Consider the following 57,266-nt stretch of genomic DNA (forward strand, 5'->3'; position numbering starts at 1 on the left):
TGGTGATCAAGGCGTTGGACATGGCTTACGAACAGCGTGGCAGGCCTCAAGGACTGCTGTTTCACTCGGATCAGGGCTCGCTAGTTTCGCCAACGGCTCTGGCGTTACCGCATGCGCCAAAGCATGAGCCGTCGTGGAAACTGTTGGGATGCGCCGATGGAGCGCGTGTTTCGCAGTTTGAAAACTGAATGGATACCGACCGTGGGCTACATGACGGTTCAAGGCGCGCACCGAGACATCAGTCATTACCTAATGCATCGGTACAACTGGATTCGACCGCACCAGTTCAACGATGGGATGGCCCCGGCTCAGGCCGAGAGAAAACTTAACGTCGTGTCCGGAATTAGTTGACCACTACAGTTTTGAGGATGTTGAGCAGTTAAGCCAAGAGGTCCGAGGTGAACTGCGGCCCACTACGCAATCCAGACGAAGATCAGTGACCCCTCCCGCCAAAAGATCACACAAACCGGGCTATTCGAGCTTAAGTGCACTTTCTGTTCCATTGCTCCCCAAACCCCGGTATTGGCCTGCATGGAAGACCAGCGGTTCTGCGCCGCTGTACCGGTATTGTTCGATCTCGCCAATGAAGATCAGGTGGTCACCGCCCTCGTACTGGGTGACGTTGCGGCACACCAGCACTGCCACCACATCGTCCAGCACCGGGGCTCCCGCCTTGCCATAGGAATGAGCTACACCGGCGAACTTGTCAGCTGCTGCCCGTGCGAACTGCTCCGACAAGTGGTGCTGGTGCGCGCCCAGCACGTTGATGGCGAAGTGGCTCGCTGAGCAAAAAAACTTCAGGCTCGGTGCCGTGCGTGCCAGGCTCCAGAGCACCAGCGCCGGCGACAGCGACAGCGAGGAGAACGAGTTGGCGGTCACACCGACGTTGCGGCCGTCAGCGGTGCGCGTGGTGATCACGGTCACACCGGTAGCGAACTGCCCCAGCAAATTGCGCAGTTCGCGGGCACCGCGGCCCTCGGCATCGAGCAAATCGTGAGCCTTGGTTTCGGTGGCGGCGTTCATGGTGATCTCTCCCCTCAAGCTGGCTCAGGCAGCCTGTTGGCTCATTGCGCGCGATTGCACGCGCAGCGTGAATCGAACCAACGGTGCGGTCAGCGCCGTCGTCACCAGCGCGAACACCACAAGGATCGTGTAGACCCTTGGCGGAAGGATCTGCATTTGCAGACCGATTGACAGGACGATCAGCTCCATCAAGCCGCGCGTATTCATCAACGAGCTCACCAGCATCGCATCGTGTGGCGCAAGCCCGGTGGCACGCGCGCCCAGATAGCTGCCGCCAAACTTGCCGATGAATCCGCCCGCGAGGAATACACCGAACCACATCCATGATGCCGCGTCGTCGATCGTACCGACTGACGCATGCAGCCCCGCATACGCGAAAAACACCGGCATCAGCACAAGCTTGACGAAACCTTCGACGTTGTCGCGCCACTCCTTCGCGACGCCGGGCACGCGCCGCACGAACAGCGCCGCCGCAAGTGCGCCAAATGCGCTATGGAATCCGATCAGCGACGTCGCGAGTGCCGACGCTATTACGAAGCAGAACAACACGGCCAAGCGGTCGCGCGCCGCATGCGCAGTCGATGCGAGCCGCGCAAGCGTCGGTCGAACCACGAAGCGCACCAGGAGCGCGCACAGCACCAGATACGCGAGCAGGCTGAGGAGCATGCGCGCAAATGCCCAGCCAGGCCCGCTCGATAGCGAGGCAATCGTTGCAAGCAGCATCCATCCGAGCGCATCCGTCAGCATCGCGGCAGACATTGCGTACCGTGCGCCCACCATGGCGCTGAGCGCCAGGTCGTCGATGATGCGCGCCATCACCGGCACCGCCGATACCGCAAGTGCGACACCGCAGAAGAGTACATAGGGCAGCGCCGGCGCGTCGCTGGCGAGCGTGTCTTTCGAGACGATGGCGACGATCATGCCGATCGCGGCCGGTGCGACGAGCCCGCCCGCTGCGATCGCGACGGGCATGCGCCAGCGCTTGCCGCGCAGTGTCTCGCCCAACTCCATATGCAGACCGACCTGAAACATCAGCAGTATCAGACCGACTTCGCTGACTTGCGCCATCGCTGACAGCGCACGAGGGCCGAACAACAGGTCGTAGAAACTCGGTGCGATCGCGCCGAACAGCGAAGGCCCCAACAGCAGACCGGCCGCGATCTCACCGACGACCGCGCACTGGCCGAGCCGTTCGGCAATGCGGCCGCAGACGTTGCAGAGCGCGATCACCAGCACGAGTTGCAACAGCCAGATAGTCATGAATACCTCGGCAAGAGCGGCACCGACACGAAGCGGGTGGCCGCGAGCCCAAGCGGGCCCGCCACGCCGTACGCCGTGATGACCGTGACGCCGCTCGCCAGCTTCGCGAGCGCCTGGCGCAGCGACGCGGCCGAGACCGGCTCGGCTTCACGCATCACCGCTCACTCGCAACGCGGTCGACCCAGCCCCGGTAGAACGCACGGTACTTGAGCACGAGCTTGTCGTACTTGCTGTACGCGCCGCCGCCGTCCGGCTTCATCCCGTTCCAGATTTTGACGTCGTACCCCGCTGCCTGTCTGGTCTGCAGCCCGAACAGCACGAAGTCGGTCGCGCGGCGCAGGATGCCGCCCACCTTCTTGATCGAGATGAGCATGTGCATGACGTTCTTGCCGTCGCTCACCGGCGTCACACACTGGAGCAGCTTGTATTTGACGTTTCCGTCCAGGGCGACGGTCATGACGCACCCGCCGGGGTAGCCATCGAAGTGCAGGTTCATCTGCGACATGTTCAGGCCGAGCGCGCGCGACAGCATGCCGAGGGGGCCGAAGTACCGGTCCACGGTGAAATCGATCCCGGCACCGAACCACGCGCCCGCCAGGGCCAGCGACTCAACCTCCGGCCACCGGCGCCAATCGTCGAAGAGCTTGAGCTCGAAGGCCGAGACCGGGAGCGCGTGCACGGGGGTCGCGTGCTGCGCGTCGTAGAAGTTCTCGACGATCCGCAAGACCGCCGTCGTCGTCTCGAACGCGAAGTGCAGGTGCATAAAGTCGCCGTTGTCGACGTCGGCCGCGGCGATTTCGGGCAGCGGGTGCAGCGGCTGCGGGGAGCCGTACCAGACCCACACGTAGCCGTATCGCTCGACGGTGACCAACGTCGGCTGGCGCGCCCCGCGCGGCACAGGCTCCAGCCGGGGCACCGCCTGGCTGTGGCCGGGGATGTGAACGCACTGCCCCTGCTCGTCATACCGCCAGTGGTGAAACGGGCACTGGATGCACCCGTCCTTGACCCGCCCGTCAGCCAGGTTCGCGCCCAGGTGCGAACAGTGGCGGTCCATCACCACGGCCCGCCCCGTCGCTCCGCGCCACGCCACGCACGGACGGCCGAAGAGCGTCAACTCCGTCGGCTTGTCCTTGAGGTCGTCCGAGCGCATCGCGACGTACCAGCTCGCGGCCAGGCGCGTGGTCGCGTCGTACGCCCCCGGGGGACGCTTCTTGATGCTCGCTTGATCCAATTGAATGTCGTTCATCGTTTTTCTGTCGTCGGCCGACTACTTCTTCAGCGCCAAGCCGATGCGGGTCGTGATGTACGCCTTGAGCAGCGCGAACATCGGGTTGTAGTCGAAGTACTTTTTCACCTCTGCCGGCGCGCGGGTTTGCGTCCAGTACATCAGCCTCATCGCCGGCAGCAGGCTGTACTTCGAGTTGTTGAGCTGCGGCTTGTCCCCGGTGATGCAGTACCCGAAGCCGAACATCGGCTTGGCGAAGTCTCGCTCGTCGATGAGGGCGTGAATCCGCGCCGCGGCTTCCTCGGCCGGCTTGAGCCCGGCGCTCACGGCCTCGACCTCGGCTTTGGCGTCGTTGAACAACTGGTAATACTCCTCCATGTCCGCGCACAGGTACCCGAGGTACGGGGGGGCGTTGTCGAGGTGATCGAGGTCGCCCTCGTCGCGCGACGCGCGGAACCTCGCGTGGGCTTGCACGAGCCGGAACTGCCCGAGGATTGTGCCGACCGCCCACAGCCTGTGGAACGCGTCCCATAGGCGGAAGTCCGAGAACGCCGTGTAGCAGCAGCTGACGAAGTCGTCGTTGTGGTCCAGAAGCTTTTGCTGCAGGCGCTCGATGTACTCGAAGCGCTCGGGGGAGAAGTCGTCGTCGCGTAGCGCCTTGATGAGGCGCGCCGCGAGCGCGTGGATGGTCACCGCGGTGTTCTCGAGCCCCCGGGAGAAGAGCGGGTCGATGAACCCGTTCGCATGCAGCATCAGGCAGTAGCGGTCGCCGACGCAGGCGTTCGACGAGAACTGCAGGCGGTCGGTCTTGACCCAGTCGCGCACCGGCACGGCGTCCCGGAACTGCGCCCCGATGCTCGGGAACCGCGCGAGGAACTCGTCGAATTCCTGCTGCGCGGAGATGTCCGTTTTCGGGTAGACACGCGGGTCGAGCTGCAGGCCGACGCTCACCAGGTTGTTGGTCGACCGCGGGTGGTTGTTGAATGGGATCACCCAGAGCCAGCCGCCCGTGAACATGTGGTGCAAGGTCCCTTCGTGCCAGCGCCAGCGCTGCCCCTTGACCTTGAAGATGTCGTCGAACGGCTTGACCCCGAGCATGTGCGTGTAGAGGCTGCGCGAGTGCGTCTTGAAGCGACACGGCTCTTCGCGGAGCCCGAACTTGGTCGCGAGCGGCGCGCGGGGCCCTCCGCAGTCGATCATGTACCGGCCGGTGAACCGTTCGCCCTGGACGGTGGTCACCGCGACGCCGTCCTTGTCCGCGTGATAGTCGGTCACGCTCGTCTTCTGGCGGACCGTGCAGCCATATTTGATGGCCGCTTGCAACAGATAGGCGTCGACGTCCTGCCGGTAATAATGGCTCTCCGGTCCCCACGGCAGCTCGGGAATCACGCACTGCGTGAACTCCTTCGGGTCGTGCTCCTGGCCGGGCTTGTGGAACACAAAGCCGAAGTTGCGCTTGATGCCCGTGCTCGACGCGACGTAGCGTTGCGTCGAGTAGAACGACGTGATGTGGTCGAGCTCCGGAATGCCGTAGCGATCGGCGATGATGCGGTTCATGAGAGACGTCTCGGGGATCGACGATTCGCCGATCGTGAACCGCGGGTGCGACGACTCCTCGATGATCAGCACGCGAAACTGTTGTTTGGCCAGGATGGCCCCCATCTGGGTGCCGGACATGCCCGAGCCGAGGATGATTACGTCGAAGTGGTTGCTATCGTGTCCGTTCGCGGGGCTCTTCTGAGTCATGGGGGCAAACTCTCCTTGTGAGATAACACCTGGTCGCGCGCATCAGGATTCGTCGAGCGCGGCGCGGATGCGGGACCGCGCGGCATACGTGAGCGTGAGTAGTTCACCGAGCATGCTGGGCGCGTACCCCCCGCTGCCGATTGTGGGGCCGCTTTGCCCGACTTCGTACGCCCGCTCCGCCAATTTGAGGTGAGGCGCCCGGAAGCGCAGCAGGACCTTGAAGACCCGCTCGAGGGCTGTCAGCCCAGCCCGGACGTGCTCGTCCCGCGCACCGACCGCTCGCGCCTCGTCGAGCGCGCGGTCGATGAGCGCCGGCTCTCCGGAGAACCGAGCGTAGACCGCCCTGTACGCGGGAAGCACGTAGGGCAGGTACGTCTCTTTGAATTCTCGATAAGCTTGGTCGTCCGATTGCGAGCCCCACAGGACGTGCTCCAGCACAAAGAGGGGCATTTCTACGGCACCGGGGCCGAGGTAGCTCTGGCCCCCGACTCGAATCGGTTCGTAGAAGGGGCGCAGCTCATCGTAGAAGACCTGCGGCGAGATGAAGCGGTACGCGTAGACGATCGATTCGACCATTTTCTGCAGATAGGCTTCCAGCTCGTCGCACCCTTGCGCGAACGCGGGCGACCGCAGGGGCACGTCGGACAGCTCGACGGTCACTGCGATGGCCGCTTCGAGGGCCGCCATCGAGATGCGCACGCTCTTGAGCAGGTGCGCTTCGTCGGGCAGCCCGGTGTAGCTGCGCTGCGCGTCGGCCGTCGCGGGGTTCCAGACCGTCACATGCAAGAGTGTCTCGCGCGGCGGCAGGCCGGTCGCGCGCGCCAGGTCGAGCAGCACCGGCTCGAGCCCGGGCACCACGTCCGCGGGCTCGTGTCCGTGCCGCTTGAGCGACCCCAGGAAGAACCCGATGTCCCGCATCGCGGCGGCGGCTTCGACGAAGCCCCAGCCGGAGGGCACGCCGCGCGCCGGGAGGAACTCGCGCAGCAGGCCGATGATGCCGGGCACGTCCTTGTTACGGTTCAGGCCCGGCAACTGCAGAACGAGCGCGCGCGCCTGCAGCGGATCGCAGGCCGCCACGGCAGCGTGCGTGGCCGCGAATGCGCCTACCCGGTCCAAGGTGCGTTCCACTACAGGATTTCCTGCGCCGCGAGCGTCGGTCCGCGCTGGCTGGGAGACAGCCCCGCGTCGCCGTCACGCAGCGACCGCAGGTAGTCGTAGTTCGTCGGCAGGCTCGTGCGCAGACGCTCGGTCTCGCGCCGGATGCTGGCGAACATCGCCTCGGCCTTCTCGATCGACTCCGGTCGGTGCTGCAAGAGCGGCAGCGACCGGTCGGGCAGCATGCCCAGGCCAGCAAAGATGCAGTAGTAGTTGCCGTTCAACCAGAAGTTCTTGAATTCGTAGTCGAAGGTCTCGTAGTACGTGGAATCGTCGAACGACGTGGTGGTCAGCGGCAGCCCCGCCTTGTAGCGCTGAACCTTCTCTTTGATGGCGTCCGAGAGCCGCAGGTCGTGCCGGTTCGCGAGCCAGAACGGCGTGTCTTCGCGCGACGCGGTGAAATAGTGCGCTTGGACGAAATCTCGGCAGTCGTCGAACATATAGACGATCTCAGCGTTGAATGCGTCGCTCAACCGCGGGTCGAACGAGGTGTCGGGGAAGTGCTTCACGAGCTGGTAAAGCGCCGCGTAGATGAAGTAGATTCCCGTCGATTCCAGGGGCTCCAGAAAGCACGACGACAGCCCGATCGAGACGCAGTTGTTGACCCACGCCCGCTTGTTGCGCCCGACCCGGAACTTGATCTGGTTGAGCGGCTGATTGTCCGAGAGGCCCCAGAGGTTGAGGAAGTCGGCGGTGGCCTGGTCGCGCGAGGTGAACTTGCTCGAGAAGACGTAGCCGCTGCCGAACCGGCCCAGCATCGGAATCTTCCAGGTCCACCCCGAGTTCATGGCGATCGCGGAGGTGTACGGCTCGACCCCCTCGCGCGCGTCGTCGTTGGGCACGGCGCTGGCGACCGCGCTGTCGCACAACAGGTAGTCGGACATGTCGATGAAGGGCTCCTTCAGGGCCTGATTGATCAGGAGCCCCCGCATGCCGGAGCAGTCGATGAACAGGTCCGCCTCCAGCGTCCGTCCCTCCTTGGTGAACAGGCTGGAGATGTAGCCGCGCTCGTTCAGGTGAACGTCCACGACCTCGTCGACCACGCGCTTCACCCCGCGTTCGACGGCCCAGCGCTTCAAGAAGTCAGCCACCAGGTGCGCGTCGAAGTGCCACGCGTGGGACATCTGGCGGGTGCCGTCGGGCAGGCATGGGGCCAGCTTGCCGTCGAGCGCCCCGGCCTGCGGGTAGCACGCGTACTCCAGCGGCTGCTGGAAGCCCTGTTCGCGCTTGCGCAACCAGTAGTGGGTAAGCGGCACGCCGTCGCAGTTCGGCACGTTGCCGAACAAATGGTAGAAATGATCGTCGCGCGAGGAGTCGGGAGACTTCCTCCAGTTCACGAACTTGATCGCGGCCTTGAACGCGCCGTTCACTTGGGGCATCCACTCCCGCTCCGGTATCCCGAGGAAGTCGAAGAACACCTTCTGCAAACTCGGGATGGTCGCCTCGCCCACGCCGATCCGGGGGATCGCTTCAGACTCGATGAGCGTAATGTTCGCCTGCTGTTGGAGCGCCCGGATGAGGTACGAGGCGGCCATCCAGCCCGCAGTGCCGCCGCCCACGATGACGATATTCTTGATCGGCTTGTTCATAACACTCCTTGTTTCAAGGCGGCCTGCCTGTGACGAGGGAAAGGCCGCCAGTCTCCGTGCATCCGTGCAAGAGGCACATCAATGTGCTTGTGAGATTTAGACTCTAGCCTGCCGGAAAAGCGACGCAAATTCCGTTTCCGAATTAACAATCTAAAACGCAAAGGCATTTGGTATAAATGAAAGGTTTTGCGTACGGTTTTTTGCGCCTAATAAGCCCGCCGCTAAGGGTGGCCCATCGTGAGGGCTGGCGGTGGGCGATGGATCGACAGCCCGGGCGCCCTACAGCGGAGTCAGGACATTCATCACGGTGTCCAGGGCCACGCGGGTGTCGTCCAGTTGCACCAGCGAGGCATGCCGGGCGCCGAGGGCGTCACGGTTCTTGATGGCGGTCAGGATCGCCTTGTGCCGTGGCAGGCTGAGGCGCTGGATATCGGGGCGGCGGTTGGTGATGCTGATGGACTCGCGCAGCGGCAGCGACAGCATGTTGCACATGTAGGCGAGCAAGTCGTTGCGGGTGGCATCGGCGATCGCTCGGTGAAAATCCAGGTCGGCCTGCAAGAGCTCCTCGTGGGTCTTGGCCGTCTCCATGGACTGGTAGGCTTTCTCGATCACCGCGATATCCGGGTCGGTCGCGGTGGTGGCGGCCATGGCGGCGATTTCCGGTTCGAGGATGCGGCGTACGCCCGCCAGGGTGTTGAAGAACTCGCTGTGAGGCGTCGACTGCATCAACCAGGACAGCACGTCCGGGTCCAGCAAGTGCCATTTCGCCCGTGGCCGTACCACCGCGCCGACCCGTGGCTTGGAGTACACCAGCCCCTTGGCGCTGAGCACCCGGGTAGCTTCGCGCAGCACCGAGCGGCTGACCTGATATTCCTCACACAGCGTTGCCTCCAAGGGCAATCTATCTTCCGGCTTGAAGCGTCCGGAGACGATGTGCATGCCCAGATCCTGAACGATCCGGGCATGCATGCTCTTGCGGGGTTTGGAAGGCTGGTGATCCATAACAGGGAGGCTGCTCTGAAGAAATTGGCTGCATCATAGCATCGCTCCCGTATCTATCAGGCGCTCCTGCATACCTGAACCGGTGGGCGACGGGCCCGCATCAGCCCCCTCAGTGGGAATGCCGCGGGATCTCGGCGCCCCGGCAACCCACCAGAAAATCGAAGTCGCAGCCCTGGTCCGCCTGCAGCACATGGTCGATATACAGCTGGCGATAACCGCCCACGATCAGTGACGGCGGCGTTTGCAGGTCGCTCATGCGCGCCATCAGTTCAGCCTCCGGGATGTCCAGGTGCAGGCGTCCGCTGGCACAGTCCAGCTCGATCCAGTCGCCTTCCTTCACCGCGGCCAGGGGACCGCCGGCCGCCGCTTCCGGCGCCACATGCAGGACCACGGTGCCATACGCGGTGCCGCTCATGCGCGCGTCGGAAATCCGCACCATGTCGGTCACGCCCTGGGCCAGCAGCTTGGCCGGCAGGCCCATGTTGCCGACCTCCGCCATGCCGGGGTAGCCCTTGGGGCCGCAGTTCTTCATCACCAGGATCGAGTCGGCGTCGACCTCCAGCTCCGGGTCGTTGATCCGCGCCTTGTACATGTCGAAGTTCTCGAACACCACCGCGCGGCCGCGATGCTGCATCAGTTCGGCGCTGGCCGCGGAAGGCTTGAGTACCGCGCCGAGGGGCGCCAGGTTGCCACGCAGCACGCAGATGCCGCCGTCGGCGCGGATCGGGTTGTCGAGACGGCGGATCACTTCGTCCTGGCCGTAGATCGGCGCGTCCTTGGTATTTTCGCCAATAGACTTGCCGTTGACCGTCAATGCATCCGGGTGAGGAATCAGATTGGCCTCGCCGAGGCGGCGCAACACCGCCGGCAGGCCGCCGGCATAGTAGAACTCTTCCATCAAAAAGCGTCCGGACGGTTGCAGGTCGACGATGGTCGGCGTGCCGCGACCGATGCGGGTCCAGTCATCCAGATCAAGTTCGACGCCGATGCGCCCGGCGATGGCTTTCAGGTGAATCACCGCGTTGGTCGATCCGCCGATGGCAGCGTTGACCCGGATGGCGTTTTCGAACGCCTCTTTGGTGAGGATCTTCGACAGCCGCAAGTCTTCGCGAACCATCTCCACCGCACGCATGCCGGACATATGCGCCAGCACATAACGGCGTGCATCGACCGCCGGAATCGCCGCGTTATGGGGCAGGGAGGTGCCCAGGGCCTCGGCCATGCAGGCCATGGTCGAGGCGGTGCCCATGGTGTTGCAGGTACCCGCCGAGCGCGACATGCCGCCTTCGGCCGCAAGGAAGTCATCAAGGGTGATGGTGCCGGCCTTGACCTGTTCGCTGAGCTGCCACACCACGGTCCCCGAACCTATGTCCTGGCCCTTGTGCTTGCCATTGAGCATCGGCCCGCCGGTGACGACGATGGCCGGCACGTCGCAACTGGCCGCGCCCATCAGCAGTGCCGGGGTGGTCTTGTCGCAGCCGGTCAGCAGCACCACGCCATCGATCGGGTTGCCGCGGATGGCCTCCTCGACATCCATGCTGGCCAGGTTGCGGGTGAGCATGGCGGTCGGGCGCAGGTTCGACTCGCCGTTGGAGAACACCGGGAACTCCACCGGAAAGCCGCCGGCCTCGATCACCCCACGCTTCACATGCTCGGCAATCTGGCGGAAGTGCGCGTTGCACGGGGTCAGCTCCGACCAGGTGTTGCAGATCCCGATGATGGGCTTGCCATGGAACTGGTGGTCGGCGATGCCCTGATTCTTCATCCAGCTGCGGTACATGAAACCGTTCTTGTCGGCGGTGCCGAACCAGTGGGCGGAGCGCAGGTTGGGTTTCTTATCAGACATGGTCAGGTTCTCTTATTGTAAGACTATATTGTTCTGGTCTGGTCATAACATAAGCGTAAAATCGTGGGTTTGGAAGTATTGTTGGCTAAATAGTAATACTATATAGTCGTTTGCAACTGAGGTATGGCCCTGGCGGTTTTCCGCGAGAGGCGTCCCCCGAGCTTCTATAAAAACAACAATCGGAGACCGATCTCATGAGCCAGGAATTGCGGCTTATTCGGCGCATCACGCTGAAACTGATTCCCTTCCTGATCCTGCTGTACCTGATCGCCTACGTGGACCGTTCCGCCGTCGGCTTCGCCAAGTTGCATATGGGCGCCGATATCGGCATCGGCGACGCGGCCTATGGGTTGGGTGCCGGGCTGTTCTTCATCGGCTACTTCCTCCTGGAAATCCCCAGCAACCTGATGCTCGACCGCTTCGGCGCACGGCGCTGGTTCGCGCGGATCATGATCACCTGGGGCGCCATCACCATCGGCATGGCGTTTGTCCAGGGCCCCTACAGCTTCTATCTGATGCGCTTTCTGCTCGGCGCGGCGGAAGCCGGGTTCTTCCCCGGTGTTCTCTACTACATCACCCAATGGTTCCCGGTGCGCCATCGCGGCAAGATCCTCGGGCTATTCATCCTGTCCCAACCCATCGCGATGATGATCACCGGCCCGGTGTCCGGCGGCCTGCTCGGCATGGACGGCATCCTCGGCCTGCACGGCTGGCAGTGGCTGTTCATCGTCATCGGCATGCCGGCGATCCTGCTGACCTGGCCGGTGCTGCGCTACCTGCCCGACGGTCCGCAACAGGTCAAATGGATGGACCCGGCCGAGAAGGCCTGGCTCACCGGCGAGCTGGACAAGGACTTGCAGGCATACGGCCAGACCCGCCACGGCAATCCACTGCACGCCCTCAAGGACACGCGGGTGCTGCTGCTGGCGCTGTTCTATCTGCCGGTGACCTTGAGCATCTATGGCCTGGGCCTGTGGCTGCCGACGTTGATCAAGCAGTTCGGTGGCAGCGACCTGACCACCGGCTTCGTCTCGTCGGTGCCGTATTTCTTCGGGATCATCGGCCTGCTGGTGGTGCCGCGCAGTTCCGACCGCCTCAACGATCGCTACGGCCACCTGGCGGTGCTCTATGTGCTGGGGGCGATCGGCCTGTTCCTCAGCGCCTGGCTGTCAGCGCCGCTGCTGCAACTGGCGGTCTTGTGCCTGGTGGCCTTCGCCCTGTTTTCCTGCACCGCGGTGTTCTGGACCTTGCCCGGGCGTTTTTTTGCCGGCGCCAGCGCGGCGGCGGGGATCGCCCTGATCAACTCGGTGGGTAACCTGGGCGGCTACATCGGTCCGTTCGTGATCGGTGCGCTCAAGCAGTACACCGGCAGCCTGGCGTCGGGGTTGTACTTCCTGTCCGGCGTGATGCTGTTCGGCTTGCTGCTGACGGGCGTGGTCTATCGGTTGCTGGAGCGCAGGCACGTGCTGCCGGTCGAGCAGTTCGCCGCCAGTGCCCGCGGCGCCACTCGTACTTAATGGCCTAGAGGAGAAAGTTCATGCGTTTAGTGCAGTTCGAATTGAATAACGGCGAGCGCCGGGTCGGTGTGGTCGAGGAGGCTCTGGTCCGTGAAGTGCAATCGGTGAACACGGTGCGCGAGCTGGCGCTGGCCGCCATCGAGGCCGGTGTCGGCCTGCGCGAGCAGGTGCAGAGCCTCGGCCTGGGCATCAGCCACGACTACGCCGAGCTGCTGGCGATCCTGAGGGTCCTGCCGCCATTGGATCACCCGGACCCGGCGCACATGCTGGTCAGCGGCACCGGGCTGACTCACCTGGGCAGCGCCGCGGCGCGGGACAAGATGCACCAGCAGGGCGCTGACGACACGGCGCTGACCGACACCATGCGCATCTTCAAGTGGGGCGTGGAAGGCGGCAAGCCCGCTGCCGGTCAGGCCGGCGTGCAACCGGAATGGTTCTACAAGGGCGACGGCAGCATCGTCGTGCGCCCGGGCCAGGCCTTCAGCCTGCCGGCCTTTGCCGAAGACGCCGGCGAAGAGCCGGAAATCGGCGGCCTGTATGTCATCGGCCATGACGGCAAGCCTTATCGCCTGGGGTTCGCGGTGGGCAACGAGTTCTCCGATCACGTGATGGAACGCAAGAACTATCTCTACCTGGCCCATTCCAAATTGCGCAGTTGCAGCTATGGTCCTGAACTGCGGGTCGGCGAGCTGCCCCGGCACCTGGCGGGCACCAGTCGCATCCTGCGCAATGGCCAGGTGCTGTGGCAGAACGAGTTTCTCAGTGGCGAAGCCAATATGTGCCACAGCCTGGAGAACCTTGAGTACCACCATTTCAAATACAGCCAGTTCCTGCGGCCGGGGGATGTACACATCCACTTCTTCGGCACCGCGACCCTGTCGTTCGCCGACGGAATCCGCACGCAGCCGGGGGACGTATTCGAAATCAGCCAGGCGGAGTTCGGCGCCCCCTTGATCAACGGTATCGCCGGCGTCGATGCGGTGCTGGCACCGGGTTGCGTCGGCGCTCTTTAAGCCACCGCTCGTTGAGTGGACGCCCTTTGAACGAACAACAGGAGACAGGCATGCCCCAGGTTCTTGGTCACAACTACATCGGCGGCCAGCGCAGCGCCGCTGGCACCGTCATTCTTCACAGCATCGATGCCAGCACCGGCGAAGCCTTGCCCCACGGGTTCTACCAGGCCACGGCGGAGGAAGTCGACGCCGCCGCTAACGCTGCCGCGGCGGCCTACCCGGCCTACCGCGCCCTGAGTGCGCAGCGGCGCGCGCAATTCCTGGAGGCGGTGGCGGATGAGCTGGACGCGCTGGACGATGAGTTCATCGCCCTGGTCTGCCGGGAAACCGCGTTGCCCACCGCGCGGATCCAGGGCGAGCGCAAGCGCACCAGTGGCCAGATGCGGCTGTTCGCCGAGGTGCTGCGGCGCGGCGATTTCTATGGCGCGCGTATCGATCGGGCGTTGCCCGAGCGCCAGCCGCTGCCACGTCCGGACCTGCGCCAGTACCGCATCGGCCTGGGGCCGGTGGCGGTGTTTGGCGCGAGCAACTTTCCCCTGGCGTTTTCCACCGCCGGCGGCGACACCGCCGCGGCGCTGGCAGCCGGTTGCCCCGTGGTGTTCAAGGCCCACAGCGGGCACATGGCGACCGCCGAGCGGGTCGCTGATGCGATCGTCCGGGCGGCCCAGGCCAGCGGGATGCCCGCCGGCGTGTTCAACATGATCTTTGGCGGCGGGGTCGGCGAAGCGCTGGTCAAGCATCCGGCGATCCAGGCGGTCGGTTTCACCGGCTCGCTCAAGGGCGGCCGGGCGCTGTGCGACATGGCGGCGGCACGCCCGCAGCCGATCCCGGTGTTCGCCGAGATGTCGAGCATCAACCCGGTGATCGTGTTGCCCCAGGCGCTGCAAGCGCGGGCGCAAACGATCGCCCGCGACCTGACCGCCTCGGTGGTGCAGGGCTGCGGCCAGTTCTGTACCAACCCTGGCCTGGTGATCGGCATCCGCTCGCCGCAGTTCGCGGCCTTCACCGAGCAGGTGGCCCGGCTGATCGGCGATCAACCGGCACAGACCATGCTCAACGCCGGCACTCTGGGCAGCTACGGCAAAGGTCTGCAAAAGCTGCTGGCGCACCCGGGTATCGAGCACCTGGCCGGCGCTCCGCAAACCGGCAACCAGGCGCGGCCACAGCTGTTCAAGGCGGATGCCTGCCTACTGGTCGAGGGCGATGAAGTGCTGCAGGAAGAAGTGTTCGGTCCGACCACCGTGTTCGTCGAAGTGGCTGATCAGGCACAGCTCAATGCCGCCTTGCACGGCCTGCGCGGGCAACTGACGGCGACCCTCATTGGCGAGCCGGCGGATTTTGTGCAGTTTGGCGAGTTGACGGCGTTGCTGGAACAGAAGGTTGGCCGCATCCTGCTCAACGGTTACCCGACCGGCGTCGAGGTCTGTGACGCGATGGTGCACGGCGGGCCTTATCCGGCCACCTCCGATGCCCGTGGCACGTCGGTGGGGACCCTGGCCATCGAGCGTTTCCTGCGTCCGGTGTGTTTCCAGAACTACCCCGACAACCTGCTGCCGGATGCGTTGAAGAATGCCAACCCATTGCGCATCCAGCGCCTGGTGGATGGACGGCCCTCACGCGACAGCCTGTAACACGAACCCGTTAATGCCTACCTGAAAACAAACACAATGCAGGAGGTTTCATGTCGTGGACCGCAGTGACCACACACCGTGCGCGGCTGGGCGAAGGCCCGTTCTGGGACGCGCCCGGCCAGGCCCTGTATTGGGTCGATATCGCCGGCCGGCAGGCCTTGTGCCTGCGGGGCGGGCAGCTGCGGGCCTGGCACCTGCCGGAACCGGTGTCGGCCTTCATCCCCTGTGAGCGCGGCGATGCGCTGGTGACCTTGAGCAGTGGCGTATACCGCCTCGACCTGGACTCCGCGCCCGCCGCGCCGCGCCTGAGCCTGCTCTGCGTGGCCGATCCACAACCGGGCAACCGGGCCAACGAGGCGCGCTGCGATGCCCAGGGCAGGCTCTGGCTGGGCACCATGCAGAACAATATCGGCGAGCGGGGCGAAGACCTGCCGGTGCGGCGGCGTTTCGGTGGCCTGTTCCGCATCGATGCCCAGGCGCGGGTCACGCCTCTGCTAAAGGGCCTGGGGATTCCCAATACCTTGCTGTGGAGCGAGGACGCCAGCCGCCTGTATTTCGCCGACAGCCTGGACGGCACGCTGTATCAGTACCCGATCGCCAGCGATGGCCGGCTGGGCCCCGCACAGGCGTGGTTCGGGCCACACCCGCGCGGCGTCCCGGACGGTTCGGCGATGGATGCCGAGGGTTATGTCTGGAATGCCCGCTGGGACGGCGGCTGCCTGCTCAGGCTGGCGCCCGACGGCGAGGTCGACCGGGTGCTCGAACTGCCGGTCAGCCGCCCCACCAGTTGCGTGTTCGGCGGCGCGGACCTCAAGACCCTGTACATCACCAGCGCGGCCAGCCCGCTCGACCATCCCCTGGACGGCGCGGTGCTGGCCGTGCGGGTCGATACCCCCGGGAATCTCTGTCATCGCTTTGCCGGATAACGCTCAGGCTTTACCTGTGTGCAACGAACTCTGAAAAACAACAACAAGGAGTCACCTTATGAAGCGTCGTCGTGGGATCCATTACCTGTGTTGTGCCGCCCTGGCCATGTCGGCCGCCAGCCTGAGCTGCCTGTCGCTCGCTGCCGAGCCGGTGAAGATCGGTTTCCTGGTCAAGCAGGCGGAGGAACCCTGGTTCCAGACCGAATGGGCCTTTGCCGAAAAGGCCGGCAAGGACAAGGGTTTCACCGTGATCAAGATCGCTGTGCCGGACGGCGAGAAAACCCTGTCGGCGATCGACAGCCTCGCCGCCAACGGCGCCAAGGGCTTCGTGATCTGCCCGCCGGACGTGTCCCTTGGCCCGGCGATCATGGCCAAGGCCAGGCTCAACGACTTGAAAGTGATTGCCGTCGACGACCGTTTTGTCGATGCCAAGGGCCAGTTCATGGAAGACGTGCCCTACCTGGGCATGGCCGCGTTCGAGGTAGGACAGAAGCAGGGCGCCGCCATGGCCGGCGAAGCGAAGAAGCGCGGCTGGGACTGGAAGGATACCTATGCGGTGATCACCACCTACAACGAACTCGACACCGGTAAAAAACGCACCGACGGCTCGATCAAGTCGCTGGAGGAAGCCGGCCTGCCCAAGGACCACATCCTCTTCGCGCCGCTCAAGACCCTCGACGTGCCGGGCAGCATGGACGCCACCAACTCGGCGCTGGTCAAGCTGCCCAGCGGGGCGAAGAACCTGATCATCGGCGGGATGAACGACAACAGTGTGCTGGGCGGCGTGCGCGCCACCGAAAGCGCCGGGTTCGCCGCGGCCAATGTGATCGGCATCGGCATCAATGGCACCGACGCCATCGGCGAATTGCAGAAACCCGACAGCGGCTTCTTCGGCTCGATGCTGCCCAGCCCGCACATGGAGGGCTACAACACCGCGAGCATGATGTTCGAGTGGGTCACCACCGGCAAGGAACCGCCCAAGTACACCGCGATGGACGATGTGACACTGATCACCCGGGACAACTTCAAGCAAGAACTGGAAAAGATCGGCTTGTGGAACTGAAGGCCGTCGACTTTCCCCGGCGGCCCGTTCGCACGGGCCGCCTGACTTGATGAGGTGGTTATGCACGCGCAACACATACAACAACACAGTGCCGGCGCCAGTTTGTGTTTCAACGGCATCGGCAAGACCTTCCCCGGGGTCAAGGCGCTGGACGGCATCAGTTTCACCGCCCAGCCGGGGCAGGTGCACGCCCTGATGGGCGAGAACGGCGCAGGCAAGTCGACCTTGCTGAAGATCCTTGGCGGCGCCTACATGCCCAGCAGCGGCAGTGTGCAGATCGGCGAGCGGACCATGACGTTCAAATGCGCGGCCGACAGCATTGCCTGCGGGGTGGCGGTGATCCACCAGGAGCTGCATCTGGTGCCCGCCATGAGCGTGGCCGAGAACCTGTTCCTCGGCCATCTGCCGGCCAGCCTCGGGGTGATCGACCGCCGTGCGCTGCGCCAGCATGCACTGGAATGCCTCAAGGGGCTGGCCGATGAAATCGATCCCGACCAGAAGGTCGGCCGCCTATCCCTGGGCCAGCGCCAACTGGTGGAAATCGCCAAGGCGTTGTCCCGTGGTGCCCACGTGATTGCCTTCGACGAACCCACCAGCAGCCTGTCGGCCCGGGAAATCGAGCGCTTGATGGCGATCATCGGGCGCCTGCGGGACGAAGGCAAAGTGGTGCTGTACGTGTCCCATCGCATGGAGGAGGTGTTCCGTATCTGCGATGCGGTGACGGTGTTCAAGGACGGCCGCTACGTGCGCACCTTCGAGGACATGAGCGCACTGACCCACGACCAGCTGGTTACCTGCATGGTCGGTCGCGATATCCAGGACATCTACGATTACCGCCCGCGGCCCCGCGGCGCGGTGGCGCTCAAGGTCGACGGCCTGCTGGGGCCGGGCCTGCGTGCACCGGTGAGTTTCCAGGCGCACCAGGGCGAGGTGCTCGGCCTGTTCGGCCTGGTCGGCGCGGGGCGTACCGAACTGCTGCGCCTGCTCGGCGGCCTCGAGCGGGCCAGCGCCGGAAGCCTGGCGCTGTGTGGCGAGGCATTGCGAATGCGCTCGCCGCGCGACGCCATCGCCGCCGGGGTGCTGCTGTGTCCCGAGGACCGCAAGAAGGAGGGCATCATTCCGCTTTCCAGCGTCGCCGAGAACATCAACATCAGCGCGCGCGGCGCCCATTCGGCCTTTGGCTGGCTGTTGCGCGGCGGCTGGGAGAAGGGCAACGCCGACAAACAGATCAAGGCGTTGAAGGTCAAGACGCCCAACGCGGCGCAGAAAATCGTCTACCTGTCCGGCGGCAATCAGCAGAAGGCCATCCTCGGCCGCTGGCTGTCGATGCCGATGAAAGTCCTGCTGCTCGACGAACCCACGCGCGGCATCGATATCGGCGCCAAGGCCGAGATCTACCAGATCATCCATGACCTGGCGGCCAGGGGCATCGCGGTGATCGTGGTGTCCAGCGACCTGATGGAAGTGATGGGAATCTCCGACCGCATCCTGGTGCTCTGCGAAGGCGCGTTGCGCGGCGAGAAGAGCCGTGAACAGGCCAATGAATCCAACCTGCTGCAACTGGCTTTGCCGCGCCAACGCGCCGACGGCCTGGAGAACTGAAGAGGTGAACATGACAACTCAAGACAACGCGCTGCCGACGGCGCGCAAACCCCTGGACCTGCGTGGCCTGCTCGATAACTGGGCGATGCTGTTGGCGGCGGTGGGGATCTTCGTGCTCTGCACCTTGCTCATCGACAACTTCCTCTCGCCGCTGAACATGCGCGGCCTGGGCTTGGCCATTTCCACCACCGGCATCGCCGCCTGCACCATGCTCTATTGCCTGGCGTCCGGGCATTTCGACCTGTCGGTGGGGTCGGTGATCGCCTGTGCCGGGGTCGTCGCGGCGGTGGTGATGCGCGATACCGACAGCATGCTCCTTGGCGTGGGCGCCGCGCTGCTGATGGGGCTGCTGGTCGGCCTGATCAACGGCATCGTGATTGCCAAGTTGCGGGTCAACGCGCTGATCACCACTTTGGCGACCATGCAGATCGTCCGGGGCCTGGCCTATATCTTCGCCAACGGCAAGGCGGTCGGCGTGTCCCAGGAGTCGTTCTTCGTCTTCGGCAATGGCCAGTTGTTCGGGGTGCCGGTGCCGATCCTGATCACCATCGGCTGCTTCCTGTTCTTCGGCTGGCTGCTCAACTACACCACCTACGGGCGCAACACCATGGCCATCGGCGGCAACCAGGAAGCCGCGCTGCTGGCCGGGGTCAATGTCGACCGGACCAAGATCGTGATCTTCGCCGTGCACGGGGTGATCGGCGCGCTGGCCGGGGTGATCCTGGCCTCGCGCATGACCTCCGGCCAGCCGATGATCGGCCAGGGGTTCGAGCTGACGGTGATTTCCGCCTGTGTGCTCGGCGGGGTGTCGTTGAGCGGCGGGATCGGCATGATCCGCCACGTGATTGCCGGGGTGCTGATCCTGGCGATCATCGAAAACGCGATGAACCTGAAAAACATCGACACCTTCTACCAGTACGTGATCCGCGGTTCGATCCTGCTGCTGGCGGTGGTCATCGACCGTATGAAGCAACGCTGATTACGGGGGCTGCGGCAAGGGATGCCGGGGGCGCGATACGCGTCGCCGGTCGGCCCGTCCCCTTGCCGAATCTGTAGGCAAGAGGCGGGCGGCACTGGCGCTTCAGTCGGCGGAGAACTTCAGCACGGTGTCCTGGCTGTAGACCTGGCCGGGGTTGAGCCGGGTGCTGGGGAAGTCCGGCTGGTTGGGCGAGTCGGGGAAGTGCTGGGTTTCCAGGGTGAACGCGCCCCAGTGGTTGTAGGTCTTGCCCGCCTTGCCCTTGAGCGTGCCGTCGAGAAAATTGCTGGTATAGAACTGCACCCCGGGTTCGCTGGTGTAGAGCTGCAAGCGGCGACCGGATTGCGGGTCGCGCACTTCGGCGGCGAGCTGGCCGACGTCGCCCTTGGCGTCGAGCACCCAGTTGAAGTCGAAGCCGCCCTGTTTCGGCTCGGCGAACTTGAGCTGCGGATGATCGTCCTTGATGCGCTGGCCGATGGCGGTCGGTTGCCGGAAGTCCATCGGCGTGCCGGCGACCGGGGTCAGTTCGCCGGTCGGGATCAGCCTGGCGTTGACCGGCGTGTAGTGGCTGGCGTGCAGGGTGGCGAGCTGGGCGAGCACATCGCCGTTACCGGCGCCGGCGAGGTTGAAGTAGCTGTGGTTGGTGAGGTTCAGCACCGTGGGTTTGTCGGTAGAGGCGCTGTATTCGATGCGCAACTCGTTGCTGTCGTTGAGGCTGTAGGTGACCTCGACTTGCAGGTTGCCGGGGAAGCCCATTTCGCCGTCTTTGGACAGATAGCTCAAGGTCACCCCGACGGCGTCCTTGCGCTTGATCGGCCGGGCTTTCCAGACGCGCTTGTCGAAGCCCTGGGCGCCGCCATGCAGCGAGTTTGGGCCGTCGTTGAGCGGCACCTGGTAACGCTGGCCGTCCAGCTCGAACGCACCGCCAGCCAGGCGATTGCCGTAGCGGCCGATGGTGGCGCCGAAGAACGCGGTACCGCGCTGATAGCCCTGGACATCATCGAAGCCCAGGACCACGTCGTCGAAGGTGCCGTTTTTATCCGGCACCTTCAACGATTGCAGGACAGCGCCGTAGGTGATGACCGTGGCTTGCAGACCATGGCTGTTGCGCAACACGTATTGCTCGACGGCGGTGCCGTCGAGGGTCTTGCCAAAGGCCTTGTGTTCGCTGGACAGGCCCGCGGCCTGGGCGCCGAAGCTGGCGAGCAGCAGCGACAGGCCGAGGCTGGAAAGCCGGTGGGGAGAGTGCGGCATGGTTGAACTTCCTTTTGTTGTTTTGAGTGGAATAGTTCTACTAATTTGCATTATTTTGTCGGTGTCGCGGCAAATTTATCGCTTAATTCGACATTCTTACAATATAAAATAAGACTATTTAAGGATCGAATCGAAATGAACACTGCTCAGGAACCGTCATGATGAACACTGAAAAAGGGGCTGGCATGCAGGCTGTGTACGCGGATCTCGAGGGCAAGACCGTATTGATTTCCGGCGGAGCTTCCGGAATTGGCGAAGCCCTGGTTTGCGCCTTCGCACAGCAGGGCGCCAGGGTCGCGTTCGTGGATATGGCGCAAAGCCAGGGCGAGGCGTTGGCGGCCCGGCTATCGGCGCAGGGCCATCGCGTGGACTTCGCGCATTGCGACATCACTGACGAGGTCGCTTACCAGGCCGCGATCGGGCGCTTTGCACAGACGCTGGGACCCATCACGGTGCTGGTGAACAATGCCGCCAATGACGTGCGGCACAGTCTGGAAGAAGTCGACGCGCAGGCATTCGACAAGCTCATTTCAGTCAATCTCAAGCACGCTTTTTTCGCCAGCCAGGCGGTGGTGCCGATGATGAAGTCCGCCGGCGCCGGCAGCGTGATCAACCTGGGTTCCATCGGCTGGATGATGGCCTCCAGCGGCTACCCCGTGTACGCCGCCAGCAAGGCGGCCACCCACGGCATGACCCGGGCCCTGGCGCGGGAGTTGGGGCCCTGGCGGATCCGGGTCAACACCCTGGTGCCCGGCTGGGTGATGACCGAAAAACAACTGGCGATGTGGGTCGACGATGCCGCCCGCGAGCTGATCAGCCGCAGCCAATGCCTGCCGGGCAGCGTGGAGCCCGGGCATATCGCCCAGATGGCGCTGTTCCTGGCGTCCGATGCGTCCGCCATGTGCTCGGCGCAAAACTTCATCGTCGATGGCGGCTGGGTATAGCGCCCGGCGAACGACGCCGTGGCCCTGCCAGGATGGCGGGGCGGGGTGTCGGCGAGCGGATGTTCAAGCGGAAGGCGGCTGGACGGTGTCTAAGGCGCAGTGCAGACAGATAGACAGGCAACCGCCCACGGCTGCCGGGGCCCAAGGCGCCATGCCGGCTGGGCTGAGCGGCATGCCTGGCCTGTTCATCGACCTTCGATACGCAGCGGCAGGCTGTCGATCACCTGAGACAGCGTTTGCTCCAGTTCCACCTCTTCCTTTTTTACCCGTTCCGGGATTCTTCGGCGTTGTCGGTATTCGCTGGGGCTGGCGCCCGCGAATTGCTTGAAGGCGCGGGCAAAGTAGGACGGGTCCTTGAAGCCGACTTCATAGCCGATGCTGGTGATGGGCATCTGGCTGTTGTCGAGCAGATTCTTGGCGCAGTCCATGCGCTTGCTCAGGATGTAGTCCATGAATCCCAGGCCATGGACCTCCTTGAACAGCCGGCTGAAGCGAAACGTGGTCATGCCGCAACGCTTGGCCAGCTCTTTCTGGTCGATGCTTTCACGGAAATTCTGCTCGATGTACAGCAGCACATCGCTGAGTGCCTGATGTTTCTGGTGCTCTACGGTCAGTCGGATGCTGTCCGGCAGGGATGGGCCGTGTTCGATCTGCAGCGTCTTGTTGTCGGGGCCGCTGCTGTGGCGCAGTTCGTAGAGCTGCTTCAGCGCATGCAGGAAGCGCCGGATCTCGGCGCTCGAGAGAGGGAGCACCATGTATTCCCAGACACGCGAGCGCATGGCCCAGACGGCGAGTTCTTCGGAGTGCTGCACCGTGAACATGGCGATGGGAATGGAGGGAATCTTGTGTTTGATCTCCAGCAACAGATTGAGCCCTGGCATGTCCGGGCGGTCATAGTGCATGCAGATCATGTCCGGTAGGGGATGGGTGTCCTTTTCGGGCAGGGACGCATCTTTCGACACCCGGCAATCGCAGGCTGGGCGAAACAGCGCGATCAGTTCTTCAGAGGATCGGTCGCGGGTGAGGTCGAACCATAAAAGAGAGGGTTTTTGGGCCGACTCAGGTTTCATTTCCTTATTCCTTCCTGGTGTCTCACTGTCACTTCCTGGGCTGTCAGTATCGCCACTGGGCTTTGCGGGCAAAGGATCAAGTTCTGATAGCGCTTCATAAATTTTCTTGATTACCTTCTATGTCTGACAGCGAGATAAGAGTCACAGGCAGCTCCTTGCTGTTGCGATCGCCTTTTCTTGCAGCACTGGGCACAGCTGAATCAATTTAGTGTTATATGAGAACAGTTCTTTTTCTGAAAAACTCCCTCTGCCAGGTTTAGTTTTATTGGTGTTCTTTGCTGTCTTGCCAAGCGTTGCAAAAAAGTCCTAGAAACCGACAATAAACTCCTAACTCTTTCTATTAGCCCCTGACTAGGATTCAGTCAGGCGGCACAAATACTGATCGCCTTAAAGCAACTTTTCTTATATGAGGTGAACAAAATGAATCTGCAAACAATCAAAACCTCGGTGCTGGCATTCATCAAGGACGAAGAGGGTCTGACCATCGTGGAATATGCCGTGGCCGGTGGCCTGATCACCCTGGGCGCCGTTGCCGCATTCGTGACTCTGGGGGGCAACGTGGCCACCGCCATCACCAGCCTGGGTTGTGCCGTTCAGGGCCAGGTGTGCTGACGACAGCCGTTGTGCCGAGTCCTCGGCTCCGGGCTGGAGCTGCTTGTCGCTCGTATGCGGCCAGACTTTTTGGGTCTGGCTGCGACGAGCGGTTTCCCTCGGGCTGAGGCCGTACCTGTGGTGCATGTGTGTTTCCGCCGCTGTTCTGTCTGCGCTCGCCTGGACAGGATGGAGCCTTCTCAATCGGTATGTGCAGTCAGCGCACAGTAGATGACGGATGGCTCCAGTTCTGGCCTCGAGCGAGTCCAAATTGTCAAAGTGACCTTTGGCCGAGCACGGCTCCATCGCTCTGCCGCGGCCTGAAAATTCTCTTTCCAGCTTCAGGAGTATCGTCGCTGTATTGCTCGCGTGAAGATCAAATCCTGATAGGGAAGCCCCGGGTTACTTCGTTTCGCACTATGGTTTGGGTGCAGCGAACACGGCCGGGGCTTTTGTCTTTGTCGGCCAGTGCTCAGGCCGGTCTTGCATCGAGGGCCAGACTGTTTCAAGGCGACTCTTCAATTATTCCTTCCTTAGATAAACCATCTGTTCCTTGTGTTGTTCCTGGTGCTTTTTTGCATCTTTCAACAACAGCAATAAAGTCCTAACGATCAGCAAAAATCTCCTAACCCTTCCAATGCTTCCCTGACTAATGTTCAACCAGGCAGTACGACAGTGCTGCTCTTAAACAAAAACATTTGAGTGAGGTGGGAAAATGAATCTGCAATCGATCAAGACTTCGATCATCAAGTTCGCCAAAGACGAAGACGGCCTGACCATTGTGGAATATGCAGTGGCCGGCGGCCTGATCACTTTGGGCGCTGTTGCTGCATTTATCACCCTGGGCGGCAACGTGGCCACTGCCATCACCAGCCTGGGATGCGCTGTCCAGGGTCAAGTCTGCTAACGCCAACTTCCACCGAGGGCTGCAGTCATGGGCAAAGAGCAATTATTCGTTGTTGCATTGATGCTGGGACTGCTGGGGATTGCGGTGGTGAGCGATCTTCGTCGCCACCGTATTCCCAACCTCTTGGTGCTGTTGGGGCTGGGACTGGGGATTGCCGGCCAGGTCTATTCCTCAGGCGTCATCGGGTTTGGTTATGGACTGCTGGGCATGTTGATCGGTTTTGCCGTTTTTCTCCCCCTGTACGCCTTTGGCGGGATGGCAGCCGGCGACGTCAAGCTCATGGCCATGGTTGGCACTTTTCTCACTCCGCAGCACGCCCTCTGGGCTGCGTTTTTCAGCCTGATCGCGGGCGGTGCGTGTGGAGTACTGATCGTGTTGGTACGTGGTCAAGTTCAACAGACCATGGGGCGCTACTGGCTGATGATGAGAGCCAGGGCCTATTTTTCGCCGGCGGACGATGAAGTGGCCGGCAAACCCTTTCCCTATTCGGTTGCGATCCTGCTCGGCACATTGGCCAGCTTTTTCTGGTTGCCCCTTGGCCAGTAGCTCAGGAGAACATTATGTACGCCATCAGTAACAGCCGTCCGACCGGCAATGACCGGGAAGCAGTGCAGCGACTGGCTCCACAGCCACGCACGATCCTCGAGACCGGGCTGGCCGACAATTTCCTGGGAGACCTGGTCTGCAAGCATTTGCACGATGCGGGCGTGCTGGACATGCCTCGACTGGTAGAGCGCCTGGCGCTGACGGGGGCGGTGGTTGAAGAAGTCCTGACCTTCCTGCGTCAGGATCACCGGGTCGAGGTCCTTGGCCAAGCCGGTGGCCAGGGCTTGCGCTACGGGCTGACCGAGCGCGGCCGCAATGCTGCCCGGGATGCCTTGTCGCGCAGTGGTTATATCGGCGCGGCGCCCTTTCCGGTGAGCGCCTACCGCACGCTGCTCAAGGTGCAGACTATTCATCATGGCCGTATCAGCGCCCGGGACATGCAGGCCTCCTTCGGCTCCATGGTGCTGGCGCAGAACATGCTCGATCAGTTGGGCGTGGCCCTGAACTCCGGGCGCGCCATCATGATTTACGGGCCGGCGGGGACGGGCAAGACCTATGTCAGCAGTCGCTTGATCCGGCTGTTTTCCGAGTCCGTCTGGGTGCCCCATGCGATTGCGATCAACGATGCGGTGATCGAGATCTACGACCCCCAGGTACACCGGCGCCTGGATGTCGGCGATCCGCAGTACAGCCTGATGCTCAATGAAGGGATCGACCGCCGGCTCCTGTGCTGTGAACGGCCGATCGTCATCACCGGCGGCGAGCTGACCATGGAACAGCTGGATATCCGCTACGACCCCTTCACTCGCCAGTACCAGGCGCCGTTGCAGCTCAAGGCCAGCAATGGCCTGTTCGTCATCGACGACATGGGGCGCCAGCGCATGGCGCCTGCGGAGTTGCTCAATCGCTGGATCGTACCGATGGAGGAGAAGCGCGACTTCCTCAACCTCGGCGGCGGGCGGCACTGCGAGTTGCCGTTCGACCTGATCCTGGTGTTTTCCACCAACCTGAACCCGTTGGAACTGGCCGACGAGGCGTTCCTGCGGCGGATTGGCTACAAGCTGCAGTTCGGCTACCTCAAGCCCGAGGAGTACGAACGTATCTGGATTCAAGAGACAGAGCGCCTGAACATCCAATACGACCCGCTGTTGTTGCGCTACGTCCTGGATGAACTCTATGGCGCTGAAAACATGCCGCTGGTGCCTTGCCACCCACGGGATCTCTTGAGCATGGCGCTCGATCGCCAGCGTTATCTGGGCGCCAGCGGACCCCTGTCAACCCTGGAACTGGAGTGGGCATGGCACAGCTACTTCGTCCAGCTCGACTTTCTTTGAGTAAGGAGATTTCGACATGAGTTCTCGTACTTTCACTCTGGTGACCCTGTCCGTGGTTCTGGGCCTGGGCGCGGCATGGATGGCCAACACCTGGCTCAATGCAAGGCTCAATGCCACCCCCGACGATAACCAGCAGAACGTGGTAGTGGCGACCGTGGAAATCGCTTTCGGGCAAATGGTCGAGCCACAGCAGGTCGCGCTGGTCCGGATGCCCAAGGAGACGGTCCCCGAGGATGCTTTCGACGCGACCGAGAAGGTGGTGGGCAAGATCGCCACCTTCTCCATGCTGCGCGGCGACATCCTGCGCGGTGCGCGTCTGGCCGAACACTTGGGTGGCAGCACCCTGGCGTCGCTGATCGAGCCCACCAAGCGCGCGATCTCGGTCCGGGTGGACGACGTGGTCGGCGTGGGTGGCTTCCTGTTGCCGGGTAACCGGGTCGACGTGCTGGCCACCCGACAGACCGGCAATGCCGGCGACGCCGAATCCAAGACCATCCTGGAAGACCTGCGGGTGCTGGCGGTGGACCAGACGGCCAGTACCGACAAGACCCAACCGGTGGTCGTGCGCGCCGTGACCCTGGAAATGACCCCCCTGCAGGCCGAGGAACTGGTCAAGGGGATGACCGCCGGCAAGCTGCAACTGGCCCTGCGCAACCCACTGGACAACCAGAAGCAACCGGTGATCGCCGAGCCGGTCGCGATGATCCAGGACGTGCCTGCCCCGCCAGTGGTTCGGCCGATTGTCCGGCGTCGTGCCAGCGGCGACAGCGGGATCACGGTGATTCGTGGGATCGAGGTCAACGTTGTGAAGTCCCAGCTGTAAATGATCGGGTACGACATAAACCAACGATGAGGGCTTGATGATGAGCGCGCGTATCCAACAGCCATTGAGTGCTTTTCCACGGCAGCAGCGCGGAGCGATGCTCGTCCTGGTGGTGATTGCCCTGGCCTCGATGCTGTTAATGGGGGCCCTGGCGTTGGATGGCAGTCATATGCTGGTGAACAAGTCCCGCCTGCAAAATGCGGTGGATGCCGCGGCGCTGAGCGGTGCCAAGACCCTCAGTACGGTAATGGGTACCACAGGGGCCGCGACCCTGGCGCAGAGCGCTGCGCTCAATACCCTGACCCTGAATGCCAATGCCAGCGGCAATCAGGAGCTGGCCACCGCCATCGCCAACAATGTCGGCGGTTTTGCCACGGTGGAGCTGGCGTCTACGGTCTATGGGCCTTTCTCTTTCCCGGGGCCGGCCAATGCGAGTTACGTGCGGGTGACGGTCACCAACTATTCCCTGGCCGGATTTTTCTGGGGCGTCTTTCAGACCCTGGGCAATGGCGTCGGTAACAAGTTCGTGAGCGCGGTCGCTACCGCCGGGCCAAGCCCTGCCAGCCCTTGCGACCTCACGCCGCTGATGGTGTGCGGCGACCCGACGAAAAACAGCCCGTCCACCGGGGTGTTCTGGGGGTTCAAGTTCGGCGATCCGCAGGTGTTGAAAACCGCCGCAGGCAACAGCTCGCCGATTGGCCCCGGCAACTTCCAATTGCTCGATTTCGGTTCGGGTGGCAGCACGGTCAGGCAGGGGTTGGCAGGCGGTATCAACCAATGCAACAACGTCGGTTCGAATGTCCAGACCAAGCCGGGGAACACTGTCGGACCTGCCTCGCAGGGCCTCAATACACGCTTCAACCAGTATTCCGGCGGTCTCAAGGCGGCGGACTATCCACCGGACCTGGTGATCACCACCAACCCCAAGTCGTTCACTTACGACGATACGCTCAAGCAGATTCAGTACAACAGTAAGGCGGTTACCTCCAGCAGCGGCAATTTGTCCGCGGGTGGCAGCGCCTTGTACGACTACAACAATTGGGTGCAGGACTCCGCCAACTGCGTTGCCGGTAGCGGTGGTGGCTGCCAGAGCAGCGGGTCGTTCGAGCGGCGGATCATCAAGATCGTGATCGGTAACTGCACGGGCAAGAACGACGGGGCGTCCTCGATACCGGTGCTGGGTTTTGGCTGCTACTTCGTCCTGCAACCGGCGTCGCAAAAGGGCAATGAGTCGCAGATATTCGGTCAGTTCGAGAGTGTGTGCGAAGGCGACAACGTGCCGGGTCCCAACCCGGCCAATACCACCGGGCCGCAGATCATCCAGCTGTACAAGACCTATATCGACAACAGCCAGACGCCAAGTACCGACTCTTAGGAGGCTTTATGGGACGCAGAGGATTCAGGTCGCCGCGCAACCAGGGCGGATTGGCGATGGTGGAGCTGGTATTGACGCTGCCGCTGCTGCTGTTGCTGATGCTGACCTTCGCCGAGTTCGGCCGCATGTTGTTCCAGTACAACAGCCTGATGCACGCCAGTCGCGACGCCGGGCGTTATGTCGCTGACAAGGCATGGAACTCCACCCTCGGCAAGCTCGACCTGAGCGGCACGCTGCAGACCCAGGCCAAGAACATCGCGGTCTATGGCGTGCCCTCCAACCCCAATGGCTACCCGGCGGCGGTGCCGGGGCTGACGACCGCGAATGTCGCGGTCACCGCGGTGGGCGCCCAGCATGTCCAGGTCAGTATTACCTACACCTATGTGCCGGTGATCGGCAGTGCCTTGCCCGCCTTGTATGGCAGCAATGTACCGCTGGGCCTGGCCTTGACTTCCACTGTCGTCATGAGGGCCTTGTGATGAACGTCAAAGGTATGCGTGGGCTGTACACCGTCGAGTTCGCGATCACCAGCCTGGTGCTGTTCACCGTGCTGTTCGGTGTGCTGGAAATGGGCCGGCTGTACTTCACGGTCAATGCCCTGAATGAAACCGTGCGCCGCGGTGCGCGTCTGGCGGCGGTATGCGACATCAACGATCCGGTGATTCTGCGTCGGGCGATGTTCAACGCTTCCACCAACAGCGGTCCGAGCAGCCTGCTCAATAACCTGACGGCCGCCAACCTGAACCTGGTTTATCTGGACGCCAACGGCGCGGTCGTCACCAGCCCCAACGATCTGAGCGGCACCGGCGGCTTTGTCGCCATTCGTTATGTCCAGCTACAGGTATCCAATTTCAGTTTCAATCTGCTGATTCCTGGGTTCAACGGGGTGTTTGTCTTACCGGTATTCAGGTCGACCGTGCCACGTGAAAGCCTCGGTCGGCAGCCCCAGGCAGCAGTCACACCGGAGATCACGCCATGTTGAGTACCCGAGAAGCGCCCGTCGCTGCCGCTACTGAAAAGCAAGGCAAACGCCTGCTGATCAGTGGGCGCGACGTGACCACCTTGAATCACCTGAAAGCGTTGAGCCAGGGACTGCCGAACTTGCAGGTAACCACTCGCCTGGTGAGCAACGGTCATACCGATCCGCTGTATGGGCTGGAGCAGATGCCCGACTTCCTGCTGTTGCGCGTCAGCCACCTGTGGCGCGAAGAGCTGGCGGCCCTGTTGCAGCATCCGCTCAAGGAGCGCCCACCGCTATTGGTCTGCGGCCCGCTGGATGAGCGCGAGGGCATGCGCCTGGCGATGCAGGCCGGTGCCCGGGACTTTCTTCCCGAGCCGGTAGCGGCAGAAGAGTTGCAGGCGGCCATCGGCCGTATGCTCATGGAGGCCAATGCGGAGCAGGGGACCGGTGGCAAGCTGATTGCGGTGATGAACGCCAAAGGCGGTTCGGGAGCCTCGATGCTGGCTTGCAACCTGGCGCATCAGCTCTCCATCCGCGGTGGCAGGACCTTGCTGCTGGATCTGGACCTGCAGTTCGGCAGCGTGGCGCATTGCCTGGATGTGGTGCCTACCCACAGCCATGTGGATGTGCTGAAGCAGGTCGAGTCCCTGGACAGCATCGCCTTGCGTGGCTATTGCAACCACTTCAGCCCGACCCTGCATGTGCTGGGCGGGCGTACCGGGGAGCTGTGCCTGACGCAGGATGTGCACCTGGATCAGCTGGAAAAACTGTTGCGTCTGGCCCGGGGGACCTACGACTGGGTCGTGGTGGATCTGCCACGACAGATCGATCACCTCACCGGCGTCACGCTCGAACAGGCCGATCGCATCTACGTCGTGCTGCAGCAGAGCCTGAGCCACCTGAAGGACGGCACCCGCCTGACCCGCATCCTGCGCGACGACCTGAATGTGCAGAGCAACCGGATACAGGTGGTGGTCAACCGCTACAACAAGGCCTCGCCGGTGAGCCTCAAGGATATTGCCGATGCTCTGCGCTGCCCGAACCCGCAAACCCTGCCCAATGACTATGCGGTGGTCAGCGAGAGTCAGAACACCGGTGTGCCGCTGGAGCTGCACGCGCCACGTTCCGGAGTGACCCTGGCCCTGCGTGAGCTGACCCAGAACCTGATCGGAATCGAGGTCGCCGAGAAGAGTTTGTTCAAACGTACCTTCAATCGTCTGTTCGGAGGCTAGGCCATGCTCAGCGACTTTCGTAATCGCCTGCGTCAGCAACCCGGTAGACAGGCACCGGCAGAAACCCAGGACGCGTCCCTCGACGGCAAAGAGTGCGCCAGCGTGCTCATGGCCTGGGAGGCCAGTGTGCCGGACCTGATCTATGAAACCAGGACCAAGCTTGGCCCGATGGAGGCCGAGTGGCGGGAAAAGATCTACCAGCAATTGCTCAAGGTCATGGACCTGTCGCTCCTCGATTCCCTGGAGCCGGCCGAGGCCGGGCGGCAGATCCGCGATATCTGCCAGCGCCTGCTCGATGAGCATTCGGCGCCGGTCAATTCCAGCAGCCGCCAGTTGATCCTCAAGCAGATCGCCGACGAGGTGCTCGGCCTCGGACCTTTGGAGCCGCTGCTGAACGATGCGAGTGTGTCCGACATCCTGGTCAACGGTCATGCCTCGGTGTACGTCGAGCGCTTCGGCAAGCTGCAAAGAACGGATGTGCGTTTTCGCGACGACCAGCACCTGCTGAATATCATCGATCGCATCGTTTCCAGCCTGGGGCGGCGCATCGATGAGTCCTCGCCGCTGGTGGACGCTCGCCTGAAGGACGGTTCGCGGGTCAACGCCATCATTCCACCGCTGGCCATCGACGGGCCGAGCATGTCGATCCGCCGCTTCGCCGTGGATTTGCTCAACACCGAGAGCCTGGTGCAGATGGGTACCCTGACCCCGGGCATCGCCCTGATGCTCAAGGCCATCGTCCGCGGCCGGCTGAATGTCCTGATTTCCGGAGGGACCGGCAGCGGCAAGACCACCATGCTCAACGTGTTGTCCAGTTTCATTCCGCACAACGAGCGGATCGTGACCATCGAAGACTCGGCCGAGCTGCAACTGCAGCAGCCCCATGTGGTGCGCCTGGAAACCCGTCCGTCGAACATCGAGGGCCGTGGCGAGGTGGGCCAGCGGGAGCTGGTGCGCAACAGCCTGCGTATGCGCCCGGACCGCATCGTCATCGGTGAGGTGCGTGGCGCCGAGGCGCTGGACATGTTGACAGCGATGAATACCGGCCACGACGGCTCGCTGACCACCATCCACGCCAACACCGCCCGCGATGCCCTGGGGCGGATCGAGAACATGGTGTCGATGACGGGGGCGACCTTTCCGATCAAGGCCTTGCGTCAGCAGATCGCTTCGGCCATCGGTGTGGTCATCCAGCTGGAACGGCAGGAGGACGGCACGCGGCGGCTGGTCAGCGTGCAGGAAATCAACGGCATGGAAGGGGAAATCATCACCATGACCGAGATCTTCTCTTTCGTGCGCAGTGGTCTGGGCGAGAAAGGCGAGGTCCTGGGCGAATTCCGCCCCACCGGCATGGTTCCGGCGTTTCGCGATGTGCTGGCCAAACGGGGCATCGAGCTGCCGCTCAGCCTGTTCCGGCCAGACTGGATGGAGGGCTAGTCATGCATCAGATCCCCAGCGAGTTCATCCTGGCGTTTCTCGGCATGGTGTTCACCGCCATATTCCTGCTCAGCCAGAGCGTGGCGGTGCCGGTGTTCGGCGAGGCCGGCAAGGTGCGCAAGCGTATCCGCAGTCGCCTCGACCTGCTGGAACGGGCCAGTAACCTGGAGAACATGCAGTCGGTACTGCGCCAGAAATACCTGCGTCGCCTGTCCCCGCTGGAGGCGCGCCTGGAGCAGTTGCCGGCGATGGAGGCCCTGGCGCAGATGATCGAGCAGGCCGGGCATGAGTACCGCGCCTATCGGGTGCTGATGCTCAGCCTGGTCCTTATGATGGTGGCAGGCATGGGGACGTGGCTGTTTACGCAGTTGTGGTGGGCGGCGCTCCCGGCTGCTGCTATGGCCTTCTGGCTGCCGGTGTTGAAAATCTCCCGGGACCGCAACAAACGCTTTGCCCTGTTCGAGGAGCAGTTGCCGGATGCCCTGGATGCCATGTGCCGGGCGCTGCGTGCCGGACATCCGTTCAACGAAACCCTGCAGTTGGTGGCCGACGAGCACAAGGGGCCGGTTGCCCACGAATTCGGCCTGACCTTTGCCGACATCAACTACGGCAACGATGTGCGTCGGGCCATGCTTGGCCTGCTGGAACGCATGCCGAGCATGACCGTGATGATGCTGGTGACCACTGTGCTGATCCATCGCGAGACGGGCGGCAACCTGACCGAGGTACTGGATCGTTTGAGCAGCCTGATTCGCGGCCGCTTCCGCTTTCAGCGCAAGGTCAAGACGCTCTCGGCCGAAGGGCGCATGTCGGGCTGGATCCTGGTGGCGATGCCTTTTGTACTGGCGGCGGGGATTGTGCTTTCGAGCCCGACCTATCTGCCTCTGCTCATCAATGAGCCGCTGGGACAGAAGATGGTGCTTGGCGCGTTTGTGGCGATGCTGGTGGGAATCTTCTGGATACGCAAGATCATCCGGATCCAGGTGTGAGCACAATCACTCGTAGGGGGTGAGGTCATGGAGTATCTGCTGAGTCTGATCAAAAGTGTGGTCGGTAGCGAGCAACTGGCGCGCCTGCTGTTCGCCGGGGCCATCGGCCTGAGCGTGGTGCTGGCCGTGGCGACCCTGATATTGCTGGTGCAGGGGTTGCAGGACCCGGTGCACCGCCGTCTTCTGCTGATCAAGCGCGGTCATGGCGGCGACGGTCACCGGCAGCAGGGCGCGCCGAGCAACCTGCAATTGATGCTGGAGCAGGTCGGCCAGCGTTTTGCCTCCGGTGAACAGGAGCAGGCTTCGGCGACCCGGACCTTGCTGATCCACGCCGGCTTTCGCTCCCCGGCCGCTGTCCAGATGTACTGGGCGGTGCGCCTGCTGACACCGTTGGCATTGGTGGCGCTGGCAGTCCTGGCGCTGCCGCTGATACCGAAGGTATCGCTGCTTCTGGGGATGGGGCTGGTGGTCCTGGCGTTGGGGGTAGGCTGGCTGGTACCGGCCATCTATATCGACAGCCGCAGGAACGCGCGGATGACCCGTTTGCTCGTCGCCTTTCCGGATGCGCTGGACTTGATGGTGGTCTGCGTGGAGTCAGGCCTTGCCTTGCCCCAGGCGATCGAGCGGGTATCGGAGGAGATAGCGGTCAGCCAGCCTGAGCTGGCCATGGAGCTGGCACTGGTCAACTCCGAGGTCCGGGCCGGGATTCCCAGTACCGAGGCGCTCAAGCATCTGGCCGAGCGTACCGGGCTGGAGGACATTCGCGGGTTGGTGAGTCTGCTGGCGCAGAGCATTCGCTTCGGGACCAGCGTGGGGACGACCCTGCGTGTCTATGCCGAGGAGTTTCGTGACCGGCGCACCCAGCAGGCCGAAGAGAAAGCCGCGAAAATCGGCACCAAGCTGGTGTTTCCGCTGATCTTCTGCCTGTGGCCAAGCTTCTTTCTGGTAGCCATAGGACCGGCAATCATCGGCGTCTTCAAAGTATTCGGGAAGTTATGAAAGAGGGGAGGGGCAAGGGCCATCGGCATGGATGGCATTGCCCCCTCTGAACTGAACGCCATCGCGACTTGCTGTCACTTCGAACCACCTGATCCACCCGAACCTACGTACTCCTTGTAGTACTCGGGGATCGGGTGTTTGTAGTTGTCCAGCCAGCGCTGCAGGGTCAGTTCCCGTTCGCTGGGCGAGGCGTTCTGCGGGATGGGCGACTTGACCTGGTTACGACTCTGCAGCAGCAGCCAGGTTTCGGTCGACTGTTGTGACAGGGAGGCCGGGCCGGGTTCGATAGCCTGGGTCACCAGCGGAAGAAGCAAGAGTCCCAGGCAGCTAAGCGTTTGGTATTTCATCACTACCTCTGCGTTATTGGTTGATTGACACTCGATGGCGACGAATCCGTTGCAGTGACTGCCTGATCCTTAGCTGACTTCTTCGTCGCGTTCCTGAGTTTTTCGGCCCGCTCCTTGGCACTGGTGACTTGTTCGGGTTTCAGGCCGGCACGATTGACCAGGTCCGAGGCCTGTTTCCAGTTGCCTTGATAAATCAGCAAGGTCACCAGGTTGAGGGTTGCCAGCTGGTTGTCCTGTTTCAGCTCCATGGCCGTGAGGAACTCAAAGCGGGCCTGGTTGGTATTCCCCTGGTTGAGGTAGACCACCCCCAGATCGTTGCGGATTTTCTCGTCGGTGGGGGACAGGCGTGCCGCTCGCGTCAGATGTTCCAGGGCCAGAGCGTTATCGTTGCGTGACGCCGCCAGTTGGCCCAGGCCATGCTCGCCCTCGGCGGCCAGGCAGGTGCTGAGCAGGCTGCGGTACAGCGGCTCGGCCTCGCTTTGGCCGAGCTGGCGATAGATCTTGGCCTTGCGCATGCGAACCTCTGCCAGGTCATCCGGCAGGCGTTGCAGATTGGCCAGGCCGGCGTGCAGCTTGCCTTCGCCGATCATGTCGTCGGCCAGGCTCAGCGACAGTTCCTGGTCCGAATCCAGCTTGCTGCAGGCCTGCTTCGACCAGCTACCGCCGCCATTCGTGGCGCAGCCGCTGAGCATGAGCAGCCCTAACGCCGCAATGACTACTTTCATTTTTCCCTCCTGGAACAATCCGATTGTCGAGGAATGGCTAACACCGGACTTGCCGAGTCCGGTGTCATTGAGCCTGAGTGTGGCGAGCAACGAACCAGATCCCTGGTTCATTGCGAAAGCCCGCTGGCGGCCTGGTCAAAATTGCCGTTTTCCAGGAAGTACAGACGGAACCAGTTCGGGTCGTAGTTGCGCAGTGGCTCGCCAGGCAGTACTGGCAGCTTGGCATTGACCGCCAGCGGTTGCACCAGATGCGGAGTGACGATCATCAGCAGTTCTTTCTCTTCGCGCCTGATCGAAGAATCACGGAAAAATGCCCCCAGGATCGGGATCTCTCCCAGGCCGGGGAACTTACTCACGGCCGTGGTATTGGTGGTGCTGATCAGGCCACTGATCACGAAGCTCTCACCGTCGGCCAGGGAGATGCTGGTGTCGGTGCGACGCACAACCAGGGCGGGCACCGAGATGCCGTTGACGGTAATCCCATTGGTGAAGTCCAGTTCGCTGACTTCCGGGGCGACCTTCAAGGCAATGCGGTCATTTCCGACGATCGTGGGGGTCAGGGTCAGGCGAATACCGAATTCCTTGTACTGGATGGTAATACTGTCGCTGCCGCTGCTGGGGACCGGGATCGGCACTTCACCACCGGCCAGGAAGCTTGCGCTCTGTCCGCTCAGTGCCACCAGGCTCGGACGCGCCAGGGTATAGGCAAACCCACTGCCTTCCAGGGCGTTGATCAGCCCAAGGACGTTACCGCCGCCAATGCCGATATTAAACATGCCGTTATTGAGCGGTATGTTCGGCCTGAGGCCACCGATATTGCCGGGCGTCACCGTCGTCCCCACCGGGGCGGTGCCCGGGGAGCTGAACAGGAAGTTACCGCTCTTGCCGAAGATCGAGGTGCCGGCCTCTTTCAGCTTGGTGCGGCTGACTTCGACAAAGCGGATATCGGTCTGCACCTGGCTGGCCAGCGCTGGATCTTCGGAGGGGGGCAACAGTGAACTCACCATTGAATGCGGGCCTTTGCCCTGGACGAACACCATGCTCTGGCGAGGTTCCTTGTCGCAGGCTGTCCAGACCATCAGGCTGGTTGCACCGGGCGCAATGCCCGTCAGCAGGTATGAATCTCGCCCATTGAGATACACATCGGCAATTTTCGGGTCGCCCACGGCCAGTCGGGTAATGGCAACGGGGGAGTGCATTATCGTCTGCTGACCCTCTCCCACTTCCACCGTCGACGGCAGTGGCTGCAATCCAGCGCAGTTATTTGACGCCGCCATGGCCATTCCTGTGGGAAGACCAGCGACAATCAATGTCCACGCCACTCTCCTGAGCACCTGTACACAATCACTGTTCATGCACTGCATCCTTGTTTGGGCTGGGGGAAACCGCAAGGGCCGGTCAGCAGGGATCATTTCTCCGTCATCTGAACCAGAGCCCGCCAAGTGTTGCTGCAACCAACCAGCAGTTAGCTGTTTCTGTAACTGACGTTAGCGCAGAAAGGTAAAATTGCTATGAAGTGTAAAAAAACGCTTGGTCGATCGAGGGGATTCACCGCCAGGCCGAGACTCGCCTGCATGCAATGCGCATAAATGGTGCAAGTGCGCATTGCGCGTCACTGAACCGTTTGCGCTGTCGAGGCTGCAATTGGCAGGCTTTCATGCCCTTGACCGATGCCTGCTCCATGCCGGGGCGAGCCGTGTGACGCAGGTCAGAATCATCTTTTACATCAAGGGGATATTCTGTAGCCTTGCGCAGTTTCAACGCTGCACCACCTGATGAATACTCACTCTCCCGGCGGTACCCTCAACGGGTCCGGAGCCGGGTGTATACTCGACTTTCGCGCATAAGCGCCCGCAGGTCTTGCGATCATGACGCACATTTCCGAACGCCTTCTGGTTCAGGCCCACCTTGACGCCAAACAGCCCAAACCGCTGACGGCCGCCGAGGAAGCCCATTACCGTGCCGCGATTGCTGCCGAGCTCAAGGCTCAGGACGCCGTGCTGGTGGCTCACTTCTACTGTGACCCGGTGATTCAGGCCCTGGCCGAAGAGACCGGCGGCTGTGTGTCCGACTCCCTGGAAATGGCCCGTTTCGGCAACGCTCACCCGGCCAAGACCGTGGTGGTCGCCGGTGTCAGGTTCATGGGCGAGACGGCGAAGATCCTCAACCCCGAGAAACGCGTGCTGATGCCCACCCTGGAAGCCACCTGCTCCCTCGACCTGGGGTGCCCGGTGGAAGAGTTCTCGGCGTTCTGCGACCAGCATCCGGAACGCACCGTGGTGGTCTATGCCAACACGTCGGCAGCGGTCAAGGCCCGTGCCGACTGGGTGGTGACTTCCAGTTGCGCCTTGGAAATCGTCGAAAGCCTGATGGATAACGGCGAAACCATCATCTGGGGGCCGGACAAGCATCTGGGCACCTACATTCAGCGCCAGACCGGTGCCGATATGCTGCTGTGGGATGGTGCCTGCATCGTCCACGAAGAGTTCAAGTCCAAGCAGCTGGAGGACATGAAGGCGCTGTATCCCGATGCGGCCATTCTGGTCCACCCGGAATCGCCGACCTCGGTGATCGAGCTGGCCGATGCGGTGGGTTCCACCAGCCAGCTGATTGCCGCCGCGCAACGCTTGCCGAACAAGACGCTGATCGTGGCGACCGACCGCGGCATCTTCTACAAGATGCAGCAGCTGTGCCCGGACAAGGTGTTCATCGAGGCGCCAACGGCCGGTAACGGCGCGGCTTGCCGCAGCTGCGCCCACTGCCCGTGGATGGCCATGAACACTCTGGAGCGCACCTTGCAGAGCCTGCGTGAGGGCAGCAACGAGATATTCGTCGACCCGGCGCTGATTCCCCAGGCCATTCGCCCGCTCAAGCGTATGCTGGATTTCACTCAGGCGGCGCGGATGAAGCTGGCGGGCAATGCCTGATCGCCTTCGACAAGCGCACAGAAAAACGCCCCGAGATTCGGGGCGTTTTTCTGTGCGGCGGATTATTTTTTCTGCTTGGGAATGCGCACGATCTGGCTGGAAGAGTAGATGTCGTGCCAGCTGCGCTTCTGCTTGTCTACCAGGATCCAGATGAAACCCAGCCCGGCACACAGCCAGGAAGCGATCGAGACCATGAAGCGCAGGAGGGCCTGCCACAGGCTGATGCGGCTGCCGTCGGCGTTCTGCACACGAATGCCCCAGACCTGCATGCCCAGGGTCTGGCCGGAATGGGTCCAGAACTTGGCGAAGAAGGCGAACAGCACGAACAGCAGGACGGTGGAGTAGAGCGGATCGCCGTCCAGGGCGCCGGATTCGGTTAGGGTGCGCATCCGGGCTTCACCGAGGATCTGCAGCTGGATGAACTTGTAGACGCCGCCCGTGACGATCAGCAGTGCGGTGCACAGCAGGAAATCGTAGAACATCGCTGCCAGACGACGGCCCAGGCCAGCGGCGGGGAAATCGCCCTGGGGGGTTAGCAGGTGCTTTGGCATCACAGGCCTCTCGATCGAAGAAAGAAGCCATTTTACGGATTTGCGCGCACAAAAAAGCCCCTGATGTCAGCATCAGGGGCTTTTTCGTTACAGACGATCAGCCTTCGGCTTGAACTTCGTCAGCCTGCATGCCTTTTTGGCCCTGCACAGCGATGAAGGTCACTTTCTGGCCTTCTTTCAGGCTCTTGAAGCCGTTGCCCTGAATAGCGCGGAAATGCACGAACAGATCCGGACCGCTTTCTGGAGTGATAAAACCAAAACCTTTCTCGTCGTTAAACCACTTGACGGTACCGCTCTGACGTTGGGACATTTCTTATTTCCTTTGACGCTAAAAAATTAATGACAGTCTCTTTCTCATGAAGGAGTACTGGGCTGGGTTGCAGGAAAGTAAGAGACGTCGAACGGGTTGTAGCAAACTTGTTAGCTACTGCCCAGGTCACGATTCCAAGCGACCCATGCAAACACAGTGGGGAAACTCTACGCCAACTACGGGAGAAAAAACAAGCCCTGCGAAACCCCGGTTTTCCTCAGCTTGGTGGCTGTTTGCCGGAACTAGGCATCTGGGCTTATTCGATAGGGTCGTTCAATTGTTTTCAACTGTTATAAGGCAAGTTCAATATCGAAAATATGCACTATTTTATGGCGGTTGCGTTACAGATTAGTGCACTTTTAACGCAACCGCGTTACTTATAGAAACAGTTGATCAACCACGATAGTAGCGTTGTGCAACGAATGGCATTTTGCTTACAAGCATTGGCACCTTTTTCCCACGAACAATTGCCCAAACTGGCGTATCGAGTGCGACATAAGCGCTATCGATGTAACCCATGGCCAACGGACCACCCAGGGTCGGACCAAAACCGCCGCTGCAGACGCTGCCGATCACCTCGCCCACTTCGTTGACGATCTCCGCGCCTTCGCGCACCGGTGTGCGTTCCTGGGGCAGCAGGCCGACGCGTTTGCGTTTCACGCCATTGAGCTGTTGGGCGAATACCTGTTCCGCGCCAGGGAAGCCGCCAGCCCGCGCGCCATCGGCGCGCCGTGGCTTGGAGATGGCCCACAGCAGGCTGGCCTCGATCGGCGTGGTCTGGCTGTTCATGTCATGGCCATACAGGCACAGGCCGGCTTCCAGGCGCAGCGAATCCCGGGCGCCGAGGCCGATGGCGGCCACTTCCGGTTCGGCCAGCAGGGCGCGGGCCAGGGTTTCGGCGTCGGCCGCCGGTACCGATATTTCGAAACCGTCTTCGCCGGTGTAGCCCGAACGGCTGACAAAGCAGTCCACGCCCAGCAGCTTCACGCGGGTGAATTGCATGAAGGTCATCTTCGCCACTTCCGGCGCCAGGCGCGCCAGCACGGTGACGGCTGCCGGGCCTTGCAGGGCGAGCAGGGCGCGCTCCTCGAACAGCGGCTCGATGCTGCACAAATGGCCGATGTGCTGGCGCAGATGGGCCAGGTCCTGGTCCTTGCAGGCGGCGTTGACCACCAGGAACAGTTCGTCGTTGCCCAGGTTGGCGACCATCAGGTCGTCGAGGATGCCGCCGTTTTCATTGGTGAACATGGCGTAGCGCTGCATGCCCACGGGCAGGTCGATGATGTCCACCGGCACCAGGGTTTCCAGGGCCTGGGCGGCATTGGCGCCGGTCAGGCGGATCTGGCCCATGTGCGAGACGTCGAACAGGCCGGCCTGCTCGCGGGTGTGCTGGTGTTCTTTCATCACGCCCAGCGGGTATTGCACGGGCATGTCGTAACCGGCGAACGGCACCATGCGCGCGCCGAGTTCGAGGTGCAGTGAATGCAGCGGGGTCTTCAACAGTGTTTCGGTGGACATGTTCAGCTCCTGGGTAAACGTGAGACGTATGTGCCTGCATCAGCACTCGATGATGTTGACGGCCAAACCGCCGCGGGCGGTTTCCTTGTATTTGCTTTTCATGTCGGCGCCGGTCTGGCGCATGGTGCGGATCACCTTGTCGAGGGAGACGAAGTGTTGTCCGTCGCCACGCAAGGCCATGCGCACGGCGTTGATCGCCTTGACCGAGCCCATGGCGTTGCGCTCGATGCAGGGCACCTGCACCAGGCCGCCGATCGGGTCGCAGGTCAGGCCGAGGTTATGTTCCATGCCAATCTCGGCGGCGTTTTCCACTTGTTGCACCGTACCGCCGAGCACTTCGCACAAGGCCCCGGCCGCCATCGAGCAGGCCACGCCGACCTCGCCCTGGCAGCCGACTTCGGCGCCGGAGATGGAGGCGTTTTCCTTGTAGAGAATGCCGATGGCGGCGGCGGTCAGCAGGAAACGCACCACCCCGTCTTCATTGGCGCCGGGGATGAAGCGCATGTAGTAGTGCAGCACCGCCGGGATGATGCCGGCGGCGCCATTGGTGGGCGCGGTGACGACGCGCCCGCCGTTGGCGTTTTCTTCATTGACCGCCAGGGCGTACAGGTTGACCCAGTCCAGTACCGACAAGGCGTCGCGCAGGGCCGCCTCGGGGTGCTTGCACAGCTGGCGGTGGAGGGCGGCGGCGCGGCGCTTGACCTTCAGGCCACCCGGCAGGATCCCTTCGTTGCGGCAGCCGGCATCCACGCAGTCCTGCATCACTTGCCAGATCTTCAGCAGGCCGGCACGGGTTTCCGCTTCCGGTCGCCAGGCACTTTCGTTGGTCAGCATCACCTGGCTGATCGACAGCCCATAGGTGCTGCAGTGACCGAGCAAGTCCTTGGCGCTTTTAAAGGGGAAGGTCAGCTTGGTGGTGTCTTCGACGATGCGGTCGGCACCGGCGGCGTCCTCGTCGACCACGAAGCCGCCGCCCACCGAGTAGTACTCGCGGCTGCGGATCTGCAATCCGGCGGCATCGAAGGCACGGAAGATCATGCCGTTGGGGTGGTAGGCCAGGGGCTTGCGGATCATGGCCAGGTGTTCTTTCTCGTTGAACGCGATGAGGTGTTCGCCGAGCAGGTTCAAGCGTCCGCTGCTGCGTATTTCCTGCAGGCGCGCGGCGATGTTTTCGGTATTCACGGTATCCGGGTGTTCACCCTCCAGGCCCAGGAGCACGGCCTTGTCGCTGCCGTGGCCCTTGCCGGTGGCGCCGAGCGAGCCGTACAGCTCGACCTTGACGCAGGTGGTGGCGTCCAGCAGTCCGTCGCGCCGCAGGCCTTCGACGAAGCGCGCGGCCGCGCGCATCGGGCCAACGGTGTGGGAGCTGGAGGGGCCGATGCCAATCTTGAACAGGTCGAACACGCTCAAGGACATGTTGGTTCTCCGGTTTCTTATTGTGTTGATCGGCACGCATGGTTTTTTGTAGGAGCGAGCTTGCTCGCGATGAACCTGAGGGCACCGGGTTGTTCCGGTGCTCCGCGTTATGGTTCACGAGCATCGCGAGCAGGCTCGCTCCTACAGGTATACGCAGTATCTGTAGGAGCGAGGCTTGCCCGCGATGGACGGCGATGCCGTCTTAGGCGTCCTGATAACTTTCGATCGACGGGCAGGCGCACACCAGGTTGCGGTCGCCGAACACGTTGTCGACGCGGCCGACCGGAGGCCAGTATTTGCCTTCGATCAGCGAGGCCACCGGGTACACCGCCTGTTCACGGCTGTAGGGGTGCGACCACTCGCCAACGATTTCCGCTGCGGTGTGCGGGGCGTTTTTCAGCGGGTTGTCGTCCTTGTCCAGGCTGCCGTTTTCCACCGCGCGGATTTCTTCGCGGATGCGGATCATGGCGTCGCAGAAGCGGTCCAGTTCTTCCTTGGATTCGCTTTCGGTCGGCTCGATCATCAGGGTGCCGGCCACCGGGAACGACATGGTAGGGGCGTGGAAGCCGAAGTCGATCAGGCGCTTGGCGACGTCGTCGACGCTGATGCCGCTGCTGTCCTTGAGCGGGCGCAGGTCGAGGATGCACTCGTGGGCCACCAGGCCGTTGCTGCCGGTGTAGAGCACTGGATAGTGTTCTTCCAGGCGACGGGAGATGTAGTTGGCATTGAGGATCGCCAACTGCGAGGCACGCTTGAGGCCTTCGCCGCCCATCATGCGGATGTACATCCAGGTGATCGGCAGGATGCTCGCGCTGCCGAACGGCGCGGCGCAGACCGCGCCTTCCTTGCGTTCCATGGCCGCGTGGCCAGGCAGGAACGGCGCCAGGTGTGACTTGACGCCGATCGGGCCGACGCCCGGGCCGCCACCGCCGTGGGGGATGCAGAAGGTCTTGTGCAGGTTCAGGTGCGATACGTCGCCACCGAACTTGCCCGGGGCGCAGAGGCCGACCATGGCGTTCATGTTGGCGCCGTCGATGTACACCTGGCCGCCGTTGTCATGAATGATGCCGCAGATTTCGCGGATGCCTTCCTCGAACACGCCATGGGTCGACGGGTAGGTGATCATCAGCGCGGCGAGGTGCTCGCGGTGCTCGATGGCCTTGGCCCGCAGGTCTTCGATATCGACGTTGCCACGGGCGTCGCAGGCGGTGACCACCACGCGCATACCGGCCATGTTGGCGGTGGCCGGGTTGGTGCCGTGGGCGGACGAAGGGATCAGGCAGATGTCGCGACGGTCGTCGCCACGGCTCTGGTGATAGGCACGAATGGCCAGCAGGCCGGCGTATTCGCCCTGGGAGCCGGCGTTCGGCTGCAGGGACACCGCGTCGTAGCCGGTGGCGGCGCAGAGCATGGCTTCCAGTTCGGACGTCAGTTGCTGGTAGCCGGCGCTTTGCTCGGCCGGGGCGAACGGGTGCAGGGCGCCGAATTCGGCCCAGGTAATCGGGATCATTTCGCTGGCGGCGTTGAGCTTCATGGTGCACGAGCCCAGCGGGATCATGGTGCGGTCCAGGGCCAGGTCCTTGTCCGCGAGCTTGCGCAGGTAGCGCATCAGCTCGGTTTCCGAGTGATAGCGGTTGAACACCGGGTGGCTGAGGATCGCCGACTGACGCACCAGCGCCGCCGGGATACGGCTCTGTACCGTGCTGGCCAGCGCGGCGAAGTCCGGCAGCGCCTGGCCGTCGGCCAGCAGGCTCCACAGCGCTTGTACATCGGCCTGGCCGGTGGTTTCGTCCAGCGACAGACCCAGGCGCCCGGCGTCGATCACCCGCAGGTTGATGCGCTGGGCGCGGGCCTTGTCGTGCAGCGCCGCGGTGCGTGCGCCGGTGTGCAGGGTCAGGGTGTCGAAGAAGTTTTCCTGCTCGACCTTGATCCCCAGCTTGCTCAGGCCCTGGGCCAGGATCGCGGTCAGCTGGTGGATGCGCCGGGCAATCCGGCTCAGGCCTTGGGGGCCGTGGTACACGGCGTACATGCTGGCGATGTTGGCCAGCAGCACCTGGGCGGTGCAGATGTTGCTGGTGGCTTTCTCGCGACGGATATGTTGCTCGCGGGTCTGCATGGCCAGGCGCAGCGCCGGCTTGCCGAAACGGTCCACGGACACCCCGACCAGACGGCCCGGCATGTCGCGCTTGAACGCGTCCTTGGTGGAGAAGTAGGCCGCATGCGGGCCACCGAAGCCCAGCGGCACACCGAAGCGCTGGGCGCTGCCGATGGCCACGTCGGCACCGAATTCACCCGGTGGGGTCAACACGGTCAGCGCCAGCAGATCGGCGGCGACCGCCACCAGGGCGTTGGCGGCGTGGAAGCGCTCGGTCAGCTCGCGGTAGTCGAACAGGTCGCCGTTGCTCGCCGGGTATTGCAGCAGGGCGCCGAAGAACGGGCTGACGTCGGTCAGTTTGCGCTCGTCGCCGACCACCACGTCGATGCCCAGCGGCTCGGCACGGGTGCGCAGCACGTCAAGGGTCTGCGGGTGGCAATGGCTGGAGGCGAAGAAGGCGTGGCTGCCCTTGTTCTTGCTCAGGCGCTTGCAGAAGGTCATGGCTTCGGCGGCGGCGGTGGCTTCGTCGAGCAGGGAGGCGTTGGCGATCGGCAGGCCGGTGAGGTCGCTGATCAGGGTCTGGAAGTTCAGCAGCGCTTCCAGGCGGCCCTGGGAAATTTCCGGCTGGTACGGGGTGTAGGCGGTGTACCAGGCCGGGTTTTCCAGGAGGTTGCGCAGGATCGGCGACGGCGTGTGGCAGTTGTAGTAGCCCTGGCCGATGTAGGTCTTGAACAGCTGGTTCTTGGCGGCGATGGCCTTGATCGAGGCCAGTGCGTCGGCTTCGCTCTGCCCGGCGGGCAGGTCGAGGACGCTGGTGCCCTTGATGCTGTCGGGGATCACGCTGGCGCTCAGGGCTTCCAGGGAGTCGAAGCCCAGGCTGTTGAGCATGGCTTGCTCGTCGCCTTGGCGCGGGCCGATGTGGCGCGCGATGAATTCGTTGGCGGTGCTCAGGTTGACTTGAGTCATGGCGGTTCCTCAGGCGTCGGCGTTGGCTTTGATCAGGCGGTCGTAGGCGTCCTGATCCAGCAGTTGGCCGACAGCGGCGGCGTTCGCGGGAATGAAGCGGAAGAACCAGCCTTCGCCCAGCGGGTCTTCGTTGACCAGCTCGGGGCTGGTTTCCAGGGCCGGGTTGGTTTCCACCACTTCCCCGTCCAGGGGCATGTACACGCCGCTGGCGGCTTTTACCGATTCCACGGTGGCGGCTTCGGCGCCCTTGTCGTAGGCCTGCAGTTCCGGCAATTGCACGAACACCACATCGCCCAGGGCGTTTTGCGCGAAAGCCGTGATGCCGACGGTAACGCTGCCATCGGCTTCGGTACGCAGCCATTCGTGATCTTCAGTAAAACGCAACTCGCTCATGGAAACTCCTCAAGGGGCCAGATTCGTCTGGTGGACGCGATTGAATGCTCGTGCAGGGCCGAGCGGAATGGGTAAGCCCTTAGCAAAAATACGGCCAATGTTTTTTAGTTGTTATTAATCAATGAGTTATATGTTCTTGATGATGGCCGGAAGCTAACGACTGTAGCGAAAACGCTACAGCTGGAGGGCCAGGAAAAAGCCTATGGGGATCAAAGCCTTGCGTAGCGCCGATTACAACTGGTTGTAGCGATATCGTTCCACTGTAGCGCTTTCAGTACAGGTGGAGGTCGCTTTCAGATGCGGTTACACCACCTGTAGCCGCTGCCGCAGGCTGCGATAAGGCCGAAGGCCTTCGGCGATCTTGAGATCTTGCGCTCCCGGCGGGAGCGATCGCAGCCTGCGGCAGCGGCTACAACATCAAGAGTCGCGGCGGCTCAGGGCTTGTTGGGGATGCCGTATTTGCGCAGGCGATGGGCGATGGCGGTGTGGGAGGTCTGCAGGCGGCTGGCCAGCTGGCGGGTCGAGGGGTAGTTGACGTAGAGGCCTTCGAGCAGCGCCTTCTCGAACTCCTCGACGGCCTGTTCCAGGCTTTCGACTTCGGTGTCGTTCTGGCGGGCCACCGAGGTGCCGGCGATATCCAGGTCGCCGATGTCCACCAGGCTGCTTTCGCAGATCGCCGCCGCGCGGAAGATCACGTTCTGCAGCTGGCGCACGTTGCCGGGCCAGCGGTTGCCCAGCAGCGCCGGATAGGTGCCGGGCGCCAGGCGGCAGACCGGGCGCTGGATCTGCGCGCAGGCCTGTTGCATGAAATAGCGCGCCAGCAACAGGATGTCCTGGCCGCGCTCGCGCAGGGGCGGCACTTCCACATTCAGCACGTTGAGGCGATAGAACAGGTCTTCGCGAAAGCTGCCCTCGGCGACCATCTTTTCCAGGTCGCGATGGGTGGCGCTGAGGATCCGCACATTGACCTTGACCTCACGGTCGCCGCCCACCCGGCGAAAGCTGCCGTCGTTGAGAAAGCGCAGCAGCTTGGCCTGCAAGTAGGGCGACATTTCGCCGATCTCGTCGAGAAACACCGTGCCCTGGTTGGCCAGCTCCATCAGCCCCGGCTTGCCGCCGCGCTGGGCGCCGGTGAAGGCGCCGGGGGCGTAGCCGAACAGCTCGCTTTCGGCGAGGTTCTCCGGCAGGGCGGCGCAGTTCAGCGCCAGAAACGGCGCGCCGTGCCGCGCACTGATGGCGTGACAGGCCCGCGCCACCAACTCCTTGCCGGTACCGGTTTCGCCCTGGATCAGCAGTGGGGCATCCAGCGCGGCGACGCGCTGGGCGCGGGCCTTGAGGGTGCGGATGGCCGGGGAGTCGCCGAGCAGGGCATCGAAGCCTTCGGCATGGTCATGGTGCAGGGCCGACAGGCGTTCGCCGATGCGATTGGGCTGATACAGGGTCAGTAGCGCGCCGGCGTCGGTGATCGGCGTGGCATCCAGCAGCAGGGTCTGGCCGTTGAGGGTGATTTCCCGCAGGGGCAGGCGAAAGCCCTGTTCCAGCAGGGTTTCCAGCAGCGCCGGGTCGTCGAACAGCTCGGCCACGCTTTCCCCGGCCGGCTCGCGGCCATAGAGGGCAATCAGCGCCGGGTTGGCCAGCAGCACGTTGCCGGCGCTGTCCAGGGCCAGCACCGGGTCGGTCATCGCCGCCAGCAGGGCGTCGAGCTGCAAGTGGCGGCGCTGGCCGGGCAGGATGTCGACCACCGTCACGGCCTGCACGCCGCGCACGCTGAACAGCGCATCGCGCAGCTCTTCCAGCACTTGCGGGCTGAGGGTCGGGGCGTCGATGTAGACGTTGGGCGGCACCATCTCCACCGCATCCAGGTTGAGGTTGCGCCCACCGAGCAGGGCCAGGACTTCCTGGGTGATACCGACGCGGTCGATAAAGCTGACGTGGATGCGCATGGGGCGGTCAAGGGTTCTGGAAAACGGAGGGTGGCAAGTATGCCTTGGCGAGACGGGTTTGGTGAAATGCACCGCACGGTCCGCCGGGGCTTCTGCAGGAGCGAGGCTTGCCCGCGATGAACTCAAGGACGCCGCGGCGTATCAGGCCAGGCTTCCCGCTTCATCGTTGAGGCTATCGCGGGCAAGCCTCGCTCCTACAGGTTAAGCGGGCAGGGGAAGCCCGCGACCCACGGACTGGGGTTATTCGAGGTGTTCGGGTTTGACTGGATCCCCGGATTTCATATTCAGCTGCACCCGCACGTCCTCAAACATCGCGTCGTAATATTTGTGCAGCGAGCCGATGCCGCTCAGTGCCTTGGGAATCCCATACTTCTCGGCGATTTTCGTCACGTTGCTGGCGAAGTTGTAAGCCTGATCCTTGGGCAGAAAGAACGGTTCATCGAGCGCCTTGCCCTGAATCGTTCCATGCATCTTGAACTGCATCCCTTTGCCTTCCTTGGGGTCCTGCGCGACTTCATAGTCGATACAGATGTTGTAGCTGACATCGTCCTTGGTCAGTGCATGTCGCTCGATGTGTAAATGACCGGGTTCGAACTGGGCCATGGCTCTCTCCTTTCAAGGCATGGGGAGCGGTGCAGGCCAGCGGCCTGCACCCTGAGTTGCTCTTATCGGTAAGTGATGCCCGGCTGGGCGGTGCTGATGCGCGTACCGGCCTTGCCCTGGACGATCGCTTCGATGTCCGAGAGTGAACCGATCACCGCGACTTTTCCAGTATGGCGGGCGAACTCGCAGGCCGCCTGGACCTTCGGTCCCATGGAGCCGGCGGCGAAGCCGAGCTTTTCCATTTCGTCCGGGTGCGCCTGGGCAATGGCTTTCTGCGATGGCTTGCCCCAGTCGATAAAGGCCGCGTTGACGTCGGTGGCGATCACCAGCAGATCGGCTTCCAGCTGTTCGGCCAGCAGCGCCGAGCACAGGTCCTTGTCGATCACCGCCTCGATGCCCCGGAGCTTGCCGTCCTCGCCGTACAGGGTGGGGATGCCGCCACCGCCGGCGCAGATCACGATGCTGCTCTTTTCCAGCAGCCATTTGATCGGGCGGATTTCAAAGATGCGCTTGGGTTTCGGGCTGGCCACCACGCGGCGGTATTTGTCGCCATCGGGGGCGATGGCCCAGCCTTTTTCCTTGGCCAGTCTTTCTGCTTCGTCCTTGCTGTAGACCGGGCCGATGGGCTTGCTCGGGTTCTGGAACGCCGGGTCCTTGGCGTCGACTTCGACCTGGGTCAGCAGGGTGGCGAAGGGCACTTCGAAGTCCAGCAGGTTGCCCAGTTCCTGCTCGATGATGTAGCCGATCATGCCTTCGGTTTCGGCGCCGAGCACGTCCAGCGGGTAAGGCGACACCGAGGTGTAGGCCGCCGCCTGCAGCGACAGCAGGCCGACCTGCGGACCATTGCCGTGGGCGATCACCAGCTGGTTGCCGGGATGGATCTTGGCGATCTGTTCGGTGGCGATGCGGATATTGGCGCGTTGATTGTCCGCGGTCATGGGTTCGCCCCGGCGGAGCAGGGCGTTGCCGCCCAGTGCGACGACGATACGCATAATGCATTCCTTCCAGAATTCGGTGATCCCGTGGGAGCAAGTCGCGCCCCCACGGACGTCGGGGTTACAGGTCGGCCAGGGTCGAGACCAGGATCGCCTTGATGGTGTGCATGCGGTTTTCCGCTTGCTCGAAGGCGATGCAGGCCGGCGACTCGAACACGTCGTCGGTCACTTCGATGCCGTTGGCCAGGTGCGGATACTGCTCGGCGATCTGCTTGCCGATCTTGGTATCGCTGTTGTGGAACGCCGGCAGGCAGTGCATGAACTTGGTCCGTGGGTTGCCGGTGGCCTTCATCAGTTCGGCGTTGACCTGGTACGGCAGCAGTTGCTGGATACGTTCGGCCCAGGCTTCCACGGGCTCGCCCATCGATACCCAGACGTCGGTGTGGATGAAGTCGACGCCCTTGACCGCGGCTTTCGGGTCTTCGGTCAGGGTGATACGAGCGCCGCTTTCTTGCGCGTACTGCTTGCAGCGGCTGACCAGGTCGTCATGGGGCCACAGGGCCTTTGGCGCGCAGATGCGCACGTCCATGCCGAGCTTGGCGCCCACCAGCAGCAGGGAGTTGCCCATGTTGTTGCGGGCATCGCCCAGGTAGGCGTAGCTGATGTCGTGGATCGGCTTGTCGGCGTGCTCACGCATGGTCAGCACGTCGGCGATCATCTGGGTCGGGTGGTATTCGTCGGTCAGGCCGTTGAACACCGGCACGCCGGCGAACTTCGCCAGTTCCTCGACGATCTCCTGCTTGAAGCCGCGGTACTCGATGGCGTCGTACATGCGCCCGAGCACGCGGGCGGTGTCCTTCATGCTTTCCTTGTGGCCGATCTGCGACGAGTTCGGGTCGATGTAGGTGACGTTGGCGCCCTGGTCATAGGCGGCGACCTCGAAGGCGCAGCGGGTACGGGTCGAGGTTTTCTCGAAGATCAGGGCGATGTTGTTGCCCTTGAGGTGCTGCTGCTCGGTGCCGGTGTACTTGGCGCGCTTGAGGTCGCGGGACAGGTCGAGCAGGTAGCGCAGTTCGCGCTCGGTGTGGTGTTCGAGGCTGAGCAAGTTACGGTTGTGGATATTGAACGCCATGATGATTCTCCAGGGATTCTGTAATCGGCCCGGCCAGCACCGCAGAGGTGCGGCCGGGGGAAAGCCGTTTAGTAATCGATCGGGTCGCGCACGATCGGGCAGGTCATGCAGTGGCCGCCGCCACGGCCGCGACCGAGCTCGCCGGCGCTGATGGTGATCACTTCCACGCCGGCCTTGCGCAGCAGGGTGTTGGTGTAGGTGTTGCGGTCATAGCCGATGACCACGCCCGGTTCCAGGGCCACCACGTTGTTGCCGTCATCCCACTGCTCGCGTTCGGCGGCGAAGCTGTTGCCGCCGGTTTCCACCACGCGCAGTTGCTTGAGGTTCAGGGACTCGGCCACCACCTCAAGGAACGATTTGTTCTCCCGTCGCACGTCCATGCCATAGGGCTTGCTGGTGTCGGGATGGATGACGAACGGCACGATTTCCTTGACCACTTCCGGGAAGACCGTGACCAGGTCGCGGTCGCAGAAGCTGAATACGGTGTCCAGGTGCATCGCCGCGCGGGATTTCGGCAGGCCGGCGACCACGACTTTTTCCACCGCGCCCTTGGCGAACAGGGATTGCGCAAGCTGGCCGATGGCCTGGCGCGAGGTCCGCTCGCCCATGCCGATCAACACCACGCCATTGCCGATCGGCATGACGTCACCGCCCTCGAGGGTGGCCTGGCCGTGATCCTTGTCCGGGTCGCCGTACCAGACTTCGAAGTCGGCGTTGGCGAACTCGGGGTGGAATTTGTAAATGGCGCTGGCCAGCAGGGTTTCCTGGCGCCGGGCCGGCCAGTACATCGGGTTGAGCGTCACGCCGCCGTAGATCCAGCAGGTGGTGTCGCGGGTGAACTGGGTGTTGGGCAGCGGCGGCAGCAGGAAGCTGGAGTGGCCCAGGTAATCGCGGTACATCTTGATCACGCTGGCGCCTTCGCTTTCCGGCAGGTCCTCGCCGGCCACGCCGCCGATCAGGAATTCGGCCAGCTTGCGTGGCTCCAGGCTTTCGAGCCAGCTGCGTACTTCATTGGTCAGGCCGACGCCGACGGTGTCGGGGGTGATCTTGCGATCCAGAATCCACTTCAGGGCTTCGGGGTTGTGCACCGTATCGGTCAGCAGGTTGTGCATTTCCAGGACTTCGATCCCACGCTCGCGCATTTTGGTGACGAAGTCGAAATGGTCGCGCTTGGCCTGGTTGACCCAGATCACATCATCGAACAGCAATTCATCGCAGTTGTTCGGGGTCAGCCGCTGATGGGCCAGGCCTGGGGAGCAAACCATGACTTTGCGCAGTTTGCCGGCTTCGGAATGGACGCCGTACTTAACTTTTTCCGTGGTCATTACCGTGATCCTCCAGAGGTAGAAACAATTGTGCGGTTACAGGGTCAGGAAGCCGTCGTAGAGCCCGTAGGCGGCCAACAGGGCGCCTATGACCACTGCGGCGAAAATCAGCTTCTCGACGTTGGTGAAAATCGGTTTGCCCAACTCCCGCTTGGCCTTGGCGAACAGGATCGCGCCGGGGGCGTAGAGCAGGGCGGAGAGCAGCAGGTACTTGACCCCGCCGGCGTACAGCAGCCAGATCGCGTAGAGCAGCGCGATGGAGCCGATCAACAGGTCTTTCTTGCGTTCGGCCAGGGCCGCTTCGTAGGTTTCGCCACGCACCGCCAGCAGCACGGCATAGGCCGCCGACCACAGGTAGGGCACCAGGATCATCGAGGTGGCGAGGTAGATCAGCGACAGGTAGGTACTGGCCGAGAACAGGGTGATGACCAGGAAGATCTGCACCATGGCGTTGGTCAGCCACAGGGCGTTGACCGGCACGTGGTTGGCGTTTTCCTTGCGCAGGAACTCCGGCATGGTGTGGTCCTTGGCCGCGGCGAACATGATCTCCGCGCACAGCAGCACCCACGACAACAGTGCCCCCAGCAGCGAGATGATCAGGCCGACGCTGATCAGCACCGCGCCCCAGTGGCCGACCACATGCTCGAGCACCGCCGCCATCGACGGGTTCTGCAGCTTCGCCAGCTCCGGCTGGGTCATGATGCCCAGCGACAGCACGTTCACCAGCACCAGGAACAGCAGCACGGTGATGAAGCCGATCACGGTGGCCTTGCCCACGTCCGAGCGTTTTTCCGCGCGGGCGGAGAAGATGCTCGCGCCTTCGATGCCGATGAACACCCACACGGTGACCAGCATCATGTTGCGCACCTGGTTCATCACGCTGCCCAGGTCAGGGTTCTTCATGCCCCAGATGTCCGCGGTGAAGATGTCCAGCTTGAAGGCGAACAGGGCGATCAGCACGAACAGCAGCAGCGGCACCACCTTGGCGACCGTGGTCACCAGGTTGATGAAGGCCGCTTCCTTGATCCCGCGCAGCACCAGAAAGTGCACGGCCCACAGCAGCAGCGAGGCGCCGATCACCGCGGCCGGAGTATTCCCCTCCCCAAATAGCGGGAAGAAGTAGCCCAGGGTGCTGAACAAGAGTACGAAGTACCCCACGTTGCCCAGCCAGGCGCTGATCCAGTAGCCCCAGGCCGAAGAAAAGCCCATGTAATCGCCGAAACCGGCCTTGGCATAGGCGTAGACACCACCGTCCAGATCAGGCTTGCGGTTGGCCAGGGTTTGAAACACGAAGGCCAGGGTCAGCATGCCCACGGCGGTAATAGCCCAGCCAATAAGAACAGCGCCTACATCGGCACTTGCCGCCATGTTTTGTGGCAAGGAAAAGATCCCGCCGCCAATCATCGAGCCGACTACCAAGGCGACTAACGCACCAAGCCGTAGTTTTCCGGGAGTGTCAGACATTGCGTGACTCCATTGCAGGAGAAGAGAGGCGTCAGAGTAAATCTGCGAGAAATCCGAACAGCTGATTTAGATCAGGTCATTGCTACATTCCATTGTGAATGAACGACTTAAGCTGTCTTTGCGGAAACTGGTGGGAAGCCTGAAAGCGCCATTCCATAAGGCCTTTGGTTCAAGATGAAAGGTCTTCTCATTGGCGCCAGATTGAAACTAGTCCGCTTTCCAGAATGCGCAATTCATTAAAAAGTTCTAAGGCTGACCGGCGCGCTGATGGCATTTGGGTTTTATCCATAATAAAAAACCCAACTATTCAACATGTTCTGATCCTCGTCATGTCGATGGCTCCACAAAAGATCAATAATTGACTCTTTTAGTCCGTTTCCAATCTGTGGAAGTTAATTAATTTCATATAGTTTGTTGTCGGACAATTGGACCGGACGCAGAGGTAGGCATGCCACAAACCACACAAAAACTGCGACTCGGCGCCCTGATCGCCCTGGTGGTGGGGTCGATGATTGGCGGCGGGATCTTTTCCTTGCCGCAGAACATGGCGGCCCGGGCCGACGCCGGGGCGATCCTTATCGGTTGGGCGATCACCGCCGTGGGCATGCTGACCCTGGCCTTCGTCTTCCAGACCCTGGCCAACCGCAAGCCTGAACTCGACTCCGGGGTGTACGCCTACGCCAAGGCCGGGTTTGGCGACTACATGGGCTTTTCGTCTGCCTGGGGCTACTGGATCAGTGCCTGGCTGGGCAACGTCGGCTACTTCGTATTGCTGTTCAGCACCCTGGGTTATTTCTTCCCGGTGTTTGGCCAGGGCAACACCCCGGTGGCCATCGCCTGCGCCTCGCTACTGCTGTGGGCCGTGCATTTCCTGGTGCTGCGCGGGATCAAGGAAGCGGCCTTCATCAACCTGCTGACCACCGTGGCCAAGATCGTGCCGCTGGTGATGTTCATCGTGATTGCCGCGGTGGCGTTCAAGGCGGACATCTTCACCCGCGACATCTGGGGCCGTGGCAACCCGAACTTCGGCGGGGTGATGGACCAGGTGCGCAACATGATGCTGGTCACGGTCTTCGTGTTCATCGGCATCGAAGGCGCCAGCGTCTATTCGGCCCGGGCCGAGAAGCGTGCGGACGTCGGCCGGGCCACGGTGATCGGCTTTATCGGCGTGCTGGCCCTGCTGGTGCTGGTCAACGTGCTGTCCCTGGGGATCATGAGCCAGCCGGAACTGGCGACCTTGCAGAACCCGTCGCTGGCGGCGGTGCTGGAACACATCGTCGGTCCTTGGGGCGCGTTGCTGATCAGCATCGGCCTGGCGGTTTCCCTGCTCGGTGCCTTGCTGTCGTGGGCGCTGCTGTGTGCCGAGATCCTGTTCGCCACGGCCCGCGACCGGACCATGCCGGCCTTCCTGAAAAAGGAAAACGCCAACCATGTGCCGGTCAACGCCCTGTGGCTGACCAACAGCATGATCCAGGTGTTCCTGCTGATCACCCTGTTCTCCGCCGGGACCTACACCAGCCTGATCTACCTCGCCTCGTCGATGATCCTGGTGCCTTACCTGTGGTCGGCGGCCTATGCGGTATTGCTCAGCGGCCGCGGCGAAACCTACGAGCAGGCCTCGGCCGAGCGCATGAAAGACCTGTGCATCGGTGGCGTGGCCCTGTGTTACGCGGTCTGGCTGTTGTACGCCGGCGGGGTCAAGTACCTGCTGCTGTCGGCCCTGCTGTATGCCCCCGGGGTGATCCTGTTCGCCAAGGCCAAGCGCGAGCAGGGCGAGCCGTTGTTCACCGGCATCGAGAAGGGCATTTTCGCTTGCGTGGTCGCCGGGGCCACCCTGGCCGCCTATGGCCTGTACAGCGGAGTACTGTCGCTGTGAGGCTGGTTTACCAGCCGCCCTATGACTGGCCGGCGATGCTGGCCTTTCTCCGGGTGCGGGCCATCGAGGGGCTGGAGACCGTCAGTGGCGACCGCTACTCGCGCAGCATCAGCCTCGATGGCGTACACGGCTGGTTCAGTGTGAGCCCGGGCGACAGCGATGCGCTGGCGCTGACCCTGCACTTTCCCGACCCGCAGGCCCACGCGCGGATCGTTGCGCGCATCCGCCGCCTGCTGGACCTGGACACCGATCTGGCGCCGATCCACCGGCAACTGTCCGCCGACCCGCTGATGGCTCGCTTGATTGCCTCGCGGCCGGGGCTGCGCGTACCCGGTGCCTGGGACGGTTTCGAGCTGGCGGTACGCGCGGTGCTGGGGCAGCAGATCACGGTGGTGGCGGCCATCCGCCTGGCGGGCAAGCTGGTGGCGCAGTATGGCCAGCCATTGAGCTGCGGGGAGGCGCCAGCGGGGTTGAGCCATGTGTTCCCCGAGCCGGGGCGGATGGCGGGCGCCGATCTGGCGAGCCTGGGCATGCCGCGCAGTCGGGGCCGAACCCTGTCCGGCGTGGCGCAGGCGCTGCTCGACGATCCGCAGCTGTTTGCCCCCAAGGCCAGCCTCGAACACAGCCTGTCGGCCTTGCGGGCGCTGTGGGGTGTCGGCGACTGGACCGCGCATTACGTGGCCCTGCGCCAATTTCGCGAAGCGGACGCCTTTCCCGCGGCGGACGTGGGCCTGCTCAATGCCCTGGCGGCGCTCGAAGGCGGACCGGTCAGCGCCAGCCAGTTGCTGGCCCGCGCCGAGGCCTGGCGGCCATGGCGCGGCTACGCGGCGCAGCATTTGTGGACGGCGTTGTAGCCCCCTGATCGCCGTTTCTGTAGCCGCTGCCGAGCCTGCGAGGCTGCGATCGAGGACGCAGTCCTCGCCAACCCTGCGCACGCGATATGAATGACGTAACGCGCGGCCTGATTTACGTCCGCTTTGCGGCCGATCGCAGCCTCGCGTTGCTCGGCAGCGGCTACAGGGTTACGCGTTACAGGCTTACCATTTCGGGCGATGGGCGCCCAGGTCGCTGGCGGGGTAAGCCCATTGCAGGGGCGTGCCGCTGATCTGCAAGGGCACTTGCAGGCGATGGGCCGGGCCCCAGGGTGTCTGCTCTACCAGCAGGCCCTGATCTTCCTGGTCTTCGCCGCGCAAGGCGGGTTCGGTGCTGCCATTGGAGTGCTCGATCAACAGCTTGGCGGTCCGCGCCAGTGACAGCCGTGCGCTGCCGGCGGCCCCGGTTTGCAGTCGTTCGGTCAGGGCGCGGATCGCGGCGGCGGCCATCAGGTAGCCGGTGGCATGGTCCAGGGCCTGCACCGGCAGCGGTACCGGTTTATCGGCCTGCCGCCAGCGCTGGCCGGCCTCGGCAATGCCGCTGCTCATCTGCACCAGGCTGTCGAAGCCGCGGCGGTTCTGCCAGGGGCCGCTCCAGCCATAGGCGTTCAGGCACACATCGATCAGCCCCGGGGCGAAGCGCTGGCGTTCGGCGGCCCCGTAGCCGAGGCGTTCCAGGGCATCGGCGCGGTAGCCGTGCAGCAGCAGATCGGCTTCCCCCAACAGGCCTTCGAAGACCTGGCGATCGGCGGCGTCGTGCAGGTTCAGCCGGGCGCAGCGTTTGCCCAGGGTGACTTCCGGGACCACGCCGGGCTCGTTCCAGTCCGGCGGGTCGATGCGCAGTACCTCGGCGCCCAGCCCGGCGAGAAAACGGCTGGCGATGGGCCCGGCCAGCACCCGGGTCAGGTCCAGCACCTTGATCCCGGCCAGGGGCCGGGCCAGCGATCCGCGCCAGGGCTGGGCGATGCTGGCATTGCGGGTCTGGTAATGCACCAGGGGCTCGGCATTCACGGCCTGCCCCTGGGGATGGGCTTGCCACTCGCTCCAGCTGCGCATCTCGGCGGCGCAGCCGCCGGCTGCGACCACCGCCTGCTCCAGGTCGCTCTTGTTCCACTGCGCGACCTTGGCGGCCATGGCCAGGCGATCCGCGACCCGACCGAGCACCTGTTCGGCCGCCCGCCGATGATGCGGTGCGTTGGTGTGCAGGCGAATCCAGCCGTCCTGGGTGGCGTAGTCGCCGGCGACCGGGTCCCACAGCGGCGGCACACTCCAGCCCAGCGGGCGCAGGGAGGTGGCGAACCAGAAGGAGGCGAGGCGCCGGTCGACGCTCAGGGCGGGCAGGCGTCCGGTCTGGCTGAGCAGCAGCTCGGCCGCCGCCTGGCCGGCCGCGGCGATGCTGGCGCTGGCCAGTTCGGTCACGGCGAAGGCCGAGGGCAGGGCGCCGCTCGAGGTCATGGCAATCGGGGTACGAGGCAAGCCCAGCGCGGCTTGAACAGACGACAGCACATCGGTCATTGCAGGCCCTCCGCAAGAGAGGGGGCAGCATAGATCAAAAGCGCGCAGTGCCGCAGTCCCCCGTAGGAGCGAAGCTTGTTCGCGATGGTCGTCAACGATGACGCCTGATCACTGGCTCAACGCGGCGCTCTCTGGTGCATCGCGAGCAAGCATCGCTCCTACAGGGGCAAGGTCAAACGCGGAACTGGTCCATCAGCTTCATCTGCTGGGTGGTCAGGGCGTTGAGCTGGCTGCTGACCTGGGCCGATTCGGTGGCCTGTTCGGTGAGGGATTCGGTCACGCTGCGGATCGCCGAGACGTTGCGGTTGACCTCTTCG

Annotated in this window: 51 protein-coding genes and 1 pseudogene (1 of these 52 running past the window's edge); 24 read left to right on the plus strand and 28 right to left on the minus strand. The window is 63.0% G+C overall.

Going from position 1 to position 57,266, the window contains the following annotated elements; genetic code table 11:
• Positions 1–351 (plus strand): annotated as a pseudogene (locus CRO75_RS06075) (integrase core domain-containing protein); the annotation flags it as partial.
• 120 nt (positions 352–471) lie between these two features.
• Here CRO75_RS06075 and CRO75_RS06080 read toward each other — a convergent pair.
• The 9 genes from CRO75_RS06080 to CRO75_RS06120 form a co-directional block, all read right to left on the minus strand.
• Positions 472–1,023 carry a flavin reductase family protein gene (locus tag CRO75_RS06080; protein WP_097134727.1) on the minus strand — a complete coding sequence of 184 codons (552 nt, stop codon included), beginning with the start codon at positions 1,021–1,023 and terminating at the stop codon, positions 472–474.
• A 24-nt stretch (positions 1,024–1,047) separates the two neighbouring features.
• Positions 1,048–2,283, minus strand: coding sequence for a cation:proton antiporter (locus CRO75_RS06085; RefSeq protein WP_097134728.1), 1,236 nt, complete (start codon positions 2,281–2,283; stop codon positions 1,048–1,050).
• Entirely contained in the window at positions 2,280–2,438 is a 159-nt protein-coding gene (locus CRO75_RS06090) for a flavin reductase (RefSeq protein ID WP_097134729.1), read from the minus strand. The genes CRO75_RS06085 and CRO75_RS06090 overlap by 4 nt, the downstream gene beginning before the upstream one ends.
• Positions 2,438–3,529, minus strand: a complete 1,092-nt coding sequence (locus CRO75_RS06095) for a Rieske 2Fe-2S domain-containing protein (protein ID WP_097134730.1) — start codon at positions 3,527–3,529, stop codon at positions 2,438–2,440. Before CRO75_RS06095 ends, CRO75_RS06090 begins: the two co-directional genes overlap by 1 nt.
• A 21-nt stretch (positions 3,530–3,550) precedes the next feature.
• Positions 3,551–5,254 carry a tryptophan 7-halogenase gene (locus CRO75_RS06100; RefSeq protein WP_097134731.1) on the minus strand — a complete coding sequence of 568 codons (1,704 nt, stop codon included), beginning with the start codon at positions 5,252–5,254 and terminating at the stop codon, positions 3,551–3,553.
• 42 nt (positions 5,255–5,296) lie between these two features.
• Positions 5,297–6,382 carry a monodechloroaminopyrrolnitrin synthase PrnB family protein gene (locus CRO75_RS06105; protein WP_097134732.1) on the minus strand — a complete coding sequence of 362 codons (1,086 nt, stop codon included), beginning with the start codon at positions 6,380–6,382 and terminating at the stop codon, positions 5,297–5,299.
• Positions 6,382–7,998: a tryptophan halogenase family protein gene (locus CRO75_RS06110; protein ID WP_097134733.1), complete on the minus strand. Its 1,617-nt coding sequence runs from the start codon at positions 7,996–7,998 to the stop codon at positions 6,382–6,384. Before CRO75_RS06110 ends, CRO75_RS06105 begins: the two co-directional genes overlap by 1 nt.
• Positions 7,999–8,277: 279 nt before the next feature.
• On the minus strand, positions 8,278–9,000 hold the full coding sequence (locus tag CRO75_RS06115) for a FadR/GntR family transcriptional regulator (protein ID WP_009050459.1): 723 nt from the start codon (positions 8,998–9,000) through the stop codon (positions 8,278–8,280).
• A gap of 109 nt (positions 9,001–9,109) precedes the next feature.
• Positions 9,110–10,846 carry an IlvD/Edd family dehydratase gene (locus CRO75_RS06120; RefSeq protein ID WP_177409727.1) on the minus strand — a complete coding sequence of 579 codons (1,737 nt, stop codon included), beginning with the start codon at positions 10,844–10,846 and terminating at the stop codon, positions 9,110–9,112.
• A 194-nt stretch (positions 10,847–11,040) separates the two neighbouring features.
• Between CRO75_RS06120 and CRO75_RS06125 the strand changes: the two genes are divergently transcribed.
• From CRO75_RS06125 to araH, 7 genes are read left to right on the plus strand one after another with little or no spacing between them, the layout of a single operon-like run.
• Positions 11,041–12,363: an MFS transporter gene (locus CRO75_RS06125; RefSeq protein ID WP_097134735.1), complete on the plus strand. Its 1,323-nt coding sequence runs from the start codon at positions 11,041–11,043 to the stop codon at positions 12,361–12,363.
• 20 nt (positions 12,364–12,383) lie between these two features.
• A complete protein-coding gene (gene araD1, locus CRO75_RS06130) occupies positions 12,384–13,376 on the plus strand; it encodes an AraD1 family protein (RefSeq protein WP_097134736.1) in 993 nt (330 codons plus the stop codon).
• A 50-nt stretch (positions 13,377–13,426) separates the two neighbouring features.
• Positions 13,427–15,007 carry an aldehyde dehydrogenase (NADP(+)) gene (locus tag CRO75_RS06135; RefSeq protein ID WP_097134737.1) on the plus strand — a complete coding sequence of 527 codons (1,581 nt, stop codon included), beginning with the start codon at positions 13,427–13,429 and terminating at the stop codon, positions 15,005–15,007.
• Between the two features lie 50 nt (positions 15,008–15,057).
• Positions 15,058–15,933, plus strand: a complete 876-nt coding sequence (locus CRO75_RS06140; RefSeq protein WP_085532074.1) for an SMP-30/gluconolactonase/LRE family protein — start codon at positions 15,058–15,060, stop codon at positions 15,931–15,933.
• A 58-nt stretch (positions 15,934–15,991) separates the two neighbouring features.
• On the plus strand, positions 15,992–16,996 hold the full coding sequence (locus tag CRO75_RS06145; protein ID WP_097134738.1) for a substrate-binding domain-containing protein: 1,005 nt from the start codon (positions 15,992–15,994) through the stop codon (positions 16,994–16,996).
• Between the two features lie 60 nt (positions 16,997–17,056).
• Positions 17,057–18,598 (plus strand): L-arabinose ABC transporter ATP-binding protein AraG, encoded by a 1,542-nt coding sequence (gene araG / locus CRO75_RS06150; protein WP_097134739.1) that lies wholly within the window; start codon positions 17,057–17,059, stop codon positions 18,596–18,598.
• A gap of 10 nt (positions 18,599–18,608) precedes the next feature.
• On the plus strand, positions 18,609–19,577 hold the full coding sequence (araH, locus tag CRO75_RS06155; protein WP_085532070.1) for an L-arabinose ABC transporter permease AraH: 969 nt from the start codon (positions 18,609–18,611) through the stop codon (positions 19,575–19,577).
• Positions 19,578–19,679: 102 nt separating this feature from the next.
• Here araH and CRO75_RS06160 read toward each other — a convergent pair whose 3' ends face one another.
• Positions 19,680–20,828: an aldose epimerase family protein gene (locus CRO75_RS06160; protein ID WP_097134740.1), complete on the minus strand. Its 1,149-nt coding sequence runs from the start codon at positions 20,826–20,828 to the stop codon at positions 19,680–19,682.
• A 161-nt stretch (positions 20,829–20,989) separates the two neighbouring features.
• On the opposite strand from CRO75_RS06160, the gene CRO75_RS06165 reads away from it, so the two are divergent.
• Positions 20,990–21,772: an SDR family NAD(P)-dependent oxidoreductase gene (locus CRO75_RS06165; protein WP_097134894.1), complete on the plus strand. Its 783-nt coding sequence runs from the start codon at positions 20,990–20,992 to the stop codon at positions 21,770–21,772.
• A gap of 185 nt (positions 21,773–21,957) precedes the next feature.
• Here the strand turns inward: CRO75_RS06165 and CRO75_RS06170 are convergent, their stop codons facing one another.
• Positions 21,958–22,842: a response regulator transcription factor gene (locus tag CRO75_RS06170; RefSeq protein ID WP_097134741.1), complete on the minus strand. Its 885-nt coding sequence runs from the start codon at positions 22,840–22,842 to the stop codon at positions 21,958–21,960.
• Between the two features lie 420 nt (positions 22,843–23,262).
• On the opposite strand from CRO75_RS06170, the gene CRO75_RS06175 reads away from it, so the two are divergent.
• The 12 genes from CRO75_RS06175 (at position 23,263) to CRO75_RS06230 (ending at position 34,036) form a co-directional block, all read left to right on the plus strand.
• Entirely contained in the window at positions 23,263–23,454 is a 192-nt protein-coding gene (locus tag CRO75_RS06175) for a pilus assembly protein (RefSeq protein WP_007931102.1), read from the plus strand.
• A gap of 694 nt (positions 23,455–24,148) precedes the next feature.
• The gene (locus tag CRO75_RS06180) at positions 24,149–24,340 is read left to right on the plus strand and encodes a pilus assembly protein PilA (protein WP_025805893.1); all 192 of its coding nucleotides are present in this window, start codon (positions 24,149–24,151) and stop codon (positions 24,338–24,340) included.
• A 27-nt stretch (positions 24,341–24,367) separates the two neighbouring features.
• On the plus strand, positions 24,368–24,886 hold the full coding sequence (locus CRO75_RS06185; RefSeq protein WP_097134742.1) for a prepilin peptidase: 519 nt from the start codon (positions 24,368–24,370) through the stop codon (positions 24,884–24,886).
• 14 nt (positions 24,887–24,900) lie between these two features.
• Positions 24,901–26,220, plus strand: a complete 1,320-nt coding sequence (locus CRO75_RS06190; RefSeq protein ID WP_097134743.1) for an AAA family ATPase — start codon at positions 24,901–24,903, stop codon at positions 26,218–26,220.
• Between the two features lie 16 nt (positions 26,221–26,236).
• Positions 26,237–27,043: a Flp pilus assembly protein CpaB gene (cpaB, locus tag CRO75_RS06195; protein WP_097134744.1), complete on the plus strand. Its 807-nt coding sequence runs from the start codon at positions 26,237–26,239 to the stop codon at positions 27,041–27,043.
• A 37-nt stretch (positions 27,044–27,080) separates the two neighbouring features.
• Positions 27,081–28,418, plus strand: coding sequence for a TadE/TadG family type IV pilus assembly protein (locus CRO75_RS06200; RefSeq protein WP_097134745.1), 1,338 nt, complete (start codon positions 27,081–27,083; stop codon positions 28,416–28,418).
• Between the two features lie 8 nt (positions 28,419–28,426).
• Complete coding sequence (locus CRO75_RS06205; RefSeq protein WP_097134746.1) at positions 28,427–28,897, plus strand: TadE/TadG family type IV pilus assembly protein; 471 nt, start codon at positions 28,427–28,429, stop codon at positions 28,895–28,897.
• A complete protein-coding gene (locus tag CRO75_RS06210; protein WP_097134747.1) occupies positions 28,897–29,400 on the plus strand; it encodes a TadE/TadG family type IV pilus assembly protein in 504 nt (167 codons plus the stop codon). Before CRO75_RS06205 ends, CRO75_RS06210 begins: the two co-directional genes overlap by 1 nt.
• A complete protein-coding gene (locus CRO75_RS06215) occupies positions 29,394–30,611 on the plus strand; it encodes an AAA family ATPase (protein ID WP_097134748.1) in 1,218 nt (405 codons plus the stop codon). The genes CRO75_RS06210 and CRO75_RS06215 overlap by 7 nt, the downstream gene beginning before the upstream one ends.
• 3 nt (positions 30,612–30,614) lie before the next feature.
• Positions 30,615–32,048, plus strand: a complete 1,434-nt coding sequence (locus tag CRO75_RS06220) for a CpaF family protein (protein WP_097134749.1) — start codon at positions 30,615–30,617, stop codon at positions 32,046–32,048.
• 2 nt (positions 32,049–32,050) lie between these two features.
• Positions 32,051–33,037, plus strand: coding sequence for a type II secretion system F family protein (locus tag CRO75_RS06225; RefSeq protein ID WP_053262381.1), 987 nt, complete (start codon positions 32,051–32,053; stop codon positions 33,035–33,037).
• A gap of 27 nt (positions 33,038–33,064) precedes the next feature.
• On the plus strand, positions 33,065–34,036 hold the full coding sequence (locus tag CRO75_RS06230; protein WP_097134750.1) for a type II secretion system F family protein: 972 nt from the start codon (positions 33,065–33,067) through the stop codon (positions 34,034–34,036).
• A gap of 74 nt (positions 34,037–34,110) precedes the next feature.
• Here CRO75_RS06230 and CRO75_RS06235 read toward each other — a convergent pair whose 3' ends face one another.
• From CRO75_RS06235 to CRO75_RS06245, 3 genes are all read right to left on the minus strand, one after another.
• Positions 34,111–34,383, minus strand: a complete 273-nt coding sequence (locus CRO75_RS06235; RefSeq protein WP_062824881.1) for a DUF3613 domain-containing protein — start codon at positions 34,381–34,383, stop codon at positions 34,111–34,113.
• A 2-nt stretch (positions 34,384–34,385) separates the two neighbouring features.
• Entirely contained in the window at positions 34,386–35,108 is a 723-nt protein-coding gene (locus CRO75_RS06240) for a tetratricopeptide repeat protein (RefSeq protein ID WP_097134751.1), read from the minus strand.
• Positions 35,109–35,215: 107 nt separating this feature from the next.
• Positions 35,216–36,463, minus strand: coding sequence for a type II and III secretion system protein family protein (locus CRO75_RS06245; RefSeq protein ID WP_097134752.1), 1,248 nt, complete (start codon positions 36,461–36,463; stop codon positions 35,216–35,218).
• Positions 36,464–36,976: 513 nt separating this feature from the next.
• On the opposite strand from CRO75_RS06245, the gene nadA reads away from it, so the two are divergent.
• Positions 36,977–38,035: a quinolinate synthase NadA gene (gene nadA, locus CRO75_RS06250; RefSeq protein WP_007931079.1), complete on the plus strand. Its 1,059-nt coding sequence runs from the start codon at positions 36,977–36,979 to the stop codon at positions 38,033–38,035.
• 62 nt (positions 38,036–38,097) lie between these two features.
• Here the strand turns inward: nadA and CRO75_RS06255 are convergent, their stop codons facing one another.
• The 12 genes from CRO75_RS06255 to arcD (CRO75_RS06310) form a co-directional block, all read right to left on the minus strand.
• Entirely contained in the window at positions 38,098–38,586 is a 489-nt protein-coding gene (locus tag CRO75_RS06255; protein WP_097134753.1) for an RDD family protein, read from the minus strand.
• A 97-nt stretch (positions 38,587–38,683) separates the two neighbouring features.
• Positions 38,684–38,896, minus strand: coding sequence for a cold-shock protein (locus CRO75_RS06260; RefSeq protein ID WP_007931076.1), 213 nt, complete (start codon positions 38,894–38,896; stop codon positions 38,684–38,686).
• Positions 38,897–39,289: 393 nt separating this feature from the next.
• Positions 39,290–40,414: a glycine cleavage system aminomethyltransferase GcvT gene (gcvT, locus tag CRO75_RS06265; RefSeq protein WP_097134754.1), complete on the minus strand. Its 1,125-nt coding sequence runs from the start codon at positions 40,412–40,414 to the stop codon at positions 39,290–39,292.
• Positions 40,415–40,453: 39 nt separating this feature from the next.
• Complete coding sequence (locus tag CRO75_RS06270) at positions 40,454–41,830, minus strand: L-serine ammonia-lyase (protein WP_097134755.1); 1,377 nt, start codon at positions 41,828–41,830, stop codon at positions 40,454–40,456.
• 202 nt (positions 41,831–42,032) lie between these two features.
• On the minus strand, positions 42,033–44,891 hold the full coding sequence (gene gcvP / locus CRO75_RS06275) for an aminomethyl-transferring glycine dehydrogenase (RefSeq protein WP_097134756.1): 2,859 nt from the start codon (positions 44,889–44,891) through the stop codon (positions 42,033–42,035).
• Between the two features lie 9 nt (positions 44,892–44,900).
• The gene (gcvH, locus tag CRO75_RS06280; protein WP_009045251.1) at positions 44,901–45,284 is read right to left on the minus strand and encodes a glycine cleavage system protein GcvH; all 384 of its coding nucleotides are present in this window, start codon (positions 45,282–45,284) and stop codon (positions 44,901–44,903) included.
• A 434-nt stretch (positions 45,285–45,718) separates the two neighbouring features.
• Positions 45,719–47,227, minus strand: coding sequence for a sigma-54-dependent transcriptional regulator (locus tag CRO75_RS06285; protein WP_097134757.1), 1,509 nt, complete (start codon positions 47,225–47,227; stop codon positions 45,719–45,721).
• 240 nt (positions 47,228–47,467) lie between these two features.
• Positions 47,468–47,830 (minus strand): DUF5064 family protein, encoded by a 363-nt coding sequence (locus CRO75_RS06290; RefSeq protein ID WP_097134758.1) that lies wholly within the window; start codon positions 47,828–47,830, stop codon positions 47,468–47,470.
• A 62-nt stretch (positions 47,831–47,892) separates the two neighbouring features.
• The gene (arcC, locus tag CRO75_RS06295) at positions 47,893–48,822 is read right to left on the minus strand and encodes a carbamate kinase (protein ID WP_097134759.1); all 930 of its coding nucleotides are present in this window, start codon (positions 48,820–48,822) and stop codon (positions 47,893–47,895) included.
• A 64-nt stretch (positions 48,823–48,886) separates the two neighbouring features.
• Complete coding sequence (locus CRO75_RS06300; protein WP_009045247.1) at positions 48,887–49,897, minus strand: ornithine carbamoyltransferase; 1,011 nt, start codon at positions 49,895–49,897, stop codon at positions 48,887–48,889.
• A gap of 68 nt (positions 49,898–49,965) precedes the next feature.
• Positions 49,966–51,222, minus strand: coding sequence for an arginine deiminase (gene arcA / locus CRO75_RS06305; protein ID WP_097134760.1), 1,257 nt, complete (start codon positions 51,220–51,222; stop codon positions 49,966–49,968).
• A 36-nt stretch (positions 51,223–51,258) separates the two neighbouring features.
• On the minus strand, positions 51,259–52,686 hold the full coding sequence (gene arcD, locus CRO75_RS06310) for an arginine-ornithine antiporter (RefSeq protein WP_097134761.1): 1,428 nt from the start codon (positions 52,684–52,686) through the stop codon (positions 51,259–51,261).
• Between the two features lie 448 nt (positions 52,687–53,134).
• Between arcD (CRO75_RS06310) and arcD (CRO75_RS06315) the strand changes: the two genes are divergently transcribed.
• Together arcD (CRO75_RS06315) and CRO75_RS06320 are read left to right on the plus strand one after the other, a co-directional pair.
• Complete coding sequence (arcD, locus tag CRO75_RS06315) at positions 53,135–54,562, plus strand: arginine-ornithine antiporter (RefSeq protein WP_097134762.1); 1,428 nt, start codon at positions 53,135–53,137, stop codon at positions 54,560–54,562.
• Positions 54,559–55,416: an AlkA N-terminal domain-containing protein gene (locus CRO75_RS06320; protein ID WP_097134763.1), complete on the plus strand. Its 858-nt coding sequence runs from the start codon at positions 54,559–54,561 to the stop codon at positions 55,414–55,416. The genes arcD (CRO75_RS06315) and CRO75_RS06320 overlap by 4 nt, the downstream gene beginning before the upstream one ends.
• A 183-nt stretch (positions 55,417–55,599) precedes the next feature.
• On the opposite strand, the gene CRO75_RS06325 is transcribed toward CRO75_RS06320, so the two are convergent.
• Entirely contained in the window at positions 55,600–56,949 is a 1,350-nt protein-coding gene (locus tag CRO75_RS06325) for a CoA transferase (RefSeq protein WP_097134764.1), read from the minus strand.
• Between the two features lie 172 nt (positions 56,950–57,121).
• A protein-coding gene (locus CRO75_RS06330; RefSeq protein ID WP_097134765.1) for a methyl-accepting chemotaxis protein crosses the window boundary here: on the minus strand, positions 57,122–57,266 show its final stretch. 1,994 nt of this gene lie beyond the right edge of the window; only the last 145 of its 2,139 coding nucleotides appear in the window; its start codon lies off the right edge, out of view — the gene reads right to left on this strand; it ends in the stop codon at positions 57,122–57,124.

This window comes from Pseudomonas sp. LAMO17WK12:I10 (assembly GCF_900215185.1).
GTDB lineage: Bacteria > Pseudomonadota > Gammaproteobacteria > Pseudomonadales > Pseudomonadaceae > Aquipseudomonas > Aquipseudomonas chlororaphis.

Coding starts and splice junctions, on each gene's coding strand:
- CRO75_RS06080 (WP_097134727.1), bottom strand. CDS start 1,023: ATGAACGCCGCCACCGAAACCAAGGCTCACGATTTGCTCGATGCCGAG.
- CRO75_RS06085 (WP_097134728.1), bottom strand. CDS start 2,283: ATGACTATCTGGCTGTTGCAACTCGTGCTGGTGATCGCGCTCTGCAAC.
- CRO75_RS06090 (WP_097134729.1), bottom strand. CDS start 2,438: ATGCGTGAAGCCGAGCCGGTCTCGGCCGCGTCGCTGCGCCAGGCGCTC.
- CRO75_RS06095 (WP_097134730.1), bottom strand. CDS start 3,529: ATGAACGACATTCAATTGGATCAAGCGAGCATCAAGAAGCGTCCCCCG.
- CRO75_RS06100 (WP_097134731.1), bottom strand. CDS start 5,254: ATGACTCAGAAGAGCCCCGCGAACGGACACGATAGCAACCACTTCGAC.
- CRO75_RS06110 (WP_097134733.1), bottom strand. CDS start 7,998: ATGAACAAGCCGATCAAGAATATCGTCATCGTGGGCGGCGGCACTGCG.
- CRO75_RS06115 (WP_009050459.1), bottom strand. CDS start 9,000: ATGGATCACCAGCCTTCCAAACCCCGCAAGAGCATGCATGCCCGGATC.
- CRO75_RS06120 (WP_177409727.1), bottom strand. CDS start 10,846: ATGTCTGATAAGAAACCCAACCTGCGCTCCGCCCACTGGTTCGGCACC.
- CRO75_RS06125 (WP_097134735.1), top strand. CDS start 11,041: ATGAGCCAGGAATTGCGGCTTATTCGGCGCATCACGCTGAAACTGATT.
- araD1 (WP_097134736.1), top strand. CDS start 12,384: ATGCGTTTAGTGCAGTTCGAATTGAATAACGGCGAGCGCCGGGTCGGT.
- CRO75_RS06135 (WP_097134737.1), top strand. CDS start 13,427: ATGCCCCAGGTTCTTGGTCACAACTACATCGGCGGCCAGCGCAGCGCC.
- CRO75_RS06140 (WP_085532074.1), top strand. CDS start 15,058: ATGTCGTGGACCGCAGTGACCACACACCGTGCGCGGCTGGGCGAAGGC.
- CRO75_RS06145 (WP_097134738.1), top strand. CDS start 15,992: ATGAAGCGTCGTCGTGGGATCCATTACCTGTGTTGTGCCGCCCTGGCC.
- araG (WP_097134739.1), top strand. CDS start 17,057: ATGCACGCGCAACACATACAACAACACAGTGCCGGCGCCAGTTTGTGT.
- araH (WP_085532070.1), top strand. CDS start 18,609: ATGACAACTCAAGACAACGCGCTGCCGACGGCGCGCAAACCCCTGGAC.
- CRO75_RS06160 (WP_097134740.1), bottom strand. CDS start 20,828: ATGCCGCACTCTCCCCACCGGCTTTCCAGCCTCGGCCTGTCGCTGCTG.
- CRO75_RS06165 (WP_097134894.1), top strand. CDS start 20,990: ATGAACACTGAAAAAGGGGCTGGCATGCAGGCTGTGTACGCGGATCTC.
- CRO75_RS06170 (WP_097134741.1), bottom strand. CDS start 22,842: ATGAAACCTGAGTCGGCCCAAAAACCCTCTCTTTTATGGTTCGACCTC.
- CRO75_RS06175 (WP_007931102.1), top strand. CDS start 23,263: ATGAATCTGCAAACAATCAAAACCTCGGTGCTGGCATTCATCAAGGAC.
- CRO75_RS06180 (WP_025805893.1), top strand. CDS start 24,149: ATGAATCTGCAATCGATCAAGACTTCGATCATCAAGTTCGCCAAAGAC.
- CRO75_RS06185 (WP_097134742.1), top strand. CDS start 24,368: ATGGGCAAAGAGCAATTATTCGTTGTTGCATTGATGCTGGGACTGCTG.
- CRO75_RS06190 (WP_097134743.1), top strand. CDS start 24,901: ATGTACGCCATCAGTAACAGCCGTCCGACCGGCAATGACCGGGAAGCA.
- cpaB (WP_097134744.1), top strand. CDS start 26,237: ATGAGTTCTCGTACTTTCACTCTGGTGACCCTGTCCGTGGTTCTGGGC.
- CRO75_RS06200 (WP_097134745.1), top strand. CDS start 27,081: ATGATGAGCGCGCGTATCCAACAGCCATTGAGTGCTTTTCCACGGCAG.
- CRO75_RS06205 (WP_097134746.1), top strand. CDS start 28,427: ATGGGACGCAGAGGATTCAGGTCGCCGCGCAACCAGGGCGGATTGGCG.
- CRO75_RS06210 (WP_097134747.1), top strand. CDS start 28,897: ATGAACGTCAAAGGTATGCGTGGGCTGTACACCGTCGAGTTCGCGATC.
- CRO75_RS06215 (WP_097134748.1), top strand. CDS start 29,394: ATGTTGAGTACCCGAGAAGCGCCCGTCGCTGCCGCTACTGAAAAGCAA.
- CRO75_RS06220 (WP_097134749.1), top strand. CDS start 30,615: ATGCTCAGCGACTTTCGTAATCGCCTGCGTCAGCAACCCGGTAGACAG.
- CRO75_RS06225 (WP_053262381.1), top strand. CDS start 32,051: ATGCATCAGATCCCCAGCGAGTTCATCCTGGCGTTTCTCGGCATGGTG.
- CRO75_RS06230 (WP_097134750.1), top strand. CDS start 33,065: ATGGAGTATCTGCTGAGTCTGATCAAAAGTGTGGTCGGTAGCGAGCAA.
- CRO75_RS06235 (WP_062824881.1), bottom strand. CDS start 34,383: ATGAAATACCAAACGCTTAGCTGCCTGGGACTCTTGCTTCTTCCGCTG.
- CRO75_RS06240 (WP_097134751.1), bottom strand. CDS start 35,108: ATGAAAGTAGTCATTGCGGCGTTAGGGCTGCTCATGCTCAGCGGCTGC.
- CRO75_RS06245 (WP_097134752.1), bottom strand. CDS start 36,463: ATGAACAGTGATTGTGTACAGGTGCTCAGGAGAGTGGCGTGGACATTG.
- nadA (WP_007931079.1), top strand. CDS start 36,977: ATGACGCACATTTCCGAACGCCTTCTGGTTCAGGCCCACCTTGACGCC.
- CRO75_RS06255 (WP_097134753.1), bottom strand. CDS start 38,586: ATGCCAAAGCACCTGCTAACCCCCCAGGGCGATTTCCCCGCCGCTGGC.
- CRO75_RS06260 (WP_007931076.1), bottom strand. CDS start 38,896: ATGTCCCAACGTCAGAGCGGTACCGTCAAGTGGTTTAACGACGAGAAA.
- gcvT (WP_097134754.1), bottom strand. CDS start 40,414: ATGTCCACCGAAACACTGTTGAAGACCCCGCTGCATTCACTGCACCTC.
- CRO75_RS06270 (WP_097134755.1), bottom strand. CDS start 41,830: ATGTCCTTGAGCGTGTTCGACCTGTTCAAGATTGGCATCGGCCCCTCC.
- gcvP (WP_097134756.1), bottom strand. CDS start 44,891: ATGACTCAAGTCAACCTGAGCACCGCCAACGAATTCATCGCGCGCCAC.
- gcvH (WP_009045251.1), bottom strand. CDS start 45,284: ATGAGCGAGTTGCGTTTTACTGAAGATCACGAATGGCTGCGTACCGAA.
- CRO75_RS06285 (WP_097134757.1), bottom strand. CDS start 47,227: ATGCGCATCCACGTCAGCTTTATCGACCGCGTCGGTATCACCCAGGAA.
- CRO75_RS06290 (WP_097134758.1), bottom strand. CDS start 47,830: ATGGCCCAGTTCGAACCCGGTCATTTACACATCGAGCGACATGCACTG.
- arcC (WP_097134759.1), bottom strand. CDS start 48,822: ATGCGTATCGTCGTCGCACTGGGCGGCAACGCCCTGCTCCGCCGGGGC.
- CRO75_RS06300 (WP_009045247.1), bottom strand. CDS start 49,897: ATGGCGTTCAATATCCACAACCGTAACTTGCTCAGCCTCGAACACCAC.
- arcA (WP_097134760.1), bottom strand. CDS start 51,222: ATGACCACGGAAAAAGTTAAGTACGGCGTCCATTCCGAAGCCGGCAAA.
- arcD (WP_097134761.1), bottom strand. CDS start 52,686: ATGTCTGACACTCCCGGAAAACTACGGCTTGGTGCGTTAGTCGCCTTG.
- arcD (WP_097134762.1), top strand. CDS start 53,135: ATGCCACAAACCACACAAAAACTGCGACTCGGCGCCCTGATCGCCCTG.
- CRO75_RS06325 (WP_097134764.1), bottom strand. CDS start 56,949: ATGACCGATGTGCTGTCGTCTGTTCAAGCCGCGCTGGGCTTGCCTCGT.